Genomic DNA, 46,361 nt, shown 5'->3' with positions numbered 1-46,361 from the left:
CGAGGAGACCGGCGCGGCGGCTTCCCAGGTGCTGGGCGCCGCCTCCGAGCTCTCGCGCCAGTCCGAGCACCTCGCGGCGGAAGTCGATCGCTTCCTCGCCACCGTCCGCGCCGCCTGACCCGATCACGCCCCTCCCCCCCCCCCCTCTGCGGGGGAGGGTGGCCCGCGAAGTGGGTCGGGAGAGGGGAGCGACCTCTCCGGATAACGCGCTCCCTTTCCCGACCCTCGCTGACGGGAGGCCCACCCTCCCCCACAGAGGGGGGAGGGAAGTGGCGCGTCGAGCTGGCGCGGCTTCCCTTAAAGCCCCAACGCGCCGCCGTCCGAGCGGGGGTCGTGGACCGCCTCGATGCGGCCGTTGCGGGGGTGGCGGACCAGCATGCCGGCATGCCCGAGCGAGTCGATGTAGGCCCCGCCGAGCTCCTCGATCTCGTGGCCCATCCGGCCGAGCGCCCGGATGCAGGCCGGGTCGAAGCGGTCCTCGACCTTCACGGTCAGCGATTCCGCGCCCCAGGTGCGGCCGTAGAGCAGGCGCGGGGCGTCGACCGCGTCGGCGGGGCCGAGCCCGTAGTCGGCGTAGCGGGTGAAGACCTGCGCCTGGAACTGCGGCTGGCCGTCGCCGCCCATCGAGCCGTAGGCCATCAGCCGGCCGTCGTCGAAGCAGGCGAGCGCCGGGATCAGGGTGTGGAACGGGCGCCGCCCCGGCTCCAGCGGGTTCACGGCCGTCTCGTCGAGGGAGAACGAGGTGCCGCGGTTCTGCCAGTGGATGCCGGTGGCCGGCAACACGCAGCCGGAGCCGTATTCCCAGTAGATCGACTGGATGTAGGACACGGCCAGGCCGTCGTGGTCGATCGCGCCCATCCACACGGTGTCGCCCTCGCCGGGGTTGCGCAGCGGGATCGCGGCGGCGCGCGCCATGTCGACCTGCGCCGCCTCGCGGGCGAGGTTTTCGGGCGTGAGATACTGGGCCGGGTCCGTGACCAGGCGGTCGTAGTCGGTCACCACCCGGTCGCGGATCGCGAAGGCGCGCTTCGTCGCCTCGATCAGCCCATGGTAATGCGCCGTGGTCTCCGCCTGGCGGATGTCGAGCCGGTCGAAGATGCCGAGGATCAGCAGCGCCGCCAGCCCCTGCGTCGGCGGCGGAAAGTTGTAGAGCGTGGCGTCGCGGCGGCGGATCGAGAGGGCCGAGCGCTCGCGCGGCTGGTAGGCCTTGAGGTCGGCCCTGGTCACCGGGGCGTCGAGGCGTTCGAGGTCGGCGGCGATCTCGCGGCCGACGTCGCCGCGGTAGAAGTCGTCGAGACCGGCATGGGCGAGCTGCTCCAGGGTCGCGGCCAGCGCCGGCAGCGTCCGCACGTCGCCCACCGGCCACGGTTTGCCCTCCTTGAGGAACGTCTTCGCAAAGTTCGGGGCGTCGTGGAGGGTGTCGAGCTCCTTCGGCACGTAGCGCCCTTCCGAGGGCGAGACCGGACAGCCCTCGCGGGCGTGGCGGATCGCGTCGGCGAGCAGCGTCTCCAGCGGCAGCCGGCCCCCGAGCGCGCGGGACAGCTCCAGGGCCAGGCGCCAGCCGCCGACGGCGCCGGCCACCGTCACGCAGGCGTCGGGGCCGCGGGCGGGGATCGCGTCGAACTCGCGCTCGCGGTAGCGCGCCCGGGTGGCCAGCGCGCCGGCCGGCCCGCAGGCCTCGATGCCGCGCACCCGGCCGCCGCGCTCGCGCACCAGCCAGAACCCGTCGCCGCCGATGCCGTTCATGTGCGGGTAGACCACGGCGATCGCCGCCGCCATCGCGGTCATCGCCTCGATGGCGTTGCCGCCCTGCGCCAGCACGGTCTGCCCGGCCTGCGCGGCGAGGTGGTGCGGGGCGGCGCAGGCGCCGTGGGAGAAGACGGGGGTCTCGGGCATGGTCTCGCTCGCGGCTGGCGACGGCTCGCTCCGGCTGTACGAAAACCGTGCCGTCGGTGCAAAAGGCGCGAGGGCGGCCACTCCGCTTCCCCCCCCTCTGCGCTACTGGATCCACATCGTTCGTCACGGCATCGGATAACGCGCGGGTTCCCCTCTCCCCGCGTGCGGGGAGAGGCCCGGCTGCACCCCGTCGTGCAGCCGGGGAGCGAGAGGCGAAGCCGAAGCGACGGTGAGGGGGAGCTTCCGGAAGTGCCTCCTCCGGCTCGGCCCCCTCACCGTCGGCTGCCGCCTCGCTTTGCCGACGACGAGGTCGTCAAAGCCCTCTCCCCGCACGTGGGGCGAGGGGATGCGCGCACGTCGAACCGCCAAGGGCAGGAGAGGTGTGAATACAGTAGCCGTTGTGCGGGAAAAGGCAGAACGCGCGGTTCGCGTGTCACCGTCCCGCATCGGACTCGGCCGGGCGCCTGTTGTACGGTTGCCGCCGCACGCCACCCGAGCCGTCCGTGATCCACCGCCCATCCGCCATCGGAGCGCTTGCCGCGATGCTCAGCATCCCGGCCTTCGCGCAGACGCCGCCGGCGCCCCCGGCCATCCCCGTGATCCGCGAAGGCGCCGGCGGCGACGTGCGGACCTCCGTGGCCCAGCCCGAGACCACGAGCCAGACCTCGGGCGGCTACGCCCGCTCGGTCGAGCCCTATCTCGGCCCCCTCGGCGATCCCTTCGGCCTGCGCCCGGTGCTGAAGGAGCGGGGCATCCAGTACAGCCTCACCTACATCGCGGACGTGCTCGGCAACCCCACCGGCGGAATGCGGCAGGGAGCGGTGGTGGAGGACCGGCTGAACCTGCGGCTCTACCTCGACCTCGACACGCTCGCCGGCTGGCAGGGCGCCACGGCGCACGCCAACGCCTACTTCATCCACGGCACCGGCCTCTCGCGCTACTACGTCGGCAACCTGCTCGACGTCAGCGTCATCGGGGCGCTGCCCGCGACACGGCTCTACGTGCTGTGGTTCGACCAGCAGCTCTTCGACGGCAAGCTCGGCCTGCGCGTCGGCCAGCAGGCCGCCGACAGCGAGTTCTTCGTGAGCCAGACCGCGACGCTGTTCGTGAACTCGAGCTTCGGCTGGCCGGCGATCACCAGCGCGAACCTCCCCTCCGGCGGCCCGGCCTACCCCTTGGCGACGCCGGCGATCCGGGCGAAGTTCGAGCCCGGCGGCGGGCTGTCGTTCCAGGCCGGGCTCTACGACGGCGATCCGGCCGGGGCCAGCCGCCCGGGCGACGACGCGGAGGCGCAGCGCCTCAACCGCACCGGCACGAACTTCCGCACGCACGACCCGGCCCTGATCGTGGCCGAGGCGGCCTATTCCTACAACACCGAGAAGGGCTCGACCGCGCTGCCCGGCACGGTGACCTTCGGCGGCTGGCAGCATTTCGGCCGGTTCGACGACCTGCGCCGCGACACCCTCGGCCTGTCGCTCGCCGACCCGGCCTCGTCCGGCCTGCCGCGCCGGCAGCGCGGCAACGCCGGGCTCTACGCGATGATCGACCAGAGCGTCCTGATCGAGCCCGAGAAGGACGACGAGGGCCTGTCGGTGTTCGTGCGCGCCTCGCTCTCGCCGACGCGCTCCAGCCTGATCTCGGCCTACGTCGACGCCGGCCTCGCCTACAAGGGCCTGATCCCGGGGCGCGACGACGACACGGTCGGCGCCGGCATCGCCTACGCCCGCTACGCCGACGACGCCCGCCGGGCCGACACCGACACCATCCTGTTCACCGGCACCCCGATCCCGCGGCGGCGGGCCGAGACCGCGCTGGAGGCGACCTACCAGGCGCTGGTGGTGCCGGGCTTCACCGTGCAGCCGGACCTGCAGTACATCATCCGCCCGAGCGGCGGCGTCGCGGATGCCGACGGGCGCCGACTGAAGAACGCCACCGTTCTCGGGGTGCGGGCGACCGTGCAGTACTGAGTCGAAGGTCCGCCGGCCCCGCCGTGCCGGCCGCACCGCCCTATCTTCCCCTGATGATCATTTTCGAGTGGGTTGTCGGCGTCCTGTTCGGCGCGGTGCTGCTGGCGGCGCTCGCGCGGCGAATCGGTGCGCCGTATCCGGCCTTCCTGGCGCTCGGCGGCGTCGGCCTGGCCTTCGTGCCGGGCGTCCCGAACCTCGAGCTCGACCCGGGGCTGGCGCTGGCGCTGTTCCTCGCGCCCGTGCTGATGGATGCCGGCTACGGCACCTCGCTGCGCGACCTGAGGGCGAACTGGCGCCCGATCGCCGGCCTCGCCTTCGGTGCGGTGGCGGTGACGACGATCGCGGTCGCCGTCGTCGCCAAGCTGCTGGTGCCGGACATGCCGCTTTCCGCCTGCATCGTGCTCGGGGCGATCGTCGCGCCGCCGGACGCGGTGGCCGCGCTCTCGGTGCTGCGCCACGTCTCGCTGCCGCACCGCCTCACCACCATCCTGCGCGGCGAGAGCCTGCTCAACGACGCCGGCTCCCTGCTGATCTACCGGCTCGGCGTCGCGGCCGCCGCGAGCGGCGCCTTCCACGTCTCCGAGGTCGGCCCGACCTTCCTCGTGGGCGTGGTCGCGAGCCTGGTGGTGGGGCCGCTCGCGGGGCTCGCCTTCGTCGCCGGGATGCGGCGGGTGCAGGACGCGGCCAGCACCATCGTGCTGCAATTCGTGGCCGCCTTCGGCATCTGGATCGCCGCCGAGCGCCTGGAGATGTCTGGCGTGCTGACGCTGGTCGCCTTCGCGATCACGGTGGCGCGCGGCACCCCCGGCATCACCGCCCCGCGCGTGCGCATCATCTCCTACGCGGTCTGGAACACGGCGGTGTTCGTGCTCAACGTGCTGGCCTTCGTGCTGATCGGCATCCAGATCGGCCCGATCCTCGAGCGGCTCGCCGGCGCCGACCAGCTCGTCGCGCTGGCGCTCGCCGGCGCGGTCTTCGCCACCGTGGTGCTGGTGCGCATCGCCTGGGTGCTGCCGGCGTCCGGCCTGCCCGGCCTCTCCGTCGCCGATCCCGGCCGCGGCCGGCTCCGGAGCGCCGTCGCGGTGTCCTGGGCTGGGATGCGCGGCATCCTCACCATCGCCACGGCGCTCGCCCTGCCGCAGGAATTCCCGCACCGCGACCTGATCGTCTTCGCCGCGTTCGGCACGGTGCTCGGCACCCTGGTGGTCCAGGGCCTGACCCTGAACCCGCTGCTCGCCCGCCTCGGCCTCGAGGACGACGACCCGGTCGGCCGCGAGACGGGCCGCGCCCGGGCCGAGGCCTACCAGGCGGCCCTCGACAGCCTCGACGCGGCCGACGACGAGCCCGGCATCGAGGCCCTGAGGGCGGAGCTGCGCGGCGCGCTCGCCGAGGCGGAGGCCCACGAGGAGGGCCGCGCTCCGGAATCCCTGCCCACCGACGGCCCGCGCCGCCGCGCCATCACCGCCGCCCGCGACACGGTCATGCGCCTGCGCCGCGAGGGCGCGATCGGCGACGACGCCTACTTCGTGCTGGAGGAGGAGTTCGACTGGGCCGAGCTCAACGCGACGCCGAAGGCGGAGACGTGAGGGCCACATCGTCTACGTTCTAAACGGAAGGAGCGACCTATGAGCAGGCGTGATCCCGGGCTGGGCTACGTCCCGAACGACGCCTACGCCGAGGCAGATTGGGCAGCGGTCGACAGCCCGCCGCTGACCGACGCCGAGCTGGCGCGGACGCGGCCCGGCGTCAAGGGCATGCTGCCGGCTATGGCGGAGGCCTTCGGCCGCCGAACGGCGGGGCAACCGCAATCGGCCCGGGCGCGCAGGAAACGTGGCGCCAAGCGTTCGGAATGACCGCGCACACCCGAAGGCCGACCGTCAGACCGCCACCCGCGCCTCGATCGCGTCCCACGCGCTCACGGCGAGGTCCGGGCCGCCGAGGCGCTTGATCGCGCGGATGCCGGTGGGGGAGGTGACGTTGATCTCGGTGAGGTGCCCGTCGATCACGTCGATGCCGACGAGGATCAGGCCGCGGCGGCGCAGCTCCGGGCCGATCGTGGCGCAGATCTCGCGCTCGCGCTCGGTCAGGTCCGAGGGCCGGGCGGCGCCGCCGCGGACCATGTTGGAGCGGATGTCGTTCAAGGCCGGCACGCGGTTGATCGCGCCCATCGGCTCGCCGTCGACGAGGATGATGCGCTTGTCGCCTTCGGTGATCTTCTCGAGGAAGCGCTGCACCACCCACGCCTCGCGGAAGGTGACCGAGAACAGGTCGAACATCGAGCCGAAGTTCGGGTCGGTCTCGGAGACGCGGAACACCGCCGCGCCGCCGTGGCCGTGCAGCGGCTTCATCGCCACGGTGCCGTGCTCGCGGCGGAATTCCTCGATCTCCGCCTTGTCGCGGGAGATCAGCGTCGGCGGCATCAGCTCGGGGAAGTCGAGGACGAAGAGCTTCTCGGGCGCGTTGCGCACCTCGGCCGGGTCGTTCACCACCAGCGTCTGCGGGTGGATCTTCTCCAGCATGTGGGTCGCGGTGATGTAGGCCATGTCGAAGGGCGGGTCCTGGCGCATCAGCACCACGTCGGCCTCCGACAGATCGATCCGCTCGATCTCGCCGAGCGTCGCGTGCGCGCCCTCCACGTCCTGCACGCTCAGCGCCTGGACGCGGGCGGTGACGCGGCGGCCCTGCATCGAGAGCCGGTCGGGGGTGTAGTAGATCAGCCGGTGGCCGCGCGCCTGCGCTTCGAGCAACAGGGCGAAGGTGGTGTCGCCGGCGATGCGGATCGCCTGGATCGGGTCCATCTGGACCGCAACGGTCAAGGCCATGTCGTCGGGCTCCGCTCGTGACGCGGCCGGCTCCCGAGGGACGATCCATCCCCCGGAACGAGCCGGCCGCTCGTCGTCCACCATCCTCGAACCGGGCGCGTCGCGGACGCGCCCGAAGCGATCAATCCTCCGGCATCGACTTTCCGCCGGTGCGCTTGTCGTAGTCGCCGATGGCGTTGCGGCACTCGGGCGACAGGCGCTTGCGGTTGCGCGTCATGCACTGCTCGGCCGCCGGGCTGTTCGGGTCGACGCCGGCGCAGAGGCGGAAATAGTCGTTGGCGCAGCCGAGCTGCAGCCCCTGGTCCTCGCGCTGGGCCTGGGCCGGGCTGCCGGCGAGCGCCAGCAGGGCGAGCGGGAGGCCTGCCAGCGCCGCGGAGCGGAGCATCCGAGGCAGAAGCGCGCCACGGGCGTGTCGAAACGTGTCCAGTCGCATCCAGCGTGGTCCTTGCATGTCGGCCGTGGGAACCCCGGCGTCGGATCCGCCCGAGGGCGGCATCCGCGAATGGCCCGGCATATCGGTCTCCGGCGTCGCTAGGCAAGCGTCGCGACCGTGCGACGGTTCCGCTTCCACCCCTCGGCGACCGCAATGCAGCATCCGCCGTGGGAGCCCGTCGAGGCCGCAATGCGGCATTCGCGCCGCAGGTGCCGGCGGAGACCGAGAAGGAAACGCCCTCCGACAAACGAAGAAGGGCCCCGCCCGGGTCGCGAGCAGGGCCCAGTCGTTGGGAGGAAACGCCCGCCATGGGCGAATCCTCCCTGGCAAGGCGCAGGCCAACCGCGTGCGAACCTCTGGCCGGCCCCCTTCCAGCCCCCTTCCAGCCCCCTCTCGCGTGGCGCCGCGCGGACACCTCCGGCGACGACGCCGAAGCAGGTCGCCGGAGGTCCTGCCGGGAAACGATCCGTTAACCATGGCGTGCTGATCTGCCGGCATCGACACGCCGTCGCCCTTGCCGACGCCCCGCCCCGGGGCCCGGGCGCGATGCCCGGATAAGCCGACAGGTGCCTGCCATGACCGTCTCCCGATCCACTGCCCCCCGCCCCGCCGCGCTCCGCTCCGACACGCCGACGCCGGAGGGTCCCCAGCGCGCACCGCTCGGCCGCGTCGTGCCGTTCGCGGCCTCCGCCCGGTCCCGCCGCCGCCCCGAGGCCGGCGAGCGCCGCGGCGAGATCCTGCTGTTCCTCGGCGTGCGCTACGAGCGCCTCGCCTCCTGATCCGGCCTCCGGCGGGCGATCCGCCGGGTCCGCGTCTCAACGCCCAGTCCTCACACCGACACCCGAACGAGGCGGTCCATGCCGAGCCAGGCCCGGCGCGTGCCGGTTCCGATCCCGGGCGCCCGGCGCCGCACGAGCCCGGTCGCGACCTGCGCGGTCACCGCCGCGTTCCTCACCGCGCTCCTGGCGGCCTGCGCGCAGCAGGGCGATTTCGGCCGCCCGAAGGCCGGCGCCTGGAACGCGCTGGTCGAGACCACCGGCACGCTGGCGGCCCGCGAGCGCGGCGAGCCGGCCTCCGCCTTCCCGCTGACCGACGACGAGCAGACCCTGCGCGCCCGCGCCTGGCGCTTCCTGATGCCGGCGGCGCCCCAGGCCGCGTTCATCGACGTGCTCGCCAACCTCACCCGCGCCCGCGTGCTGCCGCCCTCCTGGCGGCCGGGGGACGTGGCCGCCTACCATGACGGGCTGGTGGCCGAGCCCGCGCGCTCGCCGGTCTCGCGCTACCGCCGCCTGTCCGAGGACGCGGTCGCCGACGCCCGGTTGATCCCGCCCTTCGTCGCGATCGCCGCGCGGGTGATCGACGCCGACGCCCTGCGCCTGCGCAGCCTTCCCTTCGCCAAGGCGCTCGACGACGACGACGTGCGCAACGCCGCGATGCGGGTCGCCGAGAACCGCTGCCTCATCGCCTGGGTCCGGCTGGAGACCGCCGAGCGCACGGCGCGCTACCGCTACGCGCTGGAGCACCTCGTCGTCGCGGTGCCGGGCCCCGAAGTCGTGGGGGCGGAGCGCGGCGTCGCCGGGTTGGCCGCCCGCCGCACGCTCCTCGATCCGCTGCTTCCGCCCGAGGCCGCCTTCCGCTGCGGCCTCGTTCCGGGCGAGGACATGGCGTTGCCCGAGGCGATGCCGCCGCGCGGGGGCATCGCCGCCTCGGGTCCGCCGGTGCGGCCGTTGGTCGTGAAGGATTAATACCCAGTCTCACGGGTCAAGACCCATGAGGTCCGGCGGACTCCCGCCGCCCCGCAGTCGCGGGGGCCCGAACCCCGATGAGCCGAGCTCAGCGAGGTTTGGTATGAGCCTGAGCGGATCTTTGCATCGTTTTGTTGTAAGGCCGTTTCGTCCTCTATAAAGAACGCTTCGGCGGGGCCTTCGGATCGCACCGCGAACCGATTCCCGGGAGGACCAGACGCGATGACCGAACCCAGAGATCCCCGCACGATCGCCGCCACCAACGGCGTGGCCGCGGACACGTCCTACGGCGCCGTCATCGCCCCGATCCATCTCTCGACGACGTACAAGTTCCCGGCCTTCGAGAAGCCGGGGCCTTACGACTACTCGCGGCTGGGCAACCCGACGCGCGACCAGCTCGCAGACACCCTCGCCAAGCTCGAGGGCGGCGCCCGCGCGGTGGTGGTGTCGAGCGGCATGGCGGCCCTCGACCTCGCCCTGTCGAGCCTGCGGCCGGGCGACCTCCTGGTCGCCCCGCACGATTGCTACGGCGGCACGCACCGCCTGCTCAGCCTCCGCGCGGCGCGCGGGCACTACGCGGTGGCCTTCGTCGACCAGACCGACCCGGCGGCCCTGGAGGCGGCCTTCGCGAGGAAGCCCAAGGTCGTGCTGATCGAGACGCCGAGCAACCCGCTGATGCGCGTCGTGGACATCCGCCGCGTCACCGGGCTCGCCCGGGCGGCCGGCGCGCTCTCGGTGGTCGACAACACCTTCCTGTCGCCGGCCCTGCAGCGGCCCCTGTCGCTCGGCGCCGACCTCGTCGTGCATGCCACGACCAAGTTCCTCAACGGCCATTCCGACGTCGTCGGCGGCGCGGTGGTCGCGGCGGACGCCACCGTCGGCGACGAGCTCGCCGCCTGGGCCAACACCATCGGCGTCACCGGCTCGCCGTTCGACGCATACCTGACGCTGCGGGGCGTGCGCACCCTGTTCGTGCGGGTCGAGCAGCAGCAGCGGACCGCCGGGCGCCTGGCCGCGTTCCTCGCCGGGCACCCGGCCGTCGCCGCGGTGTACTATCCCGGCCTCGCCAGCCACCCGGGCCATGCGCTGGCCCAGGCCCAGCAGAGCGGCTTCGGCGCCATGCTGAGCTTCGAACTCGTCGGCGGCCGCGAGGCGGTCCGCCAGGTCGTGGGCCGGGTCCAGGTGTTCACGCTCGCCGAATCGCTCGGCGGGGTCGAGAGCCTGATCTCGCACGCCGAGACCATGACCCACGCCGCCATGGACCCCGAGGCCCGCGCCATCGCCGGCATCACCGGCGGCCTGCTCCGCCTGTCGATCGGCCTCGAGGCGGAGGACGACCTCCTGGCCGACCTCGCCCAGGCGCTCGACGCCGTCCAGGCGGGCTGACCGCGGGTCCAGGGACTGGTTGATTTCACAGACGAGCCGTTGAGGCGCGGGTCCTCTCTCCCGTCCGGGAGAGGGACAGGGTGAGGGGCCAGGTTTCTCCGGAGAGGCCGCACCCCTCACCCCAACGCTCTCCCGGACGGGAGAGGGGGGCGCGCCTTCGCCTCGAACGATCCATTCGGGGCCGTACCGCGGGGCTGCTCAAACGGTCTCCGCTCCGCACCATCATCACCCCGCGTCGGAGCGGCCGTGCACGCGGTCCAGCGCCGTGGCCAGGGCGGTGGCGAGGGCCGGCTCCAGGGTCTGCAGCTCCGCGAGGTGGGCCGTCGTCAGCTGCTGCAGCACCGCCATCGCCTTCGGGGTCAGCGACAGCGCCATCCGCCGGCGGTCGCGCGCCTCCGCCGCCTTGGTCAGGAAGCCCTTGTCCACCATTCGCGCGACGAGCTCGGCCGCGGTCTGCGGCGCGATCAACAGCTGCTCGGCCACGAATCCGACCGTCGGCGGCCCGTCGTGGCCTGCGATCGCCAGCAGCGCCTGATGCTGCTGGGCCGGCAGGCCGACCTTGCCGGCCGCCGCCTCGCTGAAGGCGAGGAAACGCCGCAGCTCCAGGCGGAAGCGCGCGATCGCGGCGTAGGCCTCACGCGAGAGGACCGAGCCGGCATCCGAATCCATCGTCCACCTCCAAGCGTGGGGTTCAATATATCGGGTTACGATATATATATGGGGCCGTACCGCATCCTACAGGAGGTTCAGCCGCATGCCGGTCTCGAAGGCAGCCCCGCCCGCCGGGCGTCGCGTTCTGGGTGATTTCCGCACCGACCGACGCCTCTTCGTGCTGTGCGCCATGGCGGTCGTGGTCGGCCTCGGCGGCACGGTCGCGGCCTGGGGCCTGCTCGCCCTCGTCGCCTTCGTGACGAACCTCGTCTGGTTCGGCCGGATCGATGTCGGGGCGACCTCGCTGGCCGGGGCCACGCCCTCGCTCTGGATGGTCTGCGTGCCCCCGCTCGGCGGCCTCGCGATCGGCCTGATGGCGCGGTTGGGCTCGGAGAAGATCCGCGGCCACGGCATCCCGGAGGCGATCGAGGCGATCCTGATCGGCGGCAGCCGGATGTCGCCGAAGGTCGCGGTGCTGAAGCCGGTCTCGTCGGCGATCTCGATCGGCACCGGCGGCCCGTTCGGTGCCGAGGGGCCGATCATCATGACCGGCGGGGCGATCGGCTCGCTGTTCGCGCAGTTCTTCCACCTGAGCGCCGCCGAGCGGAAGACGCTCCTCGTCGCGGGCGCGGCCGCCGGCATGACCGCGATCTTCGGCACGCCGGTCGCCGCCGTGCTGCTCGCGGTGGAGCTGCTGCTGTTCGAGTGGCGCCCGCGCAGCTTCATCCCGGTGGCCGCCGCCGCCGTCACCGCCACGATGCTGCGGCCGAGCCTGTTCGGGGCCGGGCCGCTGTTCCCCTTCGCCGCCGACCCGGCACTGCCGTGGTGGGGCTTGGCGGCCTGCGTCGGCGTCGGCCTCGCCGCGGGGCTGCTCTCGGGCGTGCTGACGACGCTGCTCTACGCCCTCGAGGACGCGTTCGAGCGCCTGCCGATCCACTGGATGTGGTGGCCGGCGCTGGGCGGCCTCGCGGTCGGCCTCGGCGGGCTGGTCGAGCCGCGGGCGCTCGGCGTGGGCTACGACGTCATCGCCGACCTGCTCGGCGGCCACATGGTGCTGACGGCCGTGCTGCTGATCCTGGTCGTGAAGGCCGCGATCTGGCTCGTGGCGCTGTCCTCGGGCACCTCCGGCGGCGTACTCGCGCCGCTGCTGATCCTCGGCGGGGCGATGGGCTGGCTCGCCGGGTCGGCCCTGCCGGGCGACCCGGGATTCTGGGCGCTCCTCGGCATGGCGGCGATGCTCGGCGGCACCATGCGGGCGCCGCTCACCGGCACGCTGTTCGCCGTCGAGCTCACCGGCGACGTGCACGCGTTGCCCGCGCTGCTGGCTGCCTCGGCCGCGGCCTACGCCGTGACGGTGCTGCTGCTCAAGCGCTCGATCCTGACGGAGAAGATCGCCCGGCGCGGCCAGCACGTCACCCGCGAGTACGGCATCGACCCCTACGAGTTCACCCGCGTCGCCGAGATCATGGTCGCGTCGGTCGACACCCTCGGGGCCGACATGCCCGTCGCCAAGGCGGTGGCGGCGATGGAGGCGGGACGCCACCACGCCTACCCGGTGGTGGACGGCGAGAACCGCCCCGTCGGCCTCGTCACCCGCGGCGACGCGCTGCTGTGGCGGACGGATGGCGGCGACGGTTCCGAGCGCCTTGGTGAGCGGGTCTCCGACGCGTCGCTGGCCGTCGTCCACCCGGGCGACGTCACCGCGCACGCCCTCGACCTGATGCTGACGACGGGGCAGGGGCGCCTGCCGGTCACCGATGCGGAGAGCGGCACGCTGGTCGGCCTCGTCACGCGCAAGGACCTGCTGCAGGTCCGCGCCGCGGTGAACCGGTCCGAGGCGGAGCGGCAGGCCACCTTCGTCAGGCGGCGCAGGGCGGCGTGAGCCGAAGGCCGCGTCAGCCGTTCGGCTTGGCGCGGCCGGCCGGCGGCGGGTTGGTCGGCGGTGGGTTGGCCGGCGCGGGCTCGGGGTCCGGCTCGTCCGGGCTGTCGGTGGTGCAGGAGACCGCCTGCACCGCGTCGTTGGCCGCGGCCCGCTGGCTCGGCAGGCCTGCGATGACGCGGACGACGACGAAGCCCTGGTCGCCCGGGGCGACGATGCGCACGTCGCGGCTCGGCTCGTTCTCGTCGTCGTTGGCCAGGGCCGCGTCGTACTGCGCCCGGGTCAGCACCACGAGGTCGAGGGCGCCGCGCACCGCGGCCTGGTCGGTGACCGCGTAGAAGGCGCCCTTGCGGCCGTGCACCGCCAGCGACAGCATCATCGCGCCGGTCCGGGCCGAAACCCGCATCGGGCCGTCCTCCAGGTCGTAGGCGCAGACGCCGACCGCCACGGACGGGTCGGGGATCGGCAGCCACGCCTCGGCCGGGGCCGGCTCGCCGTGGGTCGCCAGGGTGTAGACCCGCTGCGGGTGCTCCAGGCTCTCGCTGGAGCGGGCGCGGGTGAGGGCGTCGGTCTCCGACAGGGCCGGAATCGCGAACACCGTCGCCACGTGGACGATCCCGGCGAGCGCCAGCCCGCAGGCGGTGGCGTAAACGACGCGCAGGTTCACGAGGCGCATCCCATCCGGGTGATCGCCGGCACCGCGTCGCGGTCGAGGGTCCCGGCGCTGGCGGCCACGGGGGTGTCGTAGAGGCGCAGCGCCAGGCGGATCGGGCCGCTGGCGCGCGGGCTCGGCAGCCAGTTGCCGGGCTCGACCTCCGAGCCGACGACGATGGCGAAGCGCCCGTCGGCCTCGCGCAGGATCTCGGTGGAGGTGAAGCCCTCGCGTAAGCCCGGGCGGCCGGGCTCGGGTGCGCCGCGGCCGGCCGCCGTCAGGGTCCAGGCGCGGGCGGGCGGGGTGATGCCGGCGACGCGGTAGGTGCAGGTCGCGTCGAGCGCCCGGCCCGAATCGTCGACCGCGGCCGTCAGCAGCAGCCCCTCGCCGACCGCGAGCGGCACCTCGCCCCGGCGGGCGTTGACGGCGCGGGTGTAGGGGTCGGCCGCGGTCGAGCCGGCGCGCGGCCACGCGGTCCAGGCCCCCACGGCGACGCCGCCGAACGGGTAGCCGCCCCGCGTCGCCCAGTCGGCGCTGGCGAGCCCGAGCCCGGCGCCGAGCGCCAGGGCGTAGAGGGCGAGCGCCGCCGGCGAGGCGCCGGAGACGAACCCGGCGGCCTGGCCGGCCCGCGCCCGGGGCGTGCGCCGCGTCCCCTCGGCCGCATGTGCGGCCGGTTCGGTTCCCGCCACCATCGCCGTCACCGGGTCTCGAGGCGGCCGCCGACGGAGCGGGTGCCTTCGGCGACGTCGCGGGTCGTGACGGCGGGCGCCAGGCTCGCACCCGGGCGCGGCTCCGAGGCCGGCTTGGCCTCGCCGGCCTCGGGCCGCGCCCGCTCGACGGTGCGGAACAGGCCGTTCAGGCCGCCGATCACCTCGAAGCTGCGGCGCGAGAGCTTGCCGTAGCTCGTGGCGGCCGGGTCGGTGGGGGTCGAGGCGGCGGCCTGGGCGGCGGCGGCGTTCGGGGCCTTGAGCCCCGGCAGCGGTTTCAGCTCGATGCCCTGGTGGGCGACCTCCAGCACGTCGTGCCAGGCGGTGGCGGGCAGCGAGCCGCCGGTCATCTTGTTGGTCGAGGTGTGGTCGTCGTTGCCGAACCAGACCGCGGCGACGTAGTTGCCGGTGTAGCCGACGAACCACGCGTCGCGGTAGGCGTTCGTGGTGCCGGACTTGCCCGCGACCTTCATGCCTTCCAGCTGCGCGCGGCGGCCGGTGCCCTCCTCGACCACCTTGTTCAGCATGTAGTTCATGTCGGCGACGACCTGGGTCGAGAGCACTTGCTCGGGCTTCTCGTCGTCGTGGCGGTAGATCACCTCGCCGCTCGAATTCTTCACCTCGGACGCCGCGTAGGGCTTGGCCTTGCGCCCGCCGTTGGCGAACACCGCGTAGGCGGCGGCCTGGTCGATCACCGTGACCTCGGCCGAGCCGATCGGCAGCGACACCGAGTCGACCAGCGGCGTGGTGATGCCCATGCGGTGGGCCGTGTCGATGATCTTGGCGCGCCCCGCCTTCGCGGCCTGGAAGTCGCCCTTGATCCCGAGGCCCTTGCCGATGGCGATCGAGACCTTGATCGGGATGGTGTTGATCGATTTCGCCACCGCGAGCCACATCGGCTGGCGCCCTGAATAGGAGCGGCCGTAATTCTGCGGGCACCAGTTGCCGAGGCAGACGGGGCTGTCGACCACCACCGTGTCGGGCCGGAACAGGCCGGAGTTCAGCGCCGCCGCGTAGACGTAGGGCTTGAACGACGAGCCGGGCTGGCGCAGCGCGTCGGTGGCGCGGTTGAACTGGCTCTCGCCGTAGTCGGCGCCGCCGACCATGGCGCGCAGCGCCCCGTCGGGATCGAGGATCACCATCGCCGCCTCGTCGACGTCGTAGGCCTCGCCGGACTTGCGCAGGATGTCGGCCACCACCTGGTCGGCGCGCTTCTGGATGCCGAGGTCGAGCGGCGTCTTCACCGTCAGCACCCGGTCGGTCTTGAACTTGCCCGCATCCGCCATGGCCTTGATCTCGCCGAAGGCCCAGTCGAGATAGTAGTCGGCGGTGATGTCGCGGGTGCGCGTCACCGGCGTCGCCGGGTTGCGCAAAGCCGTCTGGATCTGCCCTTCGGTGACGAACCCGGCCTCGACCATGTTGTGCAGCACGTCGACGGCGCGCGCGCGGGCCGCCGGCAGGTTGACGCTCGGCGCGTACTTGCTCGGCGCCTTGAACAGGCCGGCCAGCATCGCGGCCTCGGCCAGGCTGATGTCCTTGAGCGGCTTGCCGAAATAGTAATCCGCCGCCGCCACCGCGCCGAAGGTGCCGCCGCCCATGTAGGCGCGGTCGAGGTAGAGCTTGAGGATCTCGTTCTTCGTCAGGTGGCTCTCGAGCCACAGGGCCAGGAACGCCTCGTTCACCTTGCGCTCCAGCGAGCGCTCGTTGGTGAGGAACAGGTTCTTGGCGAGCTGCTGGGTGATCGAGGAGCCGCCCTGGGTGCTGCCGCCGCCGCGCGAGTTGTTGACGAGCGCGCGCAGCGTGCCGATCGGGTCGATGCCCCAATGCTCGTAGAAGCGCCGGTCCTCGGTCGAGACCAGGGCCTTGATCATGATGTCGGGGAATTCGTCGAGCTTGAGCGAGTCGTCGTGCTTGATCCCGCGCCGCCCGACCTCGGTGCCGTAGCGGTCGAGGAAGGTGACCGCGAGGTCCTGGGCCTTGAGCCAGTTGTCGCTGGTGAGGTTGAAGGCCGGCTGCGCCAGCGCGAGCATCAGGATCGCAGCCCCCGTGCCGAGGGTCACGCCCTCGCTCGTCAGGTCGAGGGCCACCCGCTTCCAGCCGCGGAAGGCGAAGACCTTCATCCGCTCCTGGAAGCGGCCGTAGACCGCGCCGCCGGAGACGCCGCTGTCGTACAGGCCCGCGTTGACCCAGGCGTCGAAGGCCAGCGACGCGTGCTTGATGCGGGTGAGGAGGCGGGAGACGTTCGGCAGGCGCACGACGGGGTTCCGGCTCCTTGAGACGCCTCGACGGACCCGCGGACGAGGGGACCGTGTCCCTCTCTACCAAGCCGCGGGGCCTTTCGCGAGATGGAACGCGGCCTGCGCGGCGATGGGTCCGGCGGGCGCCGGGGAAAGGTGGCGTCAACCTTGATGGCGGATTGGGGCGCCCCGGTGGCCGGGTCGCGGCCGGGTTGCACCCGCGCCCGCCTTGCGGCACAGGGGGCGCTTCAGCCCCTGTCACGTGAGAGGTGTTCCCGATGGGGAACCCCAAGCCCGCCCCCGCGGGCGCCGCCCTGCCGTTCTGGCGGGAGAAGACCCTCGAAGCGATGACGCCGGCCGAGTGGGAGAGCCTGTGCGACGGCTGCGGCCGGTGCTGCCTCTTGAAGCTCGAGGACGACGACACCGGCGAGGTCCACCACACCGACGTCGGCTGCACCCTGCTCGACGGCCATGCCTGCCGCTGCCGCGACTACGCCAAGCGCCAGGTCCGGGTGCCGGATTGCGTCCGGCTCACCCCCGAGGCGGTGCGCACGATCCCGTGGCTGCCGCCCACCTGCGCCTACCGCCTGATCCGCGACGGCGAGCCGCTGTACGACTGGCACCACCTGATCTCGGGCTCGCGCAACAGCGTCCACGACGCCGGCATCTCGATCCGCGGCCGGATGGCCGGCAACGAGGAGGAGTTCACCGACGACGAACTCCCGGACCGGATCGTCGAATGGCCGACGGCGACACTCGGAAAGCGGTAGCGGCGAGCCGCACGGCCGGGTTTCGACCGAGGCGGGCGGCGCCTGCGAGGCCGCCTGCCGAGCCCTTCGCGAGCCCTTTGCCAAAAAAATGAAAGCTGCCTCTAGACGACCGGTCTAATTCGATCTATCTCGCCGTCATGCCACGCGACGCCGCACACACCGACACCCGCCAAGAGATCCTCAACACCGCCTACGGCCTCGTCGGCGCGAAGGGGTTCTCCGGGGTCGGCCTCAACGAGATCCTGACCACGGCCGGCGTGCCGAAGGGATCGTTCTACCACTACTTCGGCTCCAAGGAGGCCTTTGGCGAGGCCCTCTTGGCGGACTACTTCGAAGCCTACCTCGCCGACCTCGACGCGACGCTCGCCGAACCGGGCCTGAACCAGGCCGAGCGCCTGATGAACTACTGGCGCAAGTGGCAGGCGACGCAGGGGAGCATCGACTACCAGCGCAAGTGCCTCGCGGTGAAGCTTGCGGCGGAAGTCTCGGACCTGTCCGAGGCCATGCGCCTCGCCCTCAAGGGCGGCACCGCGGGGATCATCGAACGGCTGTCGCACGCCATCGCGGCGGGCGTGGCGGAAGGGTCGCTCACGGTCCAGGGCGAGCCGCAGACGACCGCCGAAGACCTGTACCACGTCTGGCTCGGTGCGAGCCTGATGGCCAAGATCGTCCGGACCGACGCCCCGTTCGAGGCCGCCATCGGGACGACCCGCCGCCTCCTCGGCCTCGCGCCGCACTGAACCCACCCGCGTTCCAACGATCCCGAGACAGTATCCTTTTACGCCGAAGTTTGAGACGACCGGTCTACTCAAAACGAAAACGAGCCATCGTCCCCGGGCCGGCGGGGAGCCAGCAGCCAGACGGAGACATCCGATGCCCCACCCCACGAAGACGATCGTCGCCGCCACCCTCGCCGTCGGGCTGATGGCGCTCCTCACCCCGCGGGCCGCGACCGCGCAGGAGCGGATCATCCTGGAGACCATCGGCGCGGTCCGCATGGTCCGGTTCGAGGAGGTCCGCGGCGCGAACCCGGAACTCCGCCCCGCGCCAGCTGCGCCGGCGCGCGATCCGGCCGCCGAACGCCCCGTGAAGGCGCGCTAAAATCCGCCCGCCTTCCCCAAGTCGCCGCCCCGCGCGGACCCGGCGAACGGCCCGACCCCCAAACCTTTTCCCTCCCCAAGCGAAAACCTCGGAGAACGACCATGAAGATCCTGATGGTGCTGACCTCGCACGACCGCCTCGGCGACACCGGCCGGAAGACCGGCTTCTGGCTGGAGGAGTTCGCGGCCCCCTACTACGTGTTCAAGGATGCCGGCGCGGAGGTGGTGGTGGTCTCGCCCCAGGGCGGCCGCCCGCCCCTCGACCCGAAGAGCGCCGAGCCGGACTTCCAGACCGACACGACGCGCCGCTTCGAAGCCGACGCGGCGGCCATGGCGGTGCTGGACGAGACCGGCCGCCTCGACGCCGTCAGCCACGAAAGCTTCGACGCGGTGTTCTACCCCGGCGGCCACGGGCCCCTGTGGGACCTCGCCGAGGACCCGGCCTCGATCAAGCTGATCGAGACGACGCTGGCGGCCGGCAAGCCCGTGGCCCTGGTCTGCCACGCCCCCGGCGTCCTGCGCCACGCCAAGGCGCCTGACGGGAAGCCACTGGTCGACGGCCGCAAGGTCACGGGCTTCACCAACACCGAGGAGGAGGCCGTCGGCCTCACGGAGGTGGTGCCGTTCCTGGTCGAGGACGAGCTCGTGCGGAACGGCGGCCTCTACGCCAAGGGCGCCGACTGGGGACCCTTCGTCGTGGCGGACGGCCTGCTCGTCACCGGCCAGAACCCGGCCTCCTCGGGCCCCGCCGCCGAGCGTCTCGTCGCCCATCTCGCCAACCGCTGAGGTCGCGGGCGCCCTCGGCGGGCGCCCGCTCATGATCGCCGCCGGCCCGAGCCGGGGCGATCCGCCCGCATCGCGAACCCGAAGGATTCCCGCCCATGACCCAGCCCATGACCCAGCCCACCACCCCCTCCACGACACAGGACGTCGTCTTCTCGGACGCGACCCGGCTCGCCGAATTGATCCGCACTCGGCAGCTCTCGCCGGTCGAAGTCGTGCAGGCGCATCTCGACCGGATCGCGGCGGTCGACCCCCAGATCAACGCCATCGTCACCGTCGCGGAGGGCGCGCTCGCCGCGGCCAAGGACGCGGAGGCGGCGGTGATGGCGGGGCGGGAGCTAGGACCGCTTCATGGGGTGCCGTTCACCGTGAAGGATTCGATCGACACGGCGGGCATCATGACCCAGCGCGGCTCGCCGATCTTCAAGGGCCGCACGCCCGAGGCCGACGCGACCAGCGTGGCGCGCCTGAAGCAGGCCGGCGGCATCCTGCTGGCCAAGACCAACCTCCCCGAATTCTCCTACTGGATCGAGAGCGACAACCTGCTCTCGGGCCGCTCGAACAACCCCTGGGACCTGACGCGCACGCCGGGCGGATCGAGCGGCGGCGAGTCGGCGGCCATCGCGGCCGGCATGTCGCCCCTGGGGCTGGGCACCGACCTCGCCATCTCGGTCCGCGGCCCGGCCGCGCAGACCGGGATCGTCTCGCTCAAAGGCACCCACGGGCGCGTGCCGATGACCGGCATCTGGCCGCGGGCGCCGCGCCGCTTCTGGCACGTCGGCCCGATGGCGCGCTCGATCCGCGACCTCGCGCTGGCCTTCTCGCTGCTTGCCGGCCCCGACGGCGAGGACGGCTACGCCAGCCGGTTCGAGGCCGGCGCGGCGCCCGCACCGGACCGTCCGCTGCGGGTGGGCTGGCTGGTCGAGCCCGGCTTCGGGCCGGTCGATTCCGAGGTCGCGGCGACCGTGCGGGCGGCGGCCGAAGCGCTGGCGAGCCTCGGTCACACGGTGGAGGCCGTGCGCATCCCGGCGCTGGAGCGCGACTTCGCCCTCGACGTGTTCAACAAGCTCCACGTGATGGAGATGAAGCCGGCCTTCCGCGCGGCGACCGCCGGGCACGAAGACCAGATGTACACGATGGCCAAGACCATGCTGTCGCTGCCCGACACCACGATGGCGGAGTACGTCGCGGCCGAGCAGGCGGCGGAGCGGCTCCGCGACGGCTACGCCGCCTACTTCCGCGACCACGACATCCTGCTGACGCCCGTGCTGCCGGTGCCGGCGCACAAGCACGGCATCAAGGAACTCGTCGTCGACGGGAAGACGGTCGACCTGACCTACCTCCAGGGCGCGACGGTGCCGCTGAACGTGACCGGCCTGCCGGGGCTGTCGATGCGGTTCGGAACGAGCCGCGAGGGACTGCCGATCAACGTGCAGGTGGTGGGCCGCTGGCAGGCGGAGGCGACGATCCTGCACGCCGCAGCGCTCCTGGAAGGAGTCAGCCCGGTGCGCGGGCTTCACCCGAGCCTGTAGGCGACCCGCGCGCATCCGGGGCGGGCGTCCCCGCCCTGGACGGGACGCCCCCGGATGCCGACCTACGCCGTCTCGACAGCGCTCGACCGCGCGGGCGGTGACCGCCGAGGAGCGGGCTCGCATCGTCGCCATCCATGCGGTCGAGGCGGGGGCACCGCGATGCCTCGTCTAGGTCGTCATCCAGGCGGTCGACCCGGGGTCGATCTTCATCGGCGGCGCGCCGGCCTCGCCCGATCACGTCTGGGTCCGCGTCGCCATCCCCGCGGGCCGGCCCCCGGATCGGAAGGCGCTGTGAGGCGCATCATGGCCGAGACGAGCGCGATCCTCGGCATCGCGGACCACGACGTCTGGGTCGCCATCTCCGAGCATCCCCGCCCACGGCCTCCTGGAATTCGGCACGGTGCTGCCCGAGCCCGGCCAGGAGGATGCGTGGCTCGCATCGCTCCCCGAGCCCTTGCGCGAAAAGCTCCGCCGCATCGCCGGACGCGGAGGCTGCCTAGCCGCCACCGCGCGATTGCGCCAAGCTGCGCCGGAAAATGGGTCCTTGCATGAAACGCATCCTGTGCGCCGCCGCCCTCGTCCTCGCGCTCGGCACCGCCGCCGAAGCCAAGGTGGTCCGGCTGGAGATCGTGGGCAAGCAGCCCTACGGCAGCTTCGCGGCCGGGGCCTACGAGCGCTGGGACGGGCGGGTCGTCGGCGAGCTGGCGTTGGACGAGGCGGGCATTCCCGACCTCGACAAGGCCGGGCGCAACGCCGCCGGAAAGGTCGAATACGGCGCGCGGATCATCCTGTTCCTGCCGGTCGACCCCGCCGCCGGCAACGGCGCCCTGCTGGTCGACGTGCCCAACCGCGGCAAGGCCTACGCCCACGCGCTCTACAACAGCCCGCGGGCGCTCCCGATGGCGTCGGGCAACCTCGATGCCGGGACGGGCTTCCTGGAGGATCGCGGTTACCGGGTCGCCGAGGTGTACTGGGAACTCGGCCAGGGCGCCGACCTGCCGTCGTTTACCGACGCGGAGGGACGGCGACGCTTCGTCGAGGGGGTCGGCTTCGCCATCGTGCGGGACGCGGCCGACTTCCTCGCGCACGCCGCCGGGGACGCCGCCGACACGCCGAACCCGCTCGCCGGCGGCGTGAGCCGCACGCTGGCCGTCGGCAAGTCGCAGGACGGGCGCTTCCTCAAGACCTTCCTGCTGCACGGCTTCAACCGGGCCGAGGGCCGGCGCGTCTTCGACGGGATGCACGTCTTCGTCTCGGGCGCCGGGCTGCTGCCGATCCTGCGCTCGGGGCTAGGGCCCGGATCGAGCGCCGACGGCGCGCCGAACTTCGCCGACCCGGAGTTTCCCGGCGTCCACGACGGGCGGCTGACCGTCGGCGCGATCGTCGCCGCGGCCGAGGCGCGGGGAGAGGTGCCGCCCAAGGCGATGCTGCTCAATTCCACCGTGGACTATGCGTCGCTGCGCGCCTCGCTGGGCCGTACCGGCGCCTCGGGCACCGCGGACCTCGCCCTGCCGGGCAACGTCCGGATGTACGACGTGGCCGGCGCCTCGCACGTCACCGTGCTCAAGGCCGAGCCCTGCACCCTGCCGCCGGGCCGGCTCGACTGGGCGCCGGTGGCGCGCGCGACCCTGCAGCGCCTGGACGGCTGGGTCGCGCGGAACGAACCTCCGCCCGAGACCCGGCTGATGCCGCTGGAACCGGCCACCGGCGACCCGGCCGTGCTGCAGCCGCCCAAGGCCCTGCCGGATGCGGTGGTGCAGGTGCCGCGACGCGACGCCGACGGCAACCCGCTCGGCGGCGTGCGCCTGCCCGACATCGCCGTGCCGCTCGGCATCCACGGCCTGCAGAACGCACCGCTCTCCACCTTCACCTGCTCGCTCGTCGGCGCCTACCGGCCGTTCGCGCGGACAGCCGGCGGGGGCGGGCCGCCTTCGCTGACCGAGCGCTACCGAAACCAGGCCGACTACGTGAACCGCGTGCGCGCCGCCGCCCGGGAGGCCGCGGCCCAGGGCTTCCTGCTGCCGGAGGATGCGGCGATCGTCGTCAACGCGGCTGCCGAGACCCCGATTTTCGACGCGCAGACCCCGTCGGCGCCGCCGCGCTGATTGCGGCCGGCCGGCCGGGTGCTAGGGTCCGCCGGCATTCGCGCACCGCGCGAATCGCCGGCGCCGCCGCTCGCGGCGCCCGGCGCGACGGGACGAGGACGACCATGCTGGGATCGGGGTTCGGGCGTCGGATCGGGCTTCTGGCCGGGCTCCTGGTCGCGACACCCACTTTGGCGCCCTCTTGGGCTCAGGCGCCTGCGCCCGGCGCGCGCCCCGCGGCCAGGCCCGCCTCGACATCCGCTCCGACTCCCGCGGCGCGGCCCGCGCCCGCCTTCGCCAGACCCTTCGTGCGCGAGGCGCTAGCGAGCGCGGCCGTGCGGCTCGAGGCGTCGCTGAAGGGCGAGTCGGGCGGGGTCACGAAGAATCCCGCCGCGTCGCGCCGCGCCGCCGAGGCGCTGCTCGCCGACGACAAGCCCGCCGAGGCGCTCCCACTGTTCTCCGCCGCGGCCGCCGGCGACCCGTCCGACATCCAGGCCTGGCTCGGCTACGCGCGGGCGGCCGACGCGGTCGCCGGGGACGACGAGAACAAGGATTACGAGGGCCGCGCGCGCCTGCGCGGCCGGGCGCCGGCCGCCGCCTATCAGGCCTACCAGCGCGCGCGCACCGCCCCCGAGGCGGCCCAGGCCCTGGCCCAGCTCGCCGAGATCCAGGGCGGCCGGGCGGAGTGGCGCCCGGCGCTCGAAGCCTACGCCGCGAGCCTGGCCCTCGACGACGTGGCCGCGGTGCGCGAGGCCTACGAGACGATGCGCGCCGAGCACGGCTTCCGCATCCTCGACTACAAGGTCGACGCGGACGCCGCCGCCCCTCGGGTGTGCTTCACCTTCTCCGAGCCGGTCGCGGCCAGGACCGACTTCGCCCCCTTCGTCGCGGTGTCGGGCGCGACCAACGCCGCGGTCACGGCGGAGGGCGCGCAGGTCTGCGTCGACGGCTTGAAGCACGGCGGCTCCTACGCCTTCGTCGTGCGCCAGGGCCTGCCCTCCTCGGTCGGCGAGGTGCTGCTGAAGTCGGCCGACTACGAGGTCTACGTCCGCGACCGCGCCCCCCAGGTGCGCTTCACCGGCCGCAACTACGTCCTGCCCCGCACCGGCCAGGCGGGGGTGCCGCTGGTCTCGGTCAACGCCCCGAAGCTCGACGTCGAGGTGCTGCGCATCGGCGACCGCGGCCTGCTGCCGTCGCTCCGATCGGAGGAGTTCCTGGGCCAGCTCAACGGCGCCACCGCGCGCACCATCGCCGCGGAGAAGGGCGTCCAGGTCTGGAAGGGCACCCTCGACACCGCCAAGGCCGAGGTGAACCAGGAGGCGGTCACCGCCTTCCCGGTGCTGCAGGCGGTCGGCAAGCTCGAGCCCGGCCTCTACGTGATGCTGGCCCAGCCCTCCGGCGCCGTCGCGTCGTCCGAGGGCGAGGACGGCTACGAAGCGAAGGCGACGCAGTGGTTCGTGGTCTCCGACCTCGGGTTGACCGCCTTCAAGGGCCGCGACGGCGTCCACGTCTTCGCGCGCTCGCTCGCCGCCGCCACGGTGGTGCCGAACGCCGAGATCCGCCTCGTCGCCCGCAACAACGAGGTGCTGGCCACCCGCCGCACCGACGAGAGCGGGCATGCCGCCTTCGATCCGGGGCTCGCCCGCGGGGAGGGCGGCGCGGCGCCGAGCCTCGTGGTGGCGCAGGTCGGCGACGATTACGGCTTCCTCGACCTCAACCTCGCGGCCTTCGACCTCACCGACCGCGGCGTGAAGGGCCGGGCCGACGCCGGCGCGATCGAGGCCTACGTCTTCCCCGAGCGCGGGGTCTACCGCTCCGGCGAGACCGTGCAGATCACCGCCATCCTCCGCGACGGGCAAGGCAAGGCGGTGCCGAGCCTGCCGCTGACCCTGGTGGTCAAGCGCCCCGACGGCGTCGAGTACCGCCGCGTCTCGGTGGCAGACCAGGGCCTGGGCGGGCGCGCCCTGCCGCTGCCGCTGCTCTCGGGCGCGATGCACGGCACCTGGCGGATCGCGGCCTTCACCGACCCGAAGGCGCCGGCCGTCGGCGAGGCCTCGTTCCTGCTCGAGGACTACGTCCCCGAGCGGCTCGAGGTGACGCTGAAGCCCGAGCAGCCGGCCCTGCGCAAGGGCGAGGCCGCGAAGGTCGCGGTGACCGCGCGCTACCTCTACGGCGCGCCGGGCTCGGGGCTCGACGTCTCGGGCAGCGTCACCGTGCAGGCGGCGGCCGCGAGCGGCGTCAAGGGCCTGGAAGGCTTCCAGGTCGGCCTCGACGACGAGGCGATCGAGGCCTCGACCCAGGAGATCGAGGCGCGCGCCACCACCGACGCCAAGGGCGAGGCCGTGGTGACCGTCCCGGTGCAGGCGCTCGCCGCCCCGCGCCCGCTGGAGGCCAAGATCACCCTGGCCGTGGGCGAGCCCGGCGGGCGGGCGCTGTCGCGCAGCCTCACCCTGCCGATCCTGCCCGAGGGGCCGGTGCTGGCGATCCGCAAGGGGTTTTCGGACGATTTGCCGGTGAACGGCACGGCGGGCTTCGACGTGGTGATGGCGACCCCCGACGGCACGCGGCTGGCGCAGGGCGGCGTGACCTGGACGCTGTCGCGCCTGGAGCAGACCTACCAATGGTACCGCGCCGACGGCCGCTGGTCGTTCGAGCCGGTGAAGTCCGTGCGCCGCGTCGCCGACGGCACCCTCGACCTGAAGGCCGACGCGCCGGCCAAGGTCGCGCAGGCCCTCGGCTTCGGCAAGTACCGGCTGGAGGCGAGCGCGCCGGGCAAGCCGGGGGCTGCGGCGAGCGTCACCTTCAGCGTCGGCTGGGGCGGCTCGGAGACGGCCGACGTGCCCGACCTCCTCGACCTCACCCTCGACAAGGCGGCCTACAAGGCCGGCGACACCCTGCAGGCGCGGCTGAACCCGCACTTCAAGGGCCGGGCCACCGTGACGGTGGTCGGCGACCGGGTCCAGGTGGTGCGCGACGTGGACGTGCCGGAGGCGGGCGCCACGGTGTCGATCCCGGTCAAGGCCGAGTGGGGCGCCGGCGCCTACCTCGTCGCCACCGCCTACCGGCCCCTCGACCAGGCGGCCAAGCGCCTGCCGGGCCGGGCGCTCGGGCTGGCGTGGTTCTCCGTCGACCGGGCCGAGCGCGCGCTCACGGTCTCGGTCGAGACCCCGGCGAAGGCCCGGCCGCGCCAGGACCTGACCCTGCCGATCCGCCTCGCGGGCCTCAAGTCCGGCGAGGCGGCGCGCGTCACCGTGGCGATGGTCGACGTCGGCATCCTCAACCTTACCCGCTACGAGGCGCCGAACCCCGTCGCCTACTTCCTCGGCCAGAAGGCGCTCGGCCCCGAGATCCGCGACGTCTACGGGTACCTGATCGACGGGATGCAGGGCACGGTCGGCGCGATCCGCTCCGGCGGCGACGGAGCCGGCGCGGAGCTCGCGGATTCGCCCCCGACCCAGGCCCCGCTCGCGCTCTATTCCGGCGTGGTGAGCGTGGCCCCGGACGGCAGCGCCAGCGTCACCTTCCCGGTGCCCGCCTTCAACGGCACCGCGCGGGTGATGGTCACCGCCTGGAGCGGTGCCCGCGTCGGCCAGGCCTCGGCCGACGTGATCGTGCGCGACCCCGTGGTGGTCACCGGCACGCTGCCGCGCTTCCTCAACGCCGGCGACCGCTCGCGCGCCTTCGTGGCGCTGGACAACGTCGAGGGGCAGGCCGGCGACTACACCCTCGACCTCGACCTCGCCGGCCCGGTGCTGGTCGGCGCGCAGGCGGTGCGCTCGACGATGCGGCTGGAGGCGGGCGCCAAGGGGCAGCTCGTCGTGCCGATCACCGCGGCCGGCCCCGGCACCGCGACCCTCGACCTGACGCTGTCCGGCCCCGGCCTCGCGGCGGGCGTCGGCCAGCGCTTCACGCTCGCGGTCTCGCCCGGCACCGGTGCGCTGGTGCGGCGCGAGGTGCGCACGCTCGCGCCCGGCGCCGGCCTGCAGGTCTCCGGCGACCTCCTCGCCGACATCCTGCCCGGCACCGGCACGGTCTCGGTGGGGGCCTCGGCGCTGCCCGGCATCGACGTGCCGGCGCTGCTGCTGGCGCTCGACCGCTACCCTTACGGCTGCTCCGAGCAGGTGGTGAGCCGGGCGATGCCGCTGCTCTACGTCAACGCGCTCGCCGCCCGCGACCGGCTCGCCCTCGACGACACCGTCGACGCCCGGATCCGCGAGGCGATCGAGCGGGTGCTGTCGCGCCAGGATGCGAGTGGCGATTTCGGGCTGTGGTCGGCGCAAGGCTCGAACGACCTCTGGCTCTCGGCCTACATCACCGACTTCCTGACGCGGGCCCGCGAGCGCGGGTTCGCCGTCCCGCAGGTCGCGTTCGGCCAAGCCCTCGACCGCCTGCGCAACGCGGTCGCCAACACCACCGAGGTGCGCGACGGCGGCACCGACCTCGCCTACGCCGCCTACGTGCTCGCCCGGAACGGCCGCCCGGTGATGGGGGACCTGCGCTACCTCGCCGACACCAAGCTCGCCGACTTCGCCACCCCCCTCGGGCGGGCGCAGATCGCGGCGGCCCTGGCGCTGCTGGGCGACCGCGGCCGTGCGGCCAAGGCGATGGACTCGGCGCTGACGGCGCTGCGCTCCGAGCGGGACAAGCAGAGCTACCGCGCCGACTACGGCTCGCGCCTGCGCGACGGCGCCGGCCTGCTGGCGCTCGCCGCCGAGACCGGCTTCTCGCAGGCCGCGCTGACCCCGGTCTCCGCGGTCCTCACCGAAGAGCGCGCCTCGGGGCGGGTCACCAGCACGCAGGAGAACACCTGGATGGTGCTGGCGGCGCAAGGGCTGACAAAGGAGTCCGACGCGCTGTCCTTCACCGTCGACGGCGCGCCCCAGTCCGGCCCCCTGGCGCGCAGCTACAAGGCGGCGGCGCTGGAGCGCCCGGTGGCGATCGTCAACACCGGCCGGGCGCCGGTGCAGGTGGCGCTCGGTGTCTCCGGCAACCCGGTGACGCCGGAGCCGGCCGACGCGCGGGGCTACACGATCGAGCGGAGCTACCACCGCCTCGACGGAAGCGTCGTCGACCCCGCCCGCGGCATCCGCCAGAACGACCGCCTCGTGGTGGTGTTGAAGGTGACGGAGGCCAAGGCCAGCGCCGGCCGCCTGCTGCTGGTCGACCGCCTGCCCGCAGGCCTCGAGATCGACAACCCGAAGCTCCTCGACGCCGACGGGCTCAGCGGCCTGGCCTTCGCGAAGTCCGACGTGCAGCCGGTCCACACCGAGTTCCGAGACGACCGCTTCGTGGCCGCCTACGACCGCACCCCCGAGCAATCGGCCTTCTTCACCGCCGCCTACACCGTGCGCGCGGTCTCGCCGGGCACCTACGTCCACCCGGCCGCGACGATCGAGGACATGTACCGCCCCGAACGCTTCGGCCGCACCGCGTTCGGCTCCGTCGAGATCGGGGCGGCGAAGTAGGGATGGCGGACGAGCGAGACCCGGTGGCGCGCGCGGCTCCCTCTCCCATGGGGAGAGGGCTGGGGTGAGGGGCGTGACCTCTCCGGACAGTTCTCATCCCTCACCCCAACCCTCTTCCGAACGGGAGAGGGGGCCTGCGGGTGGTCCGGCATCCGCGCGGGCCCGACCCACCCGACGATGGCCGCTTGCCGGCCTCGCGCTCCTCGTCGTCGTGGCGGCGGTTCCCCTCCTCGCCCTCTGGCGCTTCGCGGCGACGCTACCGCCCCTCGACCTGACGCAGGCTGACCTCCGCTCGACCATCGTCGTCGACGCGCGCGACACCCTGCTGCGCCCGTTCGCCACCCCGGACGGGCGCTGGCGGCTGCCGGTGCGGGCGGCCTCCGTCGACCCGCGCTATCTCACGATGCTCACGGCCTACGAGGACCGGCGCTTCGCCGACCATCCCGGCATCGACCCGGCGGCGACGCTCCGGGCCGCCTGGCAATGGCTGGCGCACGGACGGATCGTCTCCGGCGGCTCGACCCTGTCGATGCAGGTCGCCCGCCTCGTCGAGCCGCGCCCCGAGCGCTCGCTCGCCGCGAAGCTCCGGCAGATGGTCCGCGCGGTCGAGCTGGAGCGCCGCTTCGGCAAGGCCGGCGTGCTCGACCTCTACCTCGCGCTCGCCCCCTATGGCGGCCCGGTCGAGGGGGTGCGGGCGGCGGCGCTCGCCTATTTCGGGCGCGAGCCCGCCCGCCTGTCGTTCGCCGAATCCGCCCTCCTCGTCGCCCTGCCGCAGGCGCCCGAGACCCGCCGGCCGGACCGGTTCGCCGACACCGCCCGGCGGGCGCGGGACCGCGTGCTCGACATCGCCGCCGCCCGCGGCGCGATCACCCGCGCCGAGGCCGCCGCCGCCAAGGCCGAGCCGGTGCCGGACCGGCGGCGCCCGTTCCCGATGGTGGCGGCGCACGCGGCCGAGGAGGCGGTGGCCGCCGACCCGGGCGCGGCGGTGCTGCGCCTGACGCTGGACGGCCGCCTCCAGGCGAGCCTCGAGCAGCTCGCCGCGGAGCGGGCGCAAGGGGCCGGCCCCGGCCTCTCGGCGGCGATCCTCGCGATCGACAACCGCACCGGCGCGGTGCTCGCCCAGGTCGGCAGCGCCGGCTACCGCGACGCCGCGCGCCGCGGCGCCATCGACATGACGCTGGCCGTGCGCTCGCCGGGCTCGGCCCTAAAGCCCTTCATCTACGCGCAGGCCTTCGAGAGCGGGCTGGCGCATCCCGAGACACTGCTCGACGACCGTCCGGCCCGCTACGCCGCGTCCTACGCCCCCGAGAACTTCGACCTGACCTACCAGGGCACCGTCACCGCGCGCCGCGCGCTGCAGCTTTCGCTCAACGTGCCCGCCGTCGCGCTGATGGAGGCGGTGGGGCCTGCCCGGTTCATCGCCCGTCTGCGGGCGGCGGGCGCTACGATCCTGCTGCCGCGCGACGCCGCGCCGGGGCTGCCGGTGGCGCTCGGCGGCCTGGGGATCACGCTGACCGACCTCGCCCGGCTCTATGCCGGGCTGGCCCGCGGCGGCGCCATGCCGGAGCTGATGCGCCGCGCCGACCGGCCGCCGCCTGCCGACTCCGCCCGCCGCGTCGCCGAGCCGGTGGCCGCCTGGTACGTCGCCGACATCCTGCGCGGCGCGCCGCCCCCCGAGAACGCGCTGCCCGGCCGCATCGCCTACAAGACCGGCACCTCGTTCGGCTATCGCGACGCCTGGGCTGCGGGCTTCGACCGGCGCGTGACGATCGCGGTCTGGGTCGGGCGGCCGGACGGGGCGGCGGTGCCGGGGCTGGTCGGCCGCGCCGTCGCGGCGCCGATCCTGTTCGACGCGTTCTCGCGCTTCGGCGGCGAGCCCGAGCCGGTGGCCCAGCCGCGCGACGCGCTCGTCGCCACCTCGGCCGCCCTGCCGCCGCCGCTCCGTCACATCCGCCGCGACGCGCCCAAGACCCTGGCGGCGGCCGACGCGGCGCCCCTCAAGATCGCCTACCCGCCCGACGGCGCCCGCATCGATCTCGGGCTGCAGGACCTGAAGGGGGACCCTGCGCAGCAGGCCCGCCTCGCCCTCAAGGCGCTCGGCGGCGTGCCGCCGCTGACCTGGATGGTCGGCGGGAAGCCGGTGGCGGATTCCGCCCGGCGCCAGTCCGAATGGGTCCCCGACGGCGCCGGCTTCGCCCGCATCTCGGTCCTCGACGCGACGGGGGCGAGCGACAGCGTCGTGGTGCGGCTGGAGTGAGCGTCGTCCGCTCGTCGCATCGATTGCCCGGGGTCGCCCCCGGCCGTATGGTGATCGAAATCGCAAATCGTTGAACGCAGGGCGAGCATCCCGATGGCGAGCCGATCCGAGCCGCACCCGCACCGACCCGCCGGTTCGATCCGGCCCGAGCGGTCGCCCGCGATCGAGGCCGCCGCGACCTCCCGATCGAAGGTCCAGGCGGTGCTGGCCCGCGCGCAGGAAAGCGGCCTGATCGCGCGGAAGGGCGGTCGCATCTCGGGGCGCGTGTCGCCGGAGCTGATCGAGCGCGCGAAGGCGCGCACCGGTATCCGCTCGGACACCGAGCTCGTGGAGTTCGCCCTGGCGAACCTGGCGATCGAGGACGACTTCGCCGACACGTTCCGGGGGCTGCGGGGCACGGTCGATCCGAGCCTCGATCTCGATTTCTAAACCGTGGCGTTCGACTTCCGGTCCGCCGAACGCGTCAGGCGGCGCGCTGCGGCGCGGACCCTCGCCCGCCGCCCCGACGACGCGCTTCCGTTCCTCGGACCCGACGCGTCGGCCGGGAACGGGCTTCTCCTCGATACCTGCGTCTACATCGACCAGATGCAGGGCAAGGCGCCCGCCGTCGTCGAGGACCTGCTCGCGATCCGGCCGGTGAACCACAGCGCCGTCGCCGTGCAGGAACTCCTGCATGCGGTGGGCGTGCTCGATCCGGGCGACGCGCGGACCCCAGCCGCCGTCGCGGCGATCGAGGCGGCCGTCGAGGCCATGCCGGCGCATCGCCTGTTCGTGCCGGACATGGACGTCCTCGGCCAGGCCGCCGTGTATGCCGGCCTGCTCGCGCGCGTTCAGGGCTACGGCAAGCCCGAGCGCATGAAGGCCCTCCACGACTGCGTGCTCTTCGTCCAGGCGATGAAGCACGGGTTCGCCGTGCTGACCCGCAACGTGCGGGAGTTCGACGCCCTGCTCCAGATCCGGGCGGACGGCCGGGTGCTGTTCTATCGGACCTGACGAGCTGCGACGGGGGGCGTTGCGGATGATGGCGGCCCCCCAGCGCTCGCGCGTCCGGGGCCGCGCGCCGCCCCCCGTAACCCTTTGCAAAGCCGGATGTGGCGTCTATCCGTTCGGGCGGGCCGCCGCGGCGGCCGGGTTCCGCGTCGCCAAGCCGGACGACCAAGTCCGAAGACCAAGTCCGAAGAAAACGCCCGGAGCGTGCCATGAATGCCGTGACCCTCGACGCCCTCGACCTCTCCGCGCTGCTGTGCTCCCGCGTCTGCCACGACGTGATCAGCCCCGTGGGCGCGATCGTGAACGGTCTCGAGGTGCTGGAGGACGACCAGGACGAGTCGATGCGCGAGTTCGCCCTCGACCTGATCCGCAAGAGCGCGCGCCACGCCTCCGCCCGGCTGCAATTCGCCCGGATCGCGTTCGGCGCGGCGGGCTCGGCCGGGGCCTCGATCGACCTCGCCGACGCGGAGAAGGTCTCCCGCGGCATGTTCTCCGACGAGAAGACCCAGCTCAGCTGGAGCGCGCCGGTGGCGCTCTTCCCCAAGAACAAGGTCAAGCTGCTCTTGAACCTCGTGATGATTTCCACCGGCGCGATCCCGCGCGGCGGCCTCCTCGACGTCAAGGTCACGGGCGACGGCGAGGCCCCGACCCTGGTGCTGGTCGCCAAGGGCTCGCACGCCCGCATCCCGCCCCATGTCGAGGCGCTGATCGCCGGCACGCCCGAGAACGGCGTCGTCGACGCCCACGGCATCCTGCCCTACTACGCCGGCCTCGTGGCCCGCGCCGCCGCCATGACCGTGAGCTTCTCCATCGAGGGCGACACCGTGACGATCCGCTCGGAGCCGGTCGCCGCCGCGGTCGAGCCGGTGATCGAGACGCCGCCGGCCAGCTCCGAGGACGACCGGCCGTCCGACAGCGAGCCGTCGGACACCCTGCTCGCCTGAGGGGCGGGCTCGTCCCTCTCCCCGCAGCGGTTCCTGGATGCGGACGCCTCGCCACGCGTCCCGAGCAAGGCACGGGTCCCCTCTCCCGTTCGGGAGAGGGGACCACGCGGTGCTTCGCGCGATCCACCCCCCCTGCGTCACACTGAACGCCCGCGCGCTCGGCCGGAAACTTGGCCGGTGTTCGCCGGGTCTTCCCCCTGATCCCAGGCCGACGTTCCGGCCGCCGCTCAGGAGATGCACGATGGCCCTCGACACGCGCGACATCTACGTCACGGCTCTGAAGAACACCCACGCCCTGGAGATGCAGGCGCTCCAGATCATGGAGCGCCAGGTCGAACGGCTGCAGAACTATCCCGAGATGGAGGCGGCGCTCCGCCGCCACATCGACGAGACCCACGGCCAGCGCACACGCCTGGAGGAGGCGCTGCACAGCCTGGCCGAGAGCTCGTCCGCGCTGAAGGAGGGGTTCCTCGGCTTCGTCGGCAACATGATGGCGCTCGGGCACGCGCCGGCCCAGGACGAGATCCTGAAGAACGCCTACGCCAACCACGCCTTCGAGAACTTCGAGATCGCGGCCTACACCTCGCTGCTCGCGATCGGCGAGGCCGCCGGCCAGCAGGGGCATGCCGCCGCCTTCCAGCAATCGCTGAAGGAGGAGGAGGGCATGGCCGCCAAGGTGCGCGAGCTCGTCCGCCCGACGACCCTGCGCTACATCGAGCTGTCCACCGCCGGCGAGAAGGCCGACCGGTAAACGACCAGGGAGGGCGACGTCTTCGGCGCGAAGAGCGCCGCGCGGAGCGGCGGGCTTGTCCGGACGGATGTCCGGGCATGCGTCGAGCGGAGCGGAAGCCTAAGCCCGCGGAGGCGGGCGCCGGCGATCGAGGCCGGCAAGAAGCCCAAGATGATCGCTTTTTGAGCGATCACCGAGGGGCGTTGCTCGCGACCGGCTTTGCGCCCTATGTCGGACGGGTCGGCCGCGCCGGCCCGCCAGGACGAAACAGCTCGATGCGCTTCACCGGAACCGAGTCCTACGTCGCGACGCCCGACCTGACGGCGGCCGTCAACGCCGCCATCGTGCTCGAGCGGCCGCTGCTGGTGAAGGGCGAGCCCGGCACCGGCAAGACGGTGCTGGCCGAGGAGATCGCCAAGGGCCTCGGCGCCCGGCTCCTCACGTGGAACGTGAAGTCGACCACCAAGGCGCAGCAGGGCCTGTACGAGTACGACGCGGTCTCGCGCCTGCGCGACTCGCAGCTCGGCGACCCGCGGGTCTCGGACATTGCGAACTACATCCGCCGCGGCAAGCTGTGGGAGGCCTTCACCGCCGACGAGCGCCCGGTGCTCTTGATCGACGAGATCGACAAGGCCGACATCGAGTTCCCGAACGACCTGCTCACCGAGCTCGATCGCATGGAGTTCTTCGTCTACGAGACCGGCGAGACGGTGCGGGCGGATCGCCGCCCGGTGGTGATCATCACTTCGAACAACGAGAAGGAGCTGCCGGACGCGTTCCTGCGCCGGTGCTTCTTCCACTACATCAAGTTCCCGGACGCGCAGACGCTGCAATCGATCGTCGACGTGCACTATCCCGGCATCAAGCACCGCCTCGTCGAGGAGGCGCTGCGGGTGTTCCTGGAGACCCGCGAGGTGCCGGGCCTCAAGAAGAAGCCCTCGACCTCGGAACTCCTCGACTGGCTCAAGCTCCTCGTCTCGGAGGACGTCGATCCCGAGACGCTGCGCGAGACCAATGCCCGCAAGCTGATCCCGCCGCTGCACGGGGCGCTGCTCAAGAACGAGCAGGACGTCAGCCTGTTCGAGAAGCTGGCCTTCATGATGCGGCGCGAGGGGCGCGGGGGCTGAGGCGCCGTTTCGGCGTCCTCCTTCCTGGTCCCGGGCGGACCGACCCCCATGCATCCCCTCGCCCCGCCTGCGGGGAGAGGGCCGTGTCTCCCCCTTGTCGGGGAGCACGGCGAGGCGGCAGCCGAGGGTGAGGGGGGGGTGGACGGAGGAGGCTCGTTCGTCGAAGCCCCCTCACCGCCGCTGCGGCTTCGCCTCTGCTTCCTGCAGGCACGACGCGGTGCCTGCAGGCCTCTTCCCGCGTGCGAGGAGAGGGGGCCGCGCGTCGGACCCGCGAAAGACGCATCCCGCTCTGTCCATCGTATCGCACTCACTCAGATCGCGCCGCATGAAGATGAAAAAGCTCGGCCGCACCGGCCTCGACGTGTCCGCCCTCTGCCTCGGCTGCATGACCTACGGCATCCCTGAGCGCGGGCCCCATCCCTGGACGCTGCCGGAGGACGAGAGCCGTCCGCTGATCCACCAGGCGCTCGACCTCGGCATCAACTTCTTCGACACGGCCAACTACTATTCCGACGGCACCAGCGAGGAGATCGTCGGGCGGGCGCTGAAGGATTACGGCGACCGCGACAGCCTCGTCGTCGCGACGAAGTGCTACTTCCCGCTCAAGGACCAGCCGAACGCCGGCGGCCTCTCGCGAAAAGCGATCTTTTCCGCGATCGACGCCAGCCTGAAGCGGCTCGGCATGGACCACGTCGACCTGTTCCAGATCCACCGCTGGGACTACGACACCCCGATCGAGGTGACGCTCGAGGCGCTGCACGACGTGGTGAAGGCCGGCAAGGCGCGGTATCTCGGCGCCTCGTCGATGTACGCGTGGCAGTTCTCGAAGGCGCTCTACACCGCGGACCTCCATGGCTGGACGCGGTTCGCGACCATGCAGAACCACGTCAACCTGCTGCATCGCGAGGAGGAGCGCGAGATGCTGCCGCTCTGCCGCGACCAGGGGATCTCCGTGCTGCCCTGGAGCCCGCTCGCCCGCGGGCGGCTGACCCGCGACCCCGATTCCACCACCGCGCGCCAGGACAGCGACGCCGTCGGCAAGGGCCTCTACGACGCGGCCGCCGCGGCGGACGAGGCGATCATCGCCAAGGTCGCCGAGATCGCGAAGGCCCGCGGCGTGCCGCGCGCGCAGGTGGCCCTCGCCTGGGTCGCGGCCAAGCCCGAGGTCGCCGCCCCGATCGTCGGCGCCTCGAAGGGGGGCCACCTCACCGACGCGGTCGCCGCCCTCGACCTCGTGCTGACGCCGGAGGAGACGCAGGGCCTCGAAGCGCTCTACACCCCGCACCCGATCGTCGGATTCGCCTGATGCGCCGCCTGCTGCTCCTGCGCCACGCCAAGTCCGACCGGCCGCCGGGCGTCTCCGACATCGACCGGCCCCTCGACGCCCGCGGCCGCGAGGCCGCGCCGCGGATGGGCGCCTACCTCGCGAGCGAAGGCCTGAAGCCGGACCTCGCCCTGGTCTCGCCGTCGAAGCGCACGCGGGAAACCTGGGAGGCGGTGGCGACCGCCCTCGACGCGGTGCGCGTGCGCATCGTCGAGACGATCTACGAGGCCCCGCCCGCCGCGCTGCTTGCGGCCGTCCGCGAAAGCCCCGACACGGCCGACACCTTGATCCTCGTGGGCCACAACCCCGGCACCGAGGCGCTCGCCGACATGCTGGTGGCGGAGGGCGCGCGCGCCGCGCAGAAGCGCCTCGCGCAGGGCTTCCCCACGGCGGCGCTGGCGGTGATCGAGTTCGACGTGGCGCATTGGAGCGAGGTCGGCCGCAACGGCCGCCTGGAGCGCTTCGTGCGGCCGAAGGACTTGAGCCCCGACCTGACGGATTAGGGGCGAACACGATCAGCTTGATCGCGAGAATGGCGGCCCGGCCGGAGAATGGACGTCACTCGGGTTTCCGGTGCCCGAGACTCTCGGCGAGGCGCACGAGATATCCGTCGGGGTCTTGGACGAGGAACTCTCGTTGGCCGGCCTCGATCGGACCTGTCCGATACCAGGCCTCCCTCGGCTCATCGAACAGCGGCCAGCGCGCGGTCTCGAGCGCGGCCAGGATCGGGTCCAGCCGGTCGACCATGATCTGGAAGTTCACCCCCCGGCCGTAGGGACGATCCAGGACGCCCGTCGACCAGCGACCGTTCAGCTGACACAGCATGATCTGGGCTCTGCCCCGCGTGAGATAGGCGAAGCGGGCGGCCGGGCGATCGTAGGCGACGGCGAACCCGAGCAGGTCGCACCAGAACCGCAGGCTCGCATCGAGATCGCTGACGGACAGCTCCGGCGTCAGGGCCGAGAAGCCGCCTTCCGGGGGAGCGCCGGAGCCTGAAGCGCGGGCGCGTTCGACGGGGTCGGGAAGCGGTTCCATGCCGTCGATAAGGTCATCGTCCGAGCGAGGCGGTCAAGGCTTGCGCACCGTCGCAAACCCTTGGTCACGTCGTCGAGCCGGTTGCGTTTCGACCCCGGCCGAACGGCTCAGAGGTCGCCGAACGCCAGCTGCCCCTGGTTGCGCCGCGGCGCGGGGGCGGTCTTGGCCTTGACCGGGATGCTCTTGCCCGACGCGCGCTTCACCGTGGGCGCCTTGCGCGCCGTCGGCTCGCCGCGCAGGCGGGCGAGCGCCTTGTCGCGGGCCACCGCCTCGGGGGCGTGCGGATCGCCGTCGAGCCACTTGCCGCGCTTGATCACCTCGTTGACCCGCCCCTGGTTCACGCCGACCTTGAAGGCGATCTCCTGCTGGGTCATCCCGGTGGAGGCGTGCAGGTCGAGGATGGCGTGGGCGAGTTCCGGCGTCATCTTCTGCCCGGTCAGCCGGCGGGCGGGCTTCACCGTGCGGGTGGCGCGGTCGCGCTCGCGCAGGCGCTCCAGCAGCGCGAGCGCCATGTTCATGCCGTGCTCGCGCAGCGACTCCTCGAATTCCTTCAGCGTCGCCATCGGCGAATGATCCTTGCGCGGGCGAGACCGCCCGGAACAGGGGGAGAACGTGCCGCCTCGGCATCGGTTGCGCAAGGCGTTCCGGTTGCGGCATCCCGGGATGACAGGACGCAGGTGCCGTCATCCACCGGAAAACCGCCGCGGCTGGCCCTTCCCGCGGGCGTCGGCTAAACCCGCGGACCCGCGAAGCCGGCCACGCGACAGGACACGCGACCCGCATGATCAGCCCGATCCTCACCGTCCCCGCTGCGGGATCCGCCGCGAACGGCTCGCTCGCCGCGGCGCTCGAAGGCGGCGCGGTGCTGATGTTCCCCGATCTCGACTTCCCGTTCAGCGACTTCGAGCGGCGCTTCACCGAGCGCCCGTTCGCCGACGGCAAGGCCAAGAACGTCAACATCCGCGGCGAGGCGGCGAGCCTCCGGGGCGCCGCCGGCACGCCGGAGGAGCAGGAGGCCCTGCGCCGGCTGCTGGTGCGCTATCGCGGTTTCGCCGAAGCGCTGATCGCGCGCCACCTGCCGGAATATGCCGACCGGATCAGCCTCGCCGGCACCTCGTACCGGCCCTTCGACGTGGACCGGCGCAAGATGAGCTGGCGCCGCGACGACACCCGCCTGCACGTCGACGCCTTCCCCTCGAACCCGATCGGCGAGAAGCGCATCCTGCGGGTGTTCCGCAACATCAACCCGAGCGGCCAGCCGCGCCTGTGGCGGGTGGGCGAGGATTTCGGCTCGATGGCCGACAAGTTCCTGCCCAAGCTCCCGGGCTATTCGCCGCTCTCGGCGCGCCTGCTGGCGGCGCTCCGCATCACCAAGGCGCGGCGCTCGGAATACGACCACCTGATGCTGCACCTGCACGACGCCCTGAAGCAGGACGAAGGCTACCAGGCGAACGCCCCCCAGGCCGACGTGGAATTCCAGCCCGGCCAGACCTGGGTGACCTTCTCCGACCTCGTCATGCACGGGGCCATGGGCGGCCGCTACATGCTGGAGCAGACCGCCTACCTGCCGGTCTCCGCCCAGGCCGACCCGGAGACGAGCCCGCAGCGGATCCTCGCGCGCAAGCTCGGCCGCCCGCTCCAATAGGTTTTTTCCGCACAAGGACGTGACACGAATGATCCTCGAAATCGCGCAGGTCGAGATCAAGCCCGGCATGGAGGCCGAGTTCGAGGCCGGCATCAGTCGGGCCGCCGAGATCTTCCGGGTCGCCGCCGGCTGCCGCAGCTTCGACGTGCGGCGCTCGGTCGAGCATCCGCAGCGCTACCGCCTGCTGATCGAGTGGGAGACGCTGGAGGCCCACACCAAGGACTTCACCGGCTCGCAAGCTTGGCAGGATTACCGCGCCATCGTCTCCCCGTGCTTCGCGAGCCCGCCCGCGGTGGAGCACACCGAGCGGGTGCTGAAGGCGTTCTGACGGATCGCTCGACGCGCCCCCTCTCCCGAACGGGAGAGGCGACCCGCGCTTCCTGCGGAGTGATCGGTCCCGAAGCATCGACAGAGCTTGCGCCCACGTCGTCCCGCAACGATGCTCGCGCAAAGCTCGGGCGAGACAAGAAGCACATGATCCAGCGTCCCCTCCGCATCGGCACCCGCGGTAGCCCGATGGCGCTCGCGCAGACCGGCATGGTCCGCGACAAGATCGTGGCGGCCAACCCCGGCCTCGAGACCGAGCTGGTCGTCGTCACCACCGTGGCGGACAAGATCCTGGACCGGCCGCTCTCCGAGATCGGCGGCAAGGGGCTGTTCACCAAGGAATTGGAGCAGGCGCTGTTCTCCGACGAGGTGGATGTCGCCGTCCACTCGATGAAGGACGTCGAGACCTGGCTGCCCGAGGGGCTGGTCATCGCCTGCATCCTGGCGCGCGACGACCCGCGCGACGCCTTCCTGTCGCCGCGGGCCTCCGGGTTCGCGGAACTGCCCGAGGGCGCGCGCGTCGGCACCTCCTCGCTCCGGCGCGCGGCGCAGGTGCTGATGCGCCGGCCGGACCTGCGGATCGTGCCGCTGCGCGGCAACGCCAACACCCGCATGCGCAAGCTCGAGGCCGGCGAGTGCGACGCGACGCTGCTGGCGCTCGCCGGCCTCGAGCGCCTCGGCCTGGAGGGCATGGCGCGCTCGGTGCTCTCGGTCGAGGAGATGCTGCCGGCGGTGGCCCAAGGGGCGCTGGGCATCGAGGCCCGCGAAGGCGACGCCGAGATCCACGCGCTGCTGGCCCCGTTGGCCTGCGCCCGCACCACCACCGCCATCGGCGCCGAGCGGGCGCTGCTGGCCGAGCTCGACGGCTCCTGCCGCACGCCGATCGCGGCGCTGGCGCGGATCGAGGGCGACACGCTCAGCCTCAACGGCCTGCTGTTCCTCCCCGACGGCAGCCGCCATTGGGCCGCCTCCCGCTCGGGCCCGGTCGCCGACGCGGCCCGGATCGGCCGCGAGTGCGGGGCCGAGATCAAGGCGGCGGCGGGCGAGATCTACACGAAGCACCTGCAGTAGGCCGCGGCGCCCCGGACGGATGGAGCGCGGGTCCCCTCTCCCGTTCGGGAGAGGGACAGGGTGAGGGGCGAGGTCTTTCCGGACATGTCGCCCCCCTCACCCCAACCCTCTCCCATTCGGGAGAGGGGGCCGGTCGGCGTGTCCTGATTTCGCCTCACGCCACGCTGCGTTCGATCTGCTCCTCGTCGCAGATCACGCCCGCCGTGCCCTCGTATTCCGCGGCGAAGTCGTGGGCGGCCTGCACCGGGGCCGGGGTGGTGCGGTCGGCCGCGAAGGTGGCGAGGAACGAGCGCATCACGTGGCGCACGCCCGCGTCGTTGATGGTGCGCAGGTCGTCGTTGTAGTAGCGCCCCGCGTTCACGTTGCTGGTGACGATGTCGTAGGCGGGGAAGTACACCGCCCGCGGGTCGCCGGAGGCGCAGGCCTCGCCCGCCGCCACCCGCAGCACCGACTTCGAGTAGCTGTTCGATTCCATCACGTGCCGGTCCATGAAGGTGGCGATCATCGGCACCGGCGAGACCGTGAGGATGATGCGGGCCGAAGCGTTCACGCTCCAGAGCCGTTCGAGGAAGCCCTGCAGGTCGGCGAGCACCTCGGCCGCGCCGGCGTTGACGCATTCGTAGAGCGCCGGATCGTAGGTGCCGCCGGCGACGCCCGGGGCCAGCGGCAGGGCGGCCCCGTCGGCGCGCCAGCGCCAGCCCTCGGTGAGGCCCAGCGTCAGCACGAACACGTCCAGCGTCTCGAACAGGCGGCGCACCTCGGCCAGATGCGCGTCGCGGGCGGCCACCACCGCGGCCTCGTCGGGGAAGCCCGCGGGCTCGACGGTGGGGCGGAACGGGTCGACGTAGCGGCCGTCCTCGCGCAGCCACGCCTTCAATTCGGGCTCGAACCGGCCGTAGGCGCGGTCGAACAGCTGCACGAACTGGCGCGTGTAGTAGAGGTTGCCGTAGCGGGCCGAGAAGGTGCCGAACTGGCGCGCGTCGGCCTCCGCGCGGGCGGTGCCCTCGGGGGCGGGCTCCGTCACGTAGTAGTTGAAGCCCTCCGCTCGAAGAGCCTCGGCGACGCGCTGGGCGAAGCACGATCCGCCGGTGGCGACCTTGTCGCCCTGGCCGATGGAGAAGGGGGCGCGCGGCCGCGGATCGACCGCGAACGGGGCGACGTTGGTCACGACCTTGCGCCAGAAACGCTCGGCCGGTAGACCGCTATAGGGGTTGGCCGTCATCTTTTGGACCCTTCCTCCGACCTCCGGCGCGTCCGCCTCGGCGATGCGTCCCGAGATTCTTAGCCCCACCCGATGCACCCGGCGCGAACGTGGCCCTGTCCGATCTGCCCAGGCGCGCCCGCGGCGCGTTCTCGTTGTCGCCGCCATCCTGGGCGACACCGTGGCGCGCCAAGCCCGCCGCCGACGCGGGCCGCCGCGGACCACGGATCGCGGTGCTCGGCAACTGCCAGGCCCGCGGGGTGGCCCAGGCGATGCGGCTCCTGGCGCCCGACAGCCCCGTCCGCTTCCTGCCGATGGGAACGCTCGGGCGCGACCACGGCCACATCGACGGCCTGGTCTCGACGCTCGCCTCCAGCGACCACGTGTTCTCGCAGCTGTTTCCGGCCGGTCTGCTCCCGGGGGGCGACATCACGGTGCTCCGCCGCCGCGACCCGCGCACCCGGATGTTCCCGACGATCGTGTTCTCGGCCTTCCACCCGGACATGGTCTACGCCGGCCGGGTCGAGGACCTGGCGGCGCTGAAGCTCGCGCGCTCGCCGCTGGGGCAGTACCACTCGGCCATCGCCCTGTGCGCCCACCGCCTCGGCCTCACCGCGGCCCAGACGGAGCGGTTGTTCCGCGAAGACGTCTTCCGCCGGCTCGGCTACCTCGACCAGTGGGAGCCGGCGGTGCGCGAGCTGGTCGGCGGCGGGGCCATGGTCGGCTTCGGGCTGGAGCGCGAGATGAGCCGCTGGGGCCGGCGCGGCGCGTTCATGCACGTGATCAACCACCCGAAGGTCTTCGTGATCGCCGACATCGCCCGGCGCCTGCTCGTCGAGAGCGGCTTCACGCCGGAGCCGGTGGAGATCGAGGACTACCTCGGCGACGAGCTCGCCCGCGACGTGGTCTGGCCGGTCTACCCGCCGATCGCCGAGGTCTACGGGTTGACCGGCTCGTACCTGTTCAAGACCAAGCCCCGCGGCGACGCCTTCCCGGACCTCTACGACCTGCCCGGCTTCCTCGCGGCGAGCTTCGCGCTCTACGACGCGGCCGAGCCCGGCGACCTCGCCTGCGCCCGGGTCGAGGCCTGGATCGCCGCGCCGGAGATCGTGGCGATGTTCCGCGCGGCGTGAGCCGGCGGCGCCCGGGGCGAGGCGCCTGGTTCGTCCGTGCGAACGCCCTGCGGTCACACCGCCGCGCGGACCGGCGCGTCGAGGCGGCCCCGCGCCATCATCCGCACCACCTGCTCGACGTCGCGGATCTGGAACGGCTTGCGCAGGTACAGGCTGCCGCCGACGGCCCGCGGGGGCAGGGCGGGGGCCGTCGAGGTGTAGACCACCGGCCGGTCGGGATGCAGCGCGCGGAAGGCCTCGGCCACGCTCCAGCCGTCGATCAGGCCGGGCAGGCGAATGTCGGTGAACAGACAGTCGATCGCGCGGCCGCGCTCGCGCAGGATCGTCAGCGCGGCCTCGCCGCTCGACGCCTCGACCACGCCGATGCCCTGGGTCGCGCAGAGCGAGGCGATGATCTCGAGGAGCAGGTAGCTGTCCTCGACAATGAGCACGTTCTGGGCGGAAGGCATCGCGGTCGATCCGGCGGTCGGTGCGCGAGCTTGGGGGCCAAGGCGGTTAACGCTCGGTGAAGGCGCCCGGGCTCGAGGCCTGCTCGGCCCGTCTCGGCGAGCGACGATGTTGCGCCGCCGCAACGCCGCGCCCGAATTCGGCGCGCCGTGCCGACCGGGCCGCGCGACCGCCGCATTGGGAGCGCCTGACGGGGCCGGCGACGCGCCGGGCGACAGGCTCGGTCCGGCGTGCGCAACGACACATCGGCGGCGGATGGGCCGTGTTGGAAACCTCGCGTCAAGCTTGATGGAACCTTCGCTTAACCCGATCGGCCTAAAGCCCAATCTCGTTTGAACGCGCGGACCTCAACGCGCCCAACTCGCCGCGACCCGCGCCGGGCCGGCGCACCTCAAGTCCGCTCGTGGAGTGACAGACATGCCCCGATCCGCGCGCTTCCGCGCCGCCTCCCTGCGCACCCTTTCCCTGCGCACCCTCTCCCTGGGCCTCGCCCTCTGCGCCGGCCTCGCGGTCTCGGCCTGCAGCAGCGACAAGGACCTCGCCGACGCCTCGGCCTTCGGCGGCGGCGCCTCGACGCCGGGCAGCGCGCAGGACTTCGTCGTGAACATCGGCGACCGGGTGTTCTTCGAGTCCGACTCGACCGACCTGACGCCCACCGCCACCGGCACCCTCGACAAGCAGGCGGCCTGGCTGCAGCGCTACCCGCGCTACAGCTTCCTCATCGAGGGCCATGCCGACGAGCGCGGCACCCGCGAGTACAACTTCTCGCTCGGCGCCCGCCGCGCGCAGGCCGTGAACGACTACCTCGCCTCCCGCGGCATCGGTGCCGGCCGGATGCGCACCGTCTCCTACGGCAAGGAGCGCCCGGTCGCGGTCTGCAACGACATCTCGTGCTGGTCGCAGAACCGCCGCGCCGTGACGGTGCTCGACCGCGGCGCCGGAAGCTGACCGGCAGGCGCGACCTTCGTCACCGGACGACCCCGCATCCCGCCTTCGCCACCCCGCGGCCCCCTCAGGCGGCCGCCCCGGGGTGAGCGGTGGGGGCGGCACCCGCCACGACGCGTCCAGCCGACCCGTCCGGCGCAGGTCAACCTCTCGCGACGTGTCGGCAGAGGTTGCCGAGGATGGCGGCCCAGCCGCTGCGCTGCTGCTCGATGGGAAAACGGGTCTCGGGATCGAACGCGACCTTCACGCCGGTCCGCTCGCCCAACGCGGTGAACGCGACCACCGCATGACGGTCGCCGAACGCGTATTCGATCCGTTCGTTCGGGACGATCCTGGTGTAGGTGCCCGCGAAATCGAAGCCCATGCTGCCGTCCTTTGCCTCCATGCGCGAGGTGAACGTGCCGCCTTCCCGAAGGTCGACGGTCGCCGTCGGACAATGCCAGTCGTCGGACGCGAAATTCCACTGCGTGATCTGGTCCGGCGTCGTGTAGGCGTCCCAGACGACGCCGACCGGTGCGGAGGCCGTCGCTTCTACGATGATCCGTTCCTGGGGCATGTGAACTCCGCATCCGGCCGTTCGCGATTCCGCGGGCCGCACCTCACACCGGGCCGGTCGCGGCGGCAACCTCCGGGGCGGCCGCGCCCAGGGCGACGCGCCGCGGAACGGCGCGAATCTCCGGTGCGCCGCCGCGTGCGGCCGATCCTGGAGGCCCGCATCTCACCGCGCGGCTCGATGAGCCCGAAGCCGACATCGCCTTAACTTTGCCGCGCTGGGCGGCATCTGCTACCGGCCTCGCGCCGACCTTGCGCGCTCCCTGTCACGACCGGTGCCACCATGCTCCGCCGCCTGCTTCTCGCCTCCTGTGCCGCCTTCAGCCTCGCCGCCCCGGCCGCGGCGCAGGACGCCTCCGAATTCGTCGTGCGCCTCAACCGGATCGAGAACCAGTCCCGGCTGATGGCCGGGCAGATCGAGACGCTGCAATACGAGAACCGGCAGCTCAAGGAGCAGCTTCGGAAGTTCCAGGAGGACGTCGAGTTCCGCCTGAACGAGAAGGGCGGCGGCAAGTCCGCGCCCGCGCCGAGCCGGGAGCCGGCCGGCGCCGTCAACGGCGGCAACCCGGGCGCCCCCCGCCCGCAGAAGCGCGGCGACGCCTTCGACCCCGAGCAGAACCCGGGCCGCCCCGGCGCGCCGATGCAGCTCGGCGCCGCCCAGCCCTCCGCTCCGGTCGCCGCGCCCGCCCCGGCCGCGCCGATGGCGCAGACCCGGCGCCTGCCGGAGCCGGCGATCGACGACGGCGAGGATGCCGAGACGCGGGGCGCTCCCGGCTACGACGAGCCCGTCGACCTGTCGCCGCCCGCCCGCGTCGGCACCACCGGCGCGCTGCCGAACCCGGCGCGCGCGCCGGCGAGCGTCGCGGCCACCGGCTCGGGCGACGCGACCAGCGACTACGAGGCGGCCGTCGGGCACATCCGCGAGAAGCGCTACGAGCAGGCGGAGATGTCCTTCCGCCAGTTCATCCAGTCGCACCCGCGCGACGGCCACGTGCCGGCGGCGACCTACTGGCTCGGCGAGAGCTACCTGCAGCGCAACCGCAACCGCGAGGCGGCCGAGCAGTTCCTGAAGGTCTCGACCGACTACGCCCGCTCGCCCCAGGCGCCGGAGGCGATGCTCAAGCTCGGCGTCTCGCTGAACGCCCTGGGCGCCCGAGAGCAGGCCTGCGCGACGCTGGCCGAGCTCGACCGCAAGTTCCCCGCCGCGGGCTCGACCGTGCGCCAGAGCGTGGCGCGCGAGCAGAAGCGCGCACGCTGCGCGGCGTGAGCGGCCCGCGCGACGATCCCGACCCCCGGATTCGTCGCGCCCTCGACACCGCCCTCGCACCTTGGCTGGCCAGCGACGCAATCCTGCTGCTCGCCGTCTCCGGCGGCCCCGATTCCACCGCCCTGATGCGGGCCGCCGCGGGCCGGCGCGACGGGCTCTTCGTCGCCACCGTCGATCACGGCCTGCGCCCCGAATCCGCTGAGGAGGCCCGCGCCGTCGCCGCCGCCGCCGCCGTGCTCGGGCTCCCGCACGCGATCCTGCGTTGGGACGGCGCCCACCCCGGCACCGCCATCCAGGCGACGGCGCGCGCCGCCCGCTACCGCCTGCTCGCCGCGCACGCCGCCTCGGTCGGCGCCGGCTACCTGCTGACCGGCCACACCCGCGACGACCAGGTCGAGACGGTGCTCATGCGCCTGATCGCCGGAAGCGGCCCCGCGGGCCTTGCCGGGATGCGGCGGGAGCGCCCGCTGGCGCCGGGGCTCGTGCTGGCCCGCCCCTTCCTCGACATCCCCAAGGTCGATCTCGTCGCCTGGTGCGAAGCGGAGGGCGTCGGCTTCGTCCGCGACCCCTCGAACGCCGACGACCGCTACGGCCGGGTGCGCCTTCGCCGGTTGCTGCCGCTGCTCGCCGCCGAAGGGTTCACGAGCGAACGATTCGCAAAGGTGGCCGAGCGCGCCGCCCGCGACGACGCGGCGCTGGCCGCGATGGCGGACTCCGCCTTCCGGCAAGCCGTCTTCGCCGCGCCTTCCGTGAAAGGGCGGGGCGATGGCAGAGGAGGGGCGTCCGATCCACTCCCTCATCCTGAGGTGCCGGAGCGGAGCGGAGGCCTCGAAGGAGCCATCGAGAGGCCGCTGCGACCCCTGGAGCCCTCCTTCGAGGCGGCTGACGCCGCACCCCAGGATGAGGTGGTGAGGGGTATCGAACCAGCTGCGATCACCTCCCCCGCAGAGAGGGGAGGGGGTGCTGCGGCGATCGGGCCGCTCCATCTCGACGGCCCCACCCTCGCCGACCTCCCCGAGGCCGTCGCGCTCCGCGTCGTCGACCTCGCCCTCGACCGGGCCGGCGGCGCGCTGCCGCGGCGGCTGGAGCGGTTGGAGCGGCTGGTGCTCGGCGACCTGCTCCCGGCGCTGCGGGCGGGGCGCCCGGTGCGGCGCACCCTGCGCGGCCTCGTGGTCGCCGCCGACGCGGCCGGCCGCGTGACGATCCGGCCGGCGCCACCGCGGCGTGGCGACGACGCCGCCCCCGACAGCCCCGCCC

Annotated in this window: 40 protein-coding genes and 1 pseudogene; 29 read left to right on the top strand and 12 right to left on the bottom strand. The window is 73.0% G+C overall.

The annotated features are described in order from the left end of the window. Positions 1-297 precede the first annotated feature (297 nt). Positions 298-1,896 carry a gamma-glutamyltransferase family protein gene (locus MFF13_RS22240; protein WP_147764710.1) on the bottom strand — a complete coding sequence of 533 codons (1,599 nt, stop codon included), beginning with the start codon at positions 1,894-1,896 and terminating at the stop codon, positions 298-300. 542 nt (positions 1,897-2,438) lie between these two features. On the opposite strand from MFF13_RS22240, the gene MFF13_RS22235 reads away from it, so the two are divergent. The 3 genes from MFF13_RS22235 to MFF13_RS22225 are packed head-to-tail and all read left to right on the top strand — an operon-like array spanning position 2,439 to position 5,716. Continuing rightward, positions 2,439-3,863 (top strand): carbohydrate porin, encoded by a 1,425-nt coding sequence (locus MFF13_RS22235; RefSeq protein WP_147832217.1) that lies wholly within the window; start codon positions 2,439-2,441, stop codon positions 3,861-3,863. Positions 3,864-3,916: 53 nt separating this feature from the next. Further along, positions 3,917-5,449: a cation:proton antiporter gene (locus tag MFF13_RS22230; RefSeq protein ID WP_147754476.1), complete on the top strand. Its 1,533-nt coding sequence runs from the start codon at positions 3,917-3,919 to the stop codon at positions 5,447-5,449. A 39-nt stretch (positions 5,450-5,488) separates the two neighbouring features. Next, positions 5,489-5,716: a hypothetical protein gene (locus MFF13_RS22225; RefSeq protein ID WP_147832215.1), complete on the top strand. Its 228-nt coding sequence runs from the start codon at positions 5,489-5,491 to the stop codon at positions 5,714-5,716. A 24-nt stretch (positions 5,717-5,740) separates the two neighbouring features. Here the strand turns inward: MFF13_RS22225 and gshB are convergent, their stop codons facing one another. Both gshB and MFF13_RS22215 read right to left on the bottom strand, forming a co-directional pair. After that, positions 5,741-6,685, bottom strand: a complete 945-nt coding sequence (gene gshB / locus MFF13_RS22220; protein ID WP_147754474.1) for a glutathione synthase — start codon at positions 6,683-6,685, stop codon at positions 5,741-5,743. A 121-nt stretch (positions 6,686-6,806) separates the two neighbouring features. Continuing rightward, positions 6,807-7,070: a hypothetical protein gene (locus MFF13_RS22215; RefSeq protein ID WP_147754479.1), complete on the bottom strand. Its 264-nt coding sequence runs from the start codon at positions 7,068-7,070 to the stop codon at positions 6,807-6,809. 623 nt (positions 7,071-7,693) lie between these two features. On the opposite strand from MFF13_RS22215, the gene MFF13_RS22210 reads away from it, so the two are divergent. From MFF13_RS22210 to metB, 3 genes are all read left to right on the top strand, one after another. After that, positions 7,694-7,897, top strand: a complete 204-nt coding sequence (locus MFF13_RS22210) for a hypothetical protein (protein WP_147764706.1) — start codon at positions 7,694-7,696, stop codon at positions 7,895-7,897. Positions 7,898-7,975: 78 nt separating this feature from the next. After that, the gene (locus MFF13_RS22205) at positions 7,976-8,863 is read left to right on the top strand and encodes a hypothetical protein (RefSeq protein ID WP_238272945.1); all 888 of its coding nucleotides are present in this window, start codon (positions 7,976-7,978) and stop codon (positions 8,861-8,863) included. A gap of 222 nt (positions 8,864-9,085) precedes the next feature. After that, a complete protein-coding gene (metB, locus tag MFF13_RS22200; protein WP_147764705.1) occupies positions 9,086-10,249 on the top strand; it encodes a cystathionine gamma-synthase in 1,164 nt (387 codons plus the stop codon). Between the two features lie 225 nt (positions 10,250-10,474). On the opposite strand, the gene MFF13_RS22195 is transcribed toward metB, so the two are convergent. Continuing rightward, complete coding sequence (locus MFF13_RS22195; protein ID WP_147764704.1) at positions 10,475-10,918, bottom strand: MarR family winged helix-turn-helix transcriptional regulator; 444 nt, start codon at positions 10,916-10,918, stop codon at positions 10,475-10,477. A gap of 85 nt (positions 10,919-11,003) precedes the next feature. On the opposite strand from MFF13_RS22195, the gene MFF13_RS22190 reads away from it, so the two are divergent. Further along, a complete protein-coding gene (locus MFF13_RS22190) occupies positions 11,004-12,782 on the top strand; it encodes a chloride channel protein (RefSeq protein ID WP_147764703.1) in 1,779 nt (592 codons plus the stop codon). A gap of 13 nt (positions 12,783-12,795) precedes the next feature. Here the strand turns inward: MFF13_RS22190 and MFF13_RS22185 are convergent, their stop codons facing one another. From MFF13_RS22185 to MFF13_RS22175, 3 genes are read right to left on the bottom strand one after another with little or no spacing between them, the layout of a single operon-like run. Then, positions 12,796-13,455, bottom strand: a complete 660-nt coding sequence (locus MFF13_RS22185) for a DUF1254 domain-containing protein (RefSeq protein ID WP_238272944.1) — start codon at positions 13,453-13,455, stop codon at positions 12,796-12,798. Next, on the bottom strand, positions 13,443-14,123 hold the full coding sequence (locus tag MFF13_RS22180; protein ID WP_147764702.1) for a DUF1214 domain-containing protein: 681 nt from the start codon (positions 14,121-14,123) through the stop codon (positions 13,443-13,445). Before MFF13_RS22180 ends, MFF13_RS22185 begins: the two co-directional genes overlap by 13 nt. Positions 14,124-14,128: 5 nt before the next feature. Beyond that, on the bottom strand, positions 14,129-16,393 hold the full coding sequence (locus tag MFF13_RS22175) for a transglycosylase domain-containing protein (RefSeq protein WP_147764701.1): 2,265 nt from the start codon (positions 16,391-16,393) through the stop codon (positions 14,129-14,131). 260 nt (positions 16,394-16,653) lie between these two features. Here MFF13_RS22175 and MFF13_RS22170 point away from each other — a divergent pair, with 260 nt between their 5' ends. The 15 genes from MFF13_RS22170 (at position 16,654) to MFF13_RS22100 (ending at position 35,984) form a co-directional block, all read left to right on the top strand. After that, positions 16,654-17,145, top strand: a complete 492-nt coding sequence (locus tag MFF13_RS22170) for a YcgN family cysteine cluster protein (RefSeq protein WP_147764700.1) — start codon at positions 16,654-16,656, stop codon at positions 17,143-17,145. Between the two features lie 137 nt (positions 17,146-17,282). Continuing rightward, the gene (locus tag MFF13_RS22165) at positions 17,283-17,885 is read left to right on the top strand and encodes a TetR/AcrR family transcriptional regulator (protein ID WP_147764699.1); all 603 of its coding nucleotides are present in this window, start codon (positions 17,283-17,285) and stop codon (positions 17,883-17,885) included. A 133-nt stretch (positions 17,886-18,018) separates the two neighbouring features. Continuing rightward, positions 18,019-18,246 (top strand): hypothetical protein, encoded by a 228-nt coding sequence (locus tag MFF13_RS22160; protein ID WP_147764698.1) that lies wholly within the window; start codon positions 18,019-18,021, stop codon positions 18,244-18,246. A gap of 101 nt (positions 18,247-18,347) precedes the next feature. Next, entirely contained in the window at positions 18,348-19,031 is a 684-nt protein-coding gene (locus MFF13_RS22155) for a type 1 glutamine amidotransferase domain-containing protein (RefSeq protein ID WP_147764697.1), read from the top strand. A 95-nt stretch (positions 19,032-19,126) separates the two neighbouring features. Further along, entirely contained in the window at positions 19,127-20,560 is a 1,434-nt protein-coding gene (locus MFF13_RS22150) for an amidase (RefSeq protein ID WP_238272943.1), read from the top strand. 548 nt (positions 20,561-21,108) lie between these two features. Continuing rightward, positions 21,109-22,665, top strand: a complete 1,557-nt coding sequence (locus tag MFF13_RS22145) for an alpha/beta hydrolase domain-containing protein (RefSeq protein ID WP_238272942.1) — start codon at positions 21,109-21,111, stop codon at positions 22,663-22,665. Between the two features lie 104 nt (positions 22,666-22,769). Further along, complete coding sequence (locus tag MFF13_RS22140; protein WP_147764299.1) at positions 22,770-28,109, top strand: alpha-2-macroglobulin family protein; 5,340 nt, start codon at positions 22,770-22,772, stop codon at positions 28,107-28,109. A gap of 73 nt (positions 28,110-28,182) precedes the next feature. Beyond that, positions 28,183-30,366 (top strand): penicillin-binding protein 1C, encoded by a 2,184-nt coding sequence (pbpC, locus tag MFF13_RS22135; RefSeq protein ID WP_505744300.1) that lies wholly within the window; start codon positions 28,183-28,185, stop codon positions 30,364-30,366. 93 nt (positions 30,367-30,459) lie between these two features. After that, complete coding sequence (locus MFF13_RS22130; protein WP_238272940.1) at positions 30,460-30,795, top strand: hypothetical protein; 336 nt, start codon at positions 30,460-30,462, stop codon at positions 30,793-30,795. A gap of 3 nt (positions 30,796-30,798) precedes the next feature. Continuing rightward, positions 30,799-31,359, top strand: coding sequence for a type II toxin-antitoxin system VapC family toxin (locus MFF13_RS22125; protein ID WP_147753526.1), 561 nt, complete (start codon positions 30,799-30,801; stop codon positions 31,357-31,359). Positions 31,360-31,565: 206 nt separating this feature from the next. Then, on the top strand, positions 31,566-32,300 hold the full coding sequence (gene chpT, locus MFF13_RS22120; protein WP_147764297.1) for a histidine phosphotransferase ChpT: 735 nt from the start codon (positions 31,566-31,568) through the stop codon (positions 32,298-32,300). 241 nt (positions 32,301-32,541) lie between these two features. After that, entirely contained in the window at positions 32,542-33,051 is a 510-nt protein-coding gene (locus tag MFF13_RS22115; RefSeq protein ID WP_147764296.1) for a ferritin-like domain-containing protein, read from the top strand. A gap of 254 nt (positions 33,052-33,305) precedes the next feature. After that, positions 33,306-34,157, top strand: a complete 852-nt coding sequence (locus MFF13_RS22110) for an AAA family ATPase (RefSeq protein ID WP_147764295.1) — start codon at positions 33,306-33,308, stop codon at positions 34,155-34,157. A 325-nt stretch (positions 34,158-34,482) separates the two neighbouring features. Continuing rightward, positions 34,483-35,463: an aldo/keto reductase gene (locus MFF13_RS22105; RefSeq protein WP_238272939.1), complete on the top strand. Its 981-nt coding sequence runs from the start codon at positions 34,483-34,485 to the stop codon at positions 35,461-35,463. Beyond that, positions 35,463-35,984 carry a SixA phosphatase family protein gene (locus MFF13_RS22100; RefSeq protein ID WP_147764293.1) on the top strand — a complete coding sequence of 174 codons (522 nt, stop codon included), beginning with the start codon at positions 35,463-35,465 and terminating at the stop codon, positions 35,982-35,984. Before MFF13_RS22105 ends, MFF13_RS22100 begins: the two co-directional genes overlap by 1 nt. Before the next feature lie 55 nt (positions 35,985-36,039). Here the strand turns inward: MFF13_RS22100 and MFF13_RS22095 are convergent, their stop codons facing one another. Continuing rightward, entirely contained in the window at positions 36,040-36,516 is a 477-nt protein-coding gene (locus MFF13_RS22095) for a bleomycin resistance protein (protein WP_147764292.1), read from the bottom strand. Positions 36,517-36,623: 107 nt separating this feature from the next. Continuing rightward, complete coding sequence (locus tag MFF13_RS22090) at positions 36,624-37,079, bottom strand: RNA polymerase subunit sigma-70 (protein ID WP_147753519.1); 456 nt, start codon at positions 37,077-37,079, stop codon at positions 36,624-36,626. 218 nt (positions 37,080-37,297) lie between these two features. On the opposite strand from MFF13_RS22090, the gene kdoO reads away from it, so the two are divergent. The 3 genes from kdoO to hemC all read left to right on the top strand — a co-directional run bounded on the left by kdoO (position 37,298) and on the right by hemC (position 39,559). Then, positions 37,298-38,161, top strand: coding sequence for a Kdo hydroxylase KdoO (gene kdoO / locus MFF13_RS22085; RefSeq protein WP_147764291.1), 864 nt, complete (start codon positions 37,298-37,300; stop codon positions 38,159-38,161). 28 nt (positions 38,162-38,189) lie between these two features. Continuing rightward, positions 38,190-38,489, top strand: coding sequence for an antibiotic biosynthesis monooxygenase family protein (locus MFF13_RS22080; protein WP_147753517.1), 300 nt, complete (start codon positions 38,190-38,192; stop codon positions 38,487-38,489). A gap of 146 nt (positions 38,490-38,635) precedes the next feature. Then, entirely contained in the window at positions 38,636-39,559 is a 924-nt protein-coding gene (hemC, locus tag MFF13_RS22075; protein ID WP_147764290.1) for a hydroxymethylbilane synthase, read from the top strand. A 154-nt stretch (positions 39,560-39,713) separates the two neighbouring features. On the opposite strand, the gene MFF13_RS22070 is transcribed toward hemC, so the two are convergent. Then, positions 39,714-40,781 carry a GSCFA domain-containing protein gene (locus MFF13_RS22070; RefSeq protein ID WP_147753515.1) on the bottom strand — a complete coding sequence of 356 codons (1,068 nt, stop codon included), beginning with the start codon at positions 40,779-40,781 and terminating at the stop codon, positions 39,714-39,716. Positions 40,782-40,870: 89 nt separating this feature from the next. Here MFF13_RS22070 and MFF13_RS22065 point away from each other — a divergent pair, with 89 nt between their 5' ends. Beyond that, a complete protein-coding gene (locus MFF13_RS22065) occupies positions 40,871-41,893 on the top strand; it encodes a WcbI family polysaccharide biosynthesis putative acetyltransferase (protein WP_147764289.1) in 1,023 nt (340 codons plus the stop codon). 53 nt (positions 41,894-41,946) lie between these two features. Here MFF13_RS22065 and MFF13_RS22060 read toward each other — a convergent pair whose 3' ends face one another. Then, complete coding sequence (locus tag MFF13_RS22060; RefSeq protein WP_147753513.1) at positions 41,947-42,342, bottom strand: response regulator; 396 nt, start codon at positions 42,340-42,342, stop codon at positions 41,947-41,949. A gap of 415 nt (positions 42,343-42,757) precedes the next feature. On the opposite strand from MFF13_RS22060, the gene pal reads away from it, so the two are divergent. Then, positions 42,758-43,288, top strand: coding sequence for a peptidoglycan-associated lipoprotein Pal (gene pal / locus MFF13_RS22055; RefSeq protein WP_147764288.1), 531 nt, complete (start codon positions 42,758-42,760; stop codon positions 43,286-43,288). Positions 43,289-43,427: 139 nt separating this feature from the next. Here the strand turns inward: pal and MFF13_RS22050 are convergent, their stop codons facing one another. Then, positions 43,428-43,841 carry an SRPBCC domain-containing protein gene (locus MFF13_RS22050; protein WP_147764287.1) on the bottom strand — a complete coding sequence of 138 codons (414 nt, stop codon included), beginning with the start codon at positions 43,839-43,841 and terminating at the stop codon, positions 43,428-43,430. 279 nt (positions 43,842-44,120) lie between these two features. Here MFF13_RS22050 and ybgF point away from each other — a divergent pair, with 279 nt between their 5' ends. Together ybgF and tilS are read left to right on the top strand one after the other, a co-directional pair. Continuing rightward, a complete protein-coding gene (gene ybgF, locus MFF13_RS22045; protein WP_147764286.1) occupies positions 44,121-45,104 on the top strand; it encodes a tol-pal system protein YbgF in 984 nt (327 codons plus the stop codon). After that, a pseudogene (tilS, locus tag MFF13_RS22040) lies at positions 45,101-45,865 on the top strand (tRNA lysidine(34) synthetase TilS); the annotation flags it as partial. The gene ybgF and the pseudogene tilS, both read left to right, overlap by 4 nt. Between the last annotated feature and the right edge of the window lie 496 nt (positions 45,866-46,361).

Source organism: Methylobacterium cerastii, from assembly GCF_022179125.1.
GTDB classification, from domain to species: Bacteria; Pseudomonadota; Alphaproteobacteria; order Rhizobiales; family Beijerinckiaceae; genus Methylobacterium; species Methylobacterium cerastii.
Note: the sequence above shows the minus strand (reverse complement) of the source record. Positions and strands in the feature narration are given on the sequence as shown.

What these genes read in the sequence shown, in the direction of transcription:
- MFF13_RS22240 (WP_147764710.1), bottom strand. Translation starts at nt 1,896, where the DNA reads ATGCCCGAGACCCCCGTCTTCTCCCACGGCGCCTGCGCCGCCCCGCAC.
- MFF13_RS22235 (WP_147832217.1), top strand. Translation starts at nt 2,439, where the DNA reads ATGCTCAGCATCCCGGCCTTCGCGCAGACGCCGCCGGCGCCCCCGGCC.
- MFF13_RS22230 (WP_147754476.1), top strand. Translation starts at nt 3,917, where the DNA reads ATGATCATTTTCGAGTGGGTTGTCGGCGTCCTGTTCGGCGCGGTGCTG.
- MFF13_RS22225 (WP_147832215.1), top strand. Translation starts at nt 5,489, where the DNA reads ATGAGCAGGCGTGATCCCGGGCTGGGCTACGTCCCGAACGACGCCTAC.
- gshB (WP_147754474.1), bottom strand. Translation starts at nt 6,685, where the DNA reads ATGGCCTTGACCGTTGCGGTCCAGATGGACCCGATCCAGGCGATCCGC.
- MFF13_RS22215 (WP_147754479.1), bottom strand. Translation starts at nt 7,070, where the DNA reads ATGCTCCGCTCCGCGGCGCTGGCAGGCCTCCCGCTCGCCCTGCTGGCG.
- MFF13_RS22210 (WP_147764706.1), top strand. Translation starts at nt 7,694, where the DNA reads ATGACCGTCTCCCGATCCACTGCCCCCCGCCCCGCCGCGCTCCGCTCC.
- MFF13_RS22205 (WP_238272945.1), top strand. Translation starts at nt 7,976, where the DNA reads ATGCCGAGCCAGGCCCGGCGCGTGCCGGTTCCGATCCCGGGCGCCCGG.
- metB (WP_147764705.1), top strand. Translation starts at nt 9,086, where the DNA reads ATGACCGAACCCAGAGATCCCCGCACGATCGCCGCCACCAACGGCGTG.
- MFF13_RS22195 (WP_147764704.1), bottom strand. Translation starts at nt 10,918, where the DNA reads ATGGATTCGGATGCCGGCTCGGTCCTCTCGCGTGAGGCCTACGCCGCG.
- MFF13_RS22190 (WP_147764703.1), top strand. Translation starts at nt 11,004, where the DNA reads ATGCCGGTCTCGAAGGCAGCCCCGCCCGCCGGGCGTCGCGTTCTGGGT.
- MFF13_RS22185 (WP_238272944.1), bottom strand. Translation starts at nt 13,455, where the DNA reads ATGCGCCTCGTGAACCTGCGCGTCGTTTACGCCACCGCCTGCGGGCTG.
- MFF13_RS22180 (WP_147764702.1), bottom strand. Translation starts at nt 14,123, where the DNA reads ATGGTGGCGGGAACCGAACCGGCCGCACATGCGGCCGAGGGGACGCGG.
- MFF13_RS22170 (WP_147764700.1), top strand. Translation starts at nt 16,654, where the DNA reads ATGGGGAACCCCAAGCCCGCCCCCGCGGGCGCCGCCCTGCCGTTCTGG.
- MFF13_RS22165 (WP_147764699.1), top strand. Translation starts at nt 17,283, where the DNA reads ATGCCACGCGACGCCGCACACACCGACACCCGCCAAGAGATCCTCAAC.
- MFF13_RS22160 (WP_147764698.1), top strand. Translation starts at nt 18,019, where the DNA reads ATGCCCCACCCCACGAAGACGATCGTCGCCGCCACCCTCGCCGTCGGG.
- MFF13_RS22155 (WP_147764697.1), top strand. Translation starts at nt 18,348, where the DNA reads ATGAAGATCCTGATGGTGCTGACCTCGCACGACCGCCTCGGCGACACC.
- MFF13_RS22150 (WP_238272943.1), top strand. Translation starts at nt 19,127, where the DNA reads ATGACCCAGCCCATGACCCAGCCCACCACCCCCTCCACGACACAGGAC.
- MFF13_RS22145 (WP_238272942.1), top strand. Translation starts at nt 21,109, where the DNA reads ATGAAACGCATCCTGTGCGCCGCCGCCCTCGTCCTCGCGCTCGGCACC.
- MFF13_RS22140 (WP_147764299.1), top strand. Translation starts at nt 22,770, where the DNA reads ATGCTGGGATCGGGGTTCGGGCGTCGGATCGGGCTTCTGGCCGGGCTC.
- MFF13_RS22130 (WP_238272940.1), top strand. Translation starts at nt 30,460, where the DNA reads ATGGCGAGCCGATCCGAGCCGCACCCGCACCGACCCGCCGGTTCGATC.
- chpT (WP_147764297.1), top strand. Translation starts at nt 31,566, where the DNA reads ATGAATGCCGTGACCCTCGACGCCCTCGACCTCTCCGCGCTGCTGTGC.
- MFF13_RS22115 (WP_147764296.1), top strand. Translation starts at nt 32,542, where the DNA reads ATGGCCCTCGACACGCGCGACATCTACGTCACGGCTCTGAAGAACACC.
- MFF13_RS22110 (WP_147764295.1), top strand. Translation starts at nt 33,306, where the DNA reads ATGCGCTTCACCGGAACCGAGTCCTACGTCGCGACGCCCGACCTGACG.
- MFF13_RS22105 (WP_238272939.1), top strand. Translation starts at nt 34,483, where the DNA reads ATGAAGATGAAAAAGCTCGGCCGCACCGGCCTCGACGTGTCCGCCCTC.
- MFF13_RS22100 (WP_147764293.1), top strand. Translation starts at nt 35,463, where the DNA reads ATGCGCCGCCTGCTGCTCCTGCGCCACGCCAAGTCCGACCGGCCGCCG.
- MFF13_RS22095 (WP_147764292.1), bottom strand. Translation starts at nt 36,516, where the DNA reads ATGGAACCGCTTCCCGACCCCGTCGAACGCGCCCGCGCTTCAGGCTCC.
- MFF13_RS22090 (WP_147753519.1), bottom strand. Translation starts at nt 37,079, where the DNA reads ATGGCGACGCTGAAGGAATTCGAGGAGTCGCTGCGCGAGCACGGCATG.
- kdoO (WP_147764291.1), top strand. Translation starts at nt 37,298, where the DNA reads ATGATCAGCCCGATCCTCACCGTCCCCGCTGCGGGATCCGCCGCGAAC.
- MFF13_RS22080 (WP_147753517.1), top strand. Translation starts at nt 38,190, where the DNA reads ATGATCCTCGAAATCGCGCAGGTCGAGATCAAGCCCGGCATGGAGGCC.
- hemC (WP_147764290.1), top strand. Translation starts at nt 38,636, where the DNA reads ATGATCCAGCGTCCCCTCCGCATCGGCACCCGCGGTAGCCCGATGGCG.
- MFF13_RS22070 (WP_147753515.1), bottom strand. Translation starts at nt 40,781, where the DNA reads ATGACGGCCAACCCCTATAGCGGTCTACCGGCCGAGCGTTTCTGGCGC.
- MFF13_RS22060 (WP_147753513.1), bottom strand. Translation starts at nt 42,342, where the DNA reads ATGCCTTCCGCCCAGAACGTGCTCATTGTCGAGGACAGCTACCTGCTC.
- pal (WP_147764288.1), top strand. Translation starts at nt 42,758, where the DNA reads ATGCCCCGATCCGCGCGCTTCCGCGCCGCCTCCCTGCGCACCCTTTCC.
- MFF13_RS22050 (WP_147764287.1), bottom strand. Translation starts at nt 43,841, where the DNA reads ATGCCCCAGGAACGGATCATCGTAGAAGCGACGGCCTCCGCACCGGTC.
- ybgF (WP_147764286.1), top strand. Translation starts at nt 44,121, where the DNA reads ATGCTCCGCCGCCTGCTTCTCGCCTCCTGTGCCGCCTTCAGCCTCGCC.